Raw genomic sequence first — 41,629 nt, forward strand, 5'->3', positions numbered from 1 at the left:
TCTGCAGGAATCGTAGAGTCAGGTGTTTATGTTTGGCAAATTGAATTTGGCGATAGAGCAAGTGACAAAAAACATTTACATCGCGGTCAAGTGACATTGATGAAATAAAGAATCAAAAAATAAATATTATTGAAATCGGGTAGACATTTTGTTTACCCGATTTTTTTTTGATTAACTTATTCTAGAACAATATTAATCGCTTATTTTGTTTTAATTATATTTTAACCTCGGGATAAATGAAGTCAATTCTATTTTTTCTTTTACTAATTATATTTAATTTTCAATCGATGGCGCAAAAAAATATACCCTTTCAATTCGGTAATAAAAGTGTTGTATGGACGAATGTTTTTGAAAATAAATACTCGAATGTTCTCTTTTTAAATGTTCATGAAGATGAGCAAACAAGTATTGAGGCTATCATCAAAGTAAGCGCCGAAAGAGAATTGAATTTTTGGCAACTCAAACATGACAGTACCAGAAGAATTTCATTCAAAGATAACAAGCATAATATGTCTTTTGACCCCAATCGGATGTTTACATTTAAAGGAAGATATAAAACCTTAAAAGATGGAGGTAAGTTCACTTTTCGTTCGAATAAATTAGTAAAACTCCTTGCGGAAGAAGTTGTATCTACATTGTCGAGCTTTGAGACGGTGGTAGCTTTGCATAATAATACAGATGTAAACTATTCTATAAAGAGTTATGCTGAAGGCGGAGATGAGGCAGAAAACACTTCTGCAATCCATATAAGTCCTACCTGGGATGCTGATGATTTTATTTATACGACAGATTATGATCTCTTCTTGGCTTTTAAAACGCTTGATCTAAATGTAATCTACCAAAATGATAAGAAATTTGTCAATGATGGTTCGCTTTCTGTTTATTGTGGATTGAATAATATTCCATATGTCAATATTGAAACGCAATTGGGGCATCTTGAAGAACAAATTAAACTAATCAATTTGGTATTAGATGTTTTAAAAGAAAAATAAAGTTCTTTAAACTCCTGTCGAATTAATAGCGTAGATTTGTTTCGCTAAAACGTAAATGGTGGATTCAAAGCAAAGTAGAACGGCTTATTATTTTATTTTTATTACCATTCTTATTGATATGATTGGTATCGGGATCATTATTCCCGTTATTCCTGATTTAATCTCTCAAATCACTGGCCAATCCTTGAGTGAAGCGGCATTAATGAGTGGTTTTTTAATCATGGCTTATGCGGTAATGCAATTCTTATTCGCTCCGGTTATGGGGGAATTGAGTGATCGATTTGGTCGTAAACCAATCTTATTATTAGCGCTATTAGGTTTAGCAATTGATTATATTATTCATGCTTTAGCCCCGACAATTCTTTGGTTATTTATCGGTCGAGTTTTAGCCGGAATATTTGGAGCAAGTCATACTGTTGCTACTGCATATATTGCAGACATTAGTACGCCAGAAACCAAGGCGAAAAACTTTGGAATGATTGGTGCTGCATTTGGTTTAGGATTTATTATTGGTCCTGGGATCGGTGGAATTATTGGCGGAGAATGGGGGCCAAGGGCGCCTTTTTATGTAGCAGCTGGTTTTACATTATTAAATTTAATTCTAGGTTTAATATTTGTGCCGGAATCTTTAAGTACTGATAAAAGACGACCAATTATTCTAAAGAATATGATTCCCTTTAATTCTCTTATTCATTTGGGGAAATATAAATCAGTGATAGGGTTGGTTTTGGCTTATACACTTGTGAATTTAGCAGGTCAAGTTATGCCTTCAACATGGACTTTTTTCACAATGGAGAGATACGGATGGTCAACTTCCGCTGTAGGGTTGAGTCTTGCAGTTGTAGGCTTGTTAGTCGCAATCGTTCAAGCTGGTTTGACAGGAGTACTCGTGAAAAAGTTTGGGAATAAAAAAGTGATCACACTAGGTTTCACTTGTTGGACAGTTGGAATGTTTGCTTTCGTTCTTGCTTCGAATCAGTACTTGCTATATTTTGCGATTGTTCCTTATGTTTTGGGAGGAATTGCAGGTCCAACTATCCAAAGTATTGTGTCTAACAGTGTAGATGATAAAGAACAAGGTAACTTACAAGGTGTGATGACAAGTATGGTAAGTATTACAGCTATTGTTGGTCCACTTATTTATACAAGTTTATTTGCATATTATACCGGTGATGCTGCGCCCATTTACTTTCCTGGCTCGCCTTATTTATTAGGTGGGATAATTCTAGTTATCGGATCGATCATTGCAACCTATTCAATTCGAAATATGGCGGATTCGCGAAAATCATCGATTGAAGAATTAGATCAAAATTTTGTAGAATGAAAAAATATTATTTTTATATAGCTGCTGCAATGGTTGTGATGGGCTGTGAAGCAGGGAGTCAAGATTCACAATTACCTGCACAGCATGAAATTGAGCAAGTATCAACGCTCGAGTTTACCGATTTAAAGGAATTGTATAACGCGCAAGTTAGCAATGCACAAGTCCTCATTCAAGGCGAAATTATAGCGTTGTTACCAGATGATAATGAAGGAAGTCGTCATCAAAAATTTATTGTAAAATTAGCATCAGGTCAAACTGTTTTAATTGTCCATAATATCGATTTAGCTCCTCGTATTAATTCGATTGAAAAAGGTGAACAAGTATTGGTTTACGGTGAATATGAATACAATGACAAAGGCGGACTGATTCATTGGACACATGATGATCCGCAAAATAGACATGAGCACGGTTATATTGAATATCAAGGGTTGAAATACCAATAGCCATCAAATATTTACAAAGCGTTAGTCTATCTATTTAATACCCTTGAAATCATTAGAGAATTGTCCTGCAAATTTTGTGTAGGTTCTATAATTGTAATCTTACTTGAATATTCAAGTATATTTTCAATCACAGTACTTTCTGTTTTTATAAGAAATCACTTAAGGATGGGGCAGATTATTAATTAATTGAAGGCTACTTCAATTTTTCGAATTCTTCAGGCGAGTAATATTTACCTTGGTATTCAATAACAGGTTTTAAGTCTTCCAACCCATAAGCTGCGTATTTTACCATGGCATCATCTCGTTCCTTTTCTGAATTGAACTTCATTGAATAATATGTACGCGAACCATCATTTCCGAGGACAGGTTTAATTGTTCCTATATTGTATAGTATGTCTACAGTCTCAACAGGTACCTCTCCTTTAAAGTATGCTAATTCAATTCTATATTGAACTTGACTCATGTCAATACCATTTTTGTTTTTCTTATCAACTGGTAAATTACCTTCTTCTTCCTCAACAAATGTTTCTAATTCTTTTTTCTCGTTATAATCTTTAGGAAGTTCATTTCTGTGAATCCCTGCCTCTTTTAACGTAATTCGTTTTTGATTCTCATAAACAACAACAAAAGCGCCAGGATAACCATTCTTATCAGCGTACTGTCTGAACTTATCAGCTTCTTCATACCCATCATACGCTTGCGTATAGAACCTGTTAATACCGTCACTGCTTTCTTCACCTTTTACAATATCAATTCCAGGGAAAACCTTATCCGTATTAATGTTGTTTCTATAGGCACCTAACTGAACTCTAAACACATGTTCACCATCGGCATAATTAACCGTTTCTTTTCCAGTTTGAATATTTATTTTATTTACTTTTTCAAGAACATCATCGTTAACGACTACAATATTATTTGTTTTCTGATTGCTTCTTGCAATATCTGCAACGTCAACACCTTGATCTTCTAATCCAAATTTAGCTGCTACTGCATCATCAATATTATCGAACGAACCGATTGTATAATAAATCGTATCGTCTTTTACAATTGTGCTATAATCTTTATAGCCTAAGAATTTATGTAAGTCGTTTACAGAAACATCTTTTTGTTCCTTTCCTACAATAATTACATATTTAAATCCTTCTTTTCCTTCTTTATCAACACCTTTACCCGGTTCATTTCCTTTAAGAATTACTTCCGTTTCAACGTCTACAAAGTCATGCTCATAACCGGTAGAATCATAATATCTACGTAAATGGTCAGCCAAATCTTCCTCAGTAAGCGTAACACCAAATTCGTCGACATAATTACCTTCAGGAGTAAGAGGTTCATCATCTCTATAATCAGGCACACCATCTTTATCTTCATCAAGTGGGCAACCAAATTCATCAACAAGTGCCTCTATAGGAGTTTGTGGACACTTATCTAAGGCATCAATTACACCATCCTTATCAAAATCATTAGGATCCCAACCAGCATACAATTCAAGACCATCTTCATCAAATCTTGGTGCTTCTTCAGCTTCACTACCTTCACGTTTTACAAATAAATCGTAACTCAAAGTCACATTCGTAAATAAGAATCGATCATTATTTACATCGCCTTGTCTAGATCCTAAACCTGCTTCTGAAATATTGTCAACCAAATCTGTCATTGTGAAATAATAAGTTGCTGCCAACCTAAAATCCCATCTTGGAGACATGTGCCATTCAAATCCGGCAGACAAAGGAAAAGCAAAACTTTGCTCTTTATATTTACCTAAATCGTCAGCATTTAATTGACGTAAATCTGTTTCATAAGAATAATCTCTATTTAAACGAACAGCATCAGTTGCCGCTAAAGGATCATTTTCGTCCATGTCCATTATTGAACCGTCGGACCAATAATGATATCGATTGCCATTGGCATCTAATAAATCAGTTTTTGATAAGAATTCAAATGATGCAAAGCCAGCGCCAATAAATGGGTGAAATTTACCTCTATTCGGCTTAAGGAAAGGGTAGAAATTATAATAAAGCATTATTGACCCCATTCTAATACGAGATTCAAAATTATAATTACTTGTTAACGTTCTTTCGTTCGCTGCAATTTTAGCATAGGTTGCTGAAAATTCAAGATTAAAAAATCGGGTAATCGGAGCATTCGCATAGACTATTCCGCCAAAACGATTGACAGTAGAAGCGAATCCTTTTTGGTAGTTTTGAACCTCACCATAATATGTCATTACGCCAGTCCCGAGCCCAATTCTAGGCCTGAAAACTTGGGAAAGTGTATCCTCTTGTGCCTTCGCCTCAGAACTGAACGTCACAAGGAGCACAAAAATCGAAAATAAAACTTTATTTAATTTAATGTAATTCAACGGGTATAAAGTTAAAATAAATCTAGGTCTTTGGGTTAATACTCTAAATTAAAAAGTGGTGATTATGGTAATTTAATATTAGACATGTCAATTTCAAATAAATCCCTTGCACCTAGTCCTTCGTTTTCCTCATTAGAAAACTTAGAATAATAGGCCTTATTTGTTTCAGGATGGTATACAAAATGTGTCTCATCTGAAACTGAATTTATAGGGAATCCTAAGTTGACCGGTGCTTGCCATCCACCATTAATATTCTTCGAAACGTATACATCATAACCTCCCATTCCTTTGTGCCCAGTTGAGCTAAAGAATAAATATTTTCCATCGGGACTAACAGAAACAGTTGTCTCATTTCCACTTGTATTGATCGTTTTTCCAAGGTTTACTGGTTTTGACCAATTTTTACCAATCTTTTGTGTCCACCAAATATCAGCTTTTCCTTCACCGCCATTTCTTTCACTGATAAAATAAGCGTCTTGGCCATCTTTTGTGATAGACATAGCTGCATCAAAAAATAACGAATTAACACCTTTATTCATTGCTTTTGGAGAATTCCACGATCCTCTTTTATTTAGTTTACTAACAAAAAGATCAGAATGTTTAGTTTTTGGTTTTCTTTCTTCCGTTACTTCTGTATTAATCGTTAAGTACATTTCTTTACCATCAGCAGAGATTTGACTAATCGCATCCATACCGTAAGAGTTTAATTTTTCAACTAATTCACTTGAATTTGTAGCTTCTCCCCACATATTTCTAGATTCATCCCATACGCTGACATAAATATCTTCAAAATATCTCTGATCGCCAGGACTTATTCCTCCACCAAAATTATCTGCTCTACGAGAAACAAAATAGAATGATTTTCCGTCTGGGGATAAAACCGGAGCCGTTTCTTCGAATGCTGAATTAATATTCTCAGACATTCTTGTTATGGTAACATTGTCTGGTTTTTTCATATAGGCTTGTGCGAGCTTGCATTCCTCAATTTGGGCTGAAATTTTTAATTGTTTAGACTCTAAAGCCGTTAAAGATCCTTCTGCTAATCTAAATTTATCAATCGCCTCGTCTAACGCTCCTAATCGATGTAAACATCTGCCTAAAGAATAATTAGCATGATCATCAACCATTTTATCTTTTGACAATGCCTCTTCTATATATCCTTTTGCTTTTTCGTAATTGCCTAAAACTAAATGACACTCTCCAAGCCAATAGGTGGCAAGTGCATTCCCATTGTCTTTCGCAATTGCTTCTCTGAATTTAACCAAAGCAACTCTGTAATCACCGTCATTGTAAAACTTTTTCCCTTCAGAAATTAAATATCGAGCAGAACCTTTTTCAAAAATTGTGCTGGTAGAATCTGGTGGGGTAGACGCATAACTACTTAAAACATTCAATGATAAAATACTAATCAAAATCCATTTCATAATTTATTCCTGTATTATATTGTTCCCAAATATAATTTATTTTGTTTTATCAGCATCTTCATCAACACTGATATCTACTTGAGTTTTACTAATGTTATCAACAGTATCAACAATTTTATCCTCATTTTCATCCAAATCCTTCGCATTTTTTGGATGCTCTACATAGTCATTTTTACTTAAATCTACCAATTCGTGCATCGATAATGTGGCCGATGTAATAGCTAAAATTGGAGCCATAGAGGCAAGTATGAATGTGATAACCAGTATTGTACCCCAGAACAATTGAGTTGCAGTATCTGTCGGTAAGTCGCCATAAGATCTGAATACATAAAAGAAGGAAAGGAAAAAGATCGAATATATACTACCTATCGCAATTGCTAAACCTCTGTGTTTAGATACAAAATAAATACTTTGTTGAATATTTAGTCGACGGCGTTCATTGACATAGTCTATAAATGCAAATCCATAAAAATAGAATCCGATCATTATAGGTAGTGAGAAAATTATGATATCCTTAATACCTCCTCCAAAAAATGTGGCAAGTCCCAAAATAATAACAATGAAAAAGTATTCCCAGAAGATATTTCTTAAAGCAATTTGTAAACCGCGTCTAATATCCTTCAATAATTGTCTGAAGCTAAACTTATATTTATTACCGGTTATAATCTTTTCTATCCGCTCAGATAATAAAGCCAAAATAGGAGATAAAATAATTACCACTATATATAAGGTGAATTTTGTAAATATTAAATTCATCGAATCGAAGAAGATCATTTTTATAGAAATCCAAGTCAGATCTTTTAAGCGAGTAATATCTTGATTTTTATCTTTTAATTCTTGCGCAACTTCCAATTGTAAATCTTCAAAATAGAACCCTAATAAATATACGCCAGCGAATAAAATCAAAGGAAAGGCAATGTACCAATACAACTTATGCTCTACAAGAAATTTGATTCCGTAGATATAGTTTTTATAACCTAAGCCGATTAGCTGAAAAAAGTTCATTGATTTTATAATTTGAAGTTAAAAATACTAATGCAATTTAAATTAGGTAGGGAAATTTTATTTTAATATCCAGATCACAAAACTATTTCATTAATTTTAACGGAAATTATATTTTGGAATTAATTTATACATATCATCCGGTTTGGATCTTTGGGGCAATTTTATTGGGTCTTTTGTACGCTTGGTTCTTGTATCGTAAAGATACCTTATTAGAAGAAATAAGCACAGCTACAAAATGGATAATGGCCTCATTTAGGTTGCTTGCAGTGACTTTGATCGCTATTTTGTTAATTGGAATTGTATTCGAACGTTTTGTTGAGCGAAAAGAAAAACCTTTGGTGTTTATCGCACATGATAATTCTGCTTCAATTCTTCTAAATAAAGATTCAGCTTATTATAAGAATGAATACCCTAATCAATTGACTGAATTGTCCGCAAAATTATCTACTAAATTTGATGTTGTTAATTATCGTTTTGATGATGTTTTAAAAGAAGATAAAACTTTTGATTATCAAGGCAAAAAAACGGATGTTTCAGAAGTCTTTCATCGTATTTTTGATCAATATACCAATAGGAATATCGGAGCAATAATTCTTTCTACGGATGGTATTTACAACGCCGGAGCAAATCCTATTTATGCAGTGAATCAGAAAAGTTTTTTACCCATTTTTACGATCGGACTTGGTGATACAACAACCGTTCTAGATGCCAAGGTGGAAAAGGTAGACTATAACGAAATTGCTTTCTTAGGAAATGAATTTCCTGTGATTGTTGCTTATGCCGGAATTAAATTAAAAGGAAGAAAAGCCAAAATTGAATTGTATAATGGCACAACTAAAGTGGGGCAAAAAGATGTTGATTTTAATACTAGTGATGCACAGGGCGAAGTGAAGTTTTTAGTAAAAGCATCCGAAATTGGCTACCGTAAATTGACAGCTCGAATTACAGAATTTGACGGGGAGCAGACTTTAAAAAATAATTCTTTTAGTTTCTATATTGAAGTGATTGACGGCAGGCAAAAGATCCTTTTAGCGGCAGAAGGACCACATCCAGATTTAGCTGCTTTGCGCTCAATTATTGATAAGAATAAGAATTATGAAGCTGCTTTTAAACGTTTTGAAGATGTCAAATCAACAAGCGAATATGATTTAATTGTATTACATAATTATACTGCTGAAAATGATTTGCTGAATAAGGTGATTGAAAACGGTGCTGTCCCATGTTTATTCATACTAGGGAATCAATCGAATATTAATGCGATAGGCAATATGAAAATTGGTATGAGCGGAAATAATAATGGACTTGAAGAAATTAGTTCTGTTATAAATTCAAATTTTAAAGAAATTGTATTGTCTCCGCAAGTACTCGACTTGTTAAGTATGGTACCTCCTTTACAAGCACCGTTCCAAGGAATAGAATATAGCAGTGCTTTAGATATATTGGCTTACCAAAAAGTTGGAAGTATTCAATTAGAATCTCCATCAATCTATTTTACACAGAAATCTAAAAGCAGAATCGGTGTTATTGTAGGAGAAGGTATTTGGCGATGGAAATTAGCTGATCAAGCCAGAAATAAAACGACATTAAATTTTGAGGAATTCTTTGGTAAAATGATGACTTATTTGGCGTTAAAAGAGAATAAAGACCCTTTTAGAGTGAATATTAATAATGAATATACAGAAGGAGAACAAGTGATTGTATCCGCAGAATTATACAATAAATCATTCGACCTTATTAATACACCTGAAGTTTCTTTTAATTATAACAATGAGAAAAACGAAAAATTCGAATCGTATTTTTTAAAGAGTAATGAAGCTTATCGATTAGAATTAGGACAACTGAAGAATGGTTTATACAATTGGGAAGCTAAAACGACTTTCCAAGGTGAGGTATATATGATAAAAGGAACATTCTTGGTCAAAGAAATGAAAATTGAATTTCTCAATTCAGTGGCAAACCATCAAATTTTAAGAAGTATCGCAAAACAGTCGAACGGTGAATTTTATTTTAATAATGAATTGAATCTATTAGCGGACAATTTATTAAAAAGAGATGATTTGGTGACGGTTGTTTATCAAGAAAAAACCTTTGACGATTTAATAGATTATAAATGGCTTTTCGTTTTGATCGTTCTACTGTTATCAATCGAATGGTTTATGCGTAAATATCATGGCGCATACTAGAATTATTATTGCTTAAACTTTAAATATTTATCGCATGAACTTACAGAAATTAATCACTGCATTTTTATTATTAGCCTTTAGTCAATTTATTTTTGCACAGAAAAAAACGGAAGAGCAAGTTGAGCATAAAATCAATTCAACCCTTGTTAATGGTTTAAAATTTAGAAGTATAGGTCCTGCAACCACAGCTGGTAGAATTGCAGATATGGCAGTGAATCCAGAAAATACGAGTGAATATTATTTGGCAATTGCTTCGGGTGGTGTTTTTAAAACAACGAATAATGGAACGACATTTACACCTATTTTCGATGGTTACGGTTCTTATTCGACAGGTTGTATTACAATCGACCCGAATGTTTCAAGTACGGTTTGGTTAGGAACAGGGGAGAACAACAATCAACGTTCGGTTGCTTATGGTGACGGTGTTTATAAATCAACTGATAGCGGAGCAACATGGGAAAATGTAGGGTTAAAAAATTCAGAACACATTTCAAAAATAATTGTTGATCCACGAAATTCTGATATTGTTTATGTTGCAGCTTATGGACCTTTGTGGTCTGACAAAGGTGATAGAGGTGTTTATAAAACAATTGATGGCGGCAAAACATGGAAAAACATACATTTTATTTCGAATTATTCAGGTGCAGCTGACTTAATTATGGATCCATCCAATCCAGATGTTTTATACTTAGCGAATCATCAAAGACGTCGACATGTATTTACTTATGTTGGTGGAGGTAAGGAAAGTGCGGTGTTTAAAACAACGAATGGTGGTGAAACTTGGGATGAATTAAAAAATGGATTACCATCAGGGAAAATGGGTAGAGTAGGTTTGGCTATTTCTCCGGTGAATACTAAATATGTTTATGCAATTGTTGAAGCCGAAGGAGATGCTGGTGGATTTTTTAGATCTACAAATAGTGGAGCAAGTTGGGAAAAAAGAAGTGATTATTCATCAAGTGGAAATTATTACCAAGAAATTTATTGTGATTTAACAGATGTAGATAAGGTGTTTAGCATGAATACCTGGTTAAAACATACCGAGGATGGTGGGAAAACTTTTGTAAGTACAGGCGAGTCTAATAAACACGTCGATAATCATTGTATGTGGATTGATCCACAAAACGACCAGCATTGGTTGGTGGGGTGTGATGGCGGTCTTTATGAAACTTGGGATCACGCAATAACTTGGCAGTATAAAACGAATTTGCCAATCACGCAATTTTACAAAGTAGCGGTTGATAATGCCAGTCCTTTTTATAATGTTTATGGCGGAACGCAAGATAATAATTCTTTGGGTGGACCTTCACGAACAGTTAATAATGCAGGTATTTTAAATTCAGATTGGTTTATTACAAACGGAGGAGACGGTTTTGAGACACAAATCGATCCTATTGATCCGAATATCGTTTATGCACAAGCGCAATATGGTTGGTTAGTACGATACGATAAAAAGAGTGGAGAAAAATTAGGCATTCAACCAATGCCAGGAGCAACGGAAAAACCTTATCGATGGAATTGGGATGCGCCTTTAGTGATTTCTAACCACAACCATAAGCGTTTGTACTTTGCTGCCAATAAAGTATTTAAAAGTGATGATATGGGGGCAACATGGGAAACCATTTCGCCAGATTTAACCAGACAATTGGACAGAAACAAGTTGAAAGTGATGGGCGAAATTCAATCGCCAGATGTAGTGATGAAAAACAAATCGACCACTATTTTTGGAAATATTGTTGCTTTAGATGAATCAAGTTTAAATGAAAACCTATTATATGTTGGTTCGGATGACGGATTGGTGCATACGTCAACGGATGGCGGCTCAACTTGGAATAAAAAAGACAATTTTCCTGGAGTGCCTTCAATGACTTATGTCAATATGTTATTGGCATCTCAACACGATGAAAAAGTTGTTTATGCTGTTTTCAATAATCATAAACAAGGAGACTTTAAACCTTATGTTCTAAAAAGTAATGACCAAGGTAAAACATGGTCGTCAATCATTGGTGATTTGCCAGAACGTGGAAGTGTTTATGCAATAGCTGAAGATCATGTCAACCCAAATTTACTTTTTGCTGGAACTGAATTTGGCTTATTCTTTTCAATCAATGGAGGAAACAATTGGGTTCAAATTAAAAGTGGGTTACCGACCATTGCTATTCGTGATATAGCCATTCAAAAAAGAGAAAATGATTTGGTATTGGCTTCTTTCGGAAGAGGGTTTTATATCCTTGATGATTATGCTTGTTTAAGAGATCTCAATGAAAATATAGTTGATCAAAAAGCGGAATTATTTCCAGTGAAACCTGCTTTGACTTATATCGAATCTAGTCCTTTAGGGTTAAGAGGTGTTGGTTCGCAAGGTGCGTCTATGTATGCAGCACCTAATCCTGAATTTGGCGCAACTTTTACTTATTATTTAAAAGATGTACCGATGTCACCAAAAGATAAGCGTCAAGAGGCAGAGAAGGCAGCAAAAGAAAAAGGGGAGGACATTACTTATCCAACAATTGAAGAATTAATAGCGGAAGATAATTATCAAGATCCATTTTTGATTTTTATCGTAAAAGATTTAGATGGTAATCAAGTACGCAAAATCGAATCAAAACCGACAAAAGGAATGAATAGAGTGGTTTGGAATTTAAGATACCCTTCAACCAGTCCTATTCAATTAAATAAAGCTAAAACGGGAAGATACAGCAATCCAGATGAAGGACCGATGGCACTTCCGGGAGATTATACGGTTGAAATGTTTATGAGTGAAAACGGGAAACTGTCTCAATTACACGAAGCTGTTAAATTTAAAGTCAATCAATTTGAGAACTCATCATTGACAAGAGATTCGGATGTAAACTTGGCTTTCAAAAAAGATTTAAGTGAATTGAGAAGAAGATTTTTGGGGTCATCATCTGAGATGTCTGATTTAGGCGAACGATTAAGTTATTTAAAAAAGGCGGTAATAGACGCTCCGAATGCTGATTTAGCATGGATGAATGAAATAAGTGTGATGGAAACGGATGAAAGAAAAATAAAAATTAAGATGTGGGGTGACCATCACCGTTCAAGTCGCGATATTGAAACTTCTCCAAGTACAGGTGGAAGAATAGAGACTATAGTTTACCAAGCTTGGTATTCAACGGCGAATGTTACGAGTACACAAACAGAGCAGTTGAAAATTGCAAAAGTGGAATACGCTGAAATCAGAAAAAATATGGACGATTTAAAATTCAGGATTGAAGCAATGGAAAAGCGAATGAATCTTAAAGGAATTCCTTATACACCTAATCGAATTGACTGGAAAGTCGATTAATTTAAGAGATATGATTTTGCAGCAGGACCAACATTAAAAAGTAAGTCTAGAATTGATAGGTTAGGTTCAAAATCGAATCTGTCCTGGAATGTTTGGGTATAAGTCTTAAATCCTTCAGTTGACTTTAGTTTAGGGATTACAAGCTCATTTAGGTTCTCCGCAATTTGATTGTCGTCTTTTAAAGAACATTTAATTTCAGTTTCTAAATCAAGCGCAGCTGCTAAATGCTCTACCAACTTAAAGTTTAAGTCATATAGATTAGTGTTTTTCTGATTGATGATACTGAAGATCTCTAAAGCATAAAACTCAAAGTATGGTGCTTTTTTATAGGCGCTCGTGATCGCTCGAATGTGATTCTTCCGCCAATCTTCATCTGTGCTTAACAATGCATTCGCCATGATAGTTGCTTTACCGTTTGGTCGAATAATAGGAATGGTTAACGATTGAATTCCGTTGGCACCAAGTATCTCAGATCTGTTTCTAAAAGTCTGCTTTTCATAAAGTGCTTTCGGATTGATATATACTGTAGAATATTGCGCAATTAGTTTGAAATAAAAGATATTGCCCAAATATAATGCCGGCAATGTTATCGTTTTTTCTTGAATCGTTTCCGTAACAATGGTTGGCGAAGTACTTAATTCAAATGCTTTTTTATGCAATTTTTCAATTTCGTTCTCAATCAAGTTTTTTAAAGTCTCATCTGAGATTGTATTCAAATACTTCTCAAAAACGAGTGCTTCATTTATTTTTTTAAAGTCGGCTGAAAAAGCAAGCTTTAACGGTCGTTTATGCAAAGTTGGAGACATAGGGTTCTGACCTGACTCATGCAATGCTACACGTTTACTCAAGTTTCTTGTAATGCCAATATGATAAGACTTATCAGCACACTTCAATATGTAAACAGTATATTTTAAATTCGACAAAACGCTTAGTTTTACAACTATGACTACTTAATTGATGTAAATACTCTATCCCAACGACCACCGCCGCCAAGAATTCCTCCAGGACCAGCGGATAACCATATAAATGCAGCGCGTCCAACAATATGATCAACAGGAACAAATCCCCAGAATCTACTATCGGCTGAGTTATTTCTATTATCTCCCATTAACCAATAATAATCCATCTCTATGGTGTATTGTGTTACTTTTTCACCGTCAATATAAATACCGTCAGCTTTTTCTTCCAATGTATGGTTTTCATAAGCTGCGATAATTCTTCTATAAATTGGAATTGTATTTTCATTCAATTCAACTACTTCACCTGCATGTGGAATTTTTAAAGGACCAAAATTGTCTTCTGTCCAATCGTATTGAGGATCATTCGGGAAAATAGGGAAGTAATTTGAAATATTTTTCTGAGGAACAAAAGGAGTGCTATCAGCTAATTCGTGATAATATCCCTTTTGTTTCGGGAATCCACTTGTTTGCATACCTGGGAAAATCTCAGCAGGCTTTTCGTCAATGTATAATTTTTGGTTCCTTACTTCAATTAAATCACCAGGAACAGCAACACATCTTTTAATATAGTTCTCGCGTTTATCCACTGGTCTACTTAGTAATCCAGATCCAAAACTATTCAATTTAATACCGCGAACATAGCTTCGATTTCCATTTTGATCCTGCTCTACACCTTCAATATTAGATTGAACAAATTTTTCATCACGTATTTGTGTTCGCGCTTTATTCATATAATAATCTTTCCGCGACTCAAATTCTTTTCTATCCCATTTGGCTAAATAAAAAGCTTCATCGGTCAAAACTTGTTGGTAGGTATGTCCTATCAAACCATTCGGCATTCGTGGATCATTTATAGCAGTATCACCCGCTGGAAAGTTAAATACAGTCACGTCATTTCTTTCTACAAATCTAAATCCAGGTAACCTAGTATAAGGTATCGTTTGGAAGGTTGTATATGATTTAACATTCGCTAAAGGCGCAAAACTATTGTGCACTACAGGATATGAAAAAGGAGTCATTGGAACACGTGGTCCGAATGTGATTTTCTCAACAAATAAATAATCACCAACCAATAAGGTTTTTTCCATCGATCCTGTTGGAATCGTATAAGGTTCGAATACATAAGTCCGAATAGCGCTAGCCGCGATTAATGCAAATAATACCGCATCTCCCCATTCTTTAAAGATTGACTTTTTGCCAGGTTTACGTTTCGTTCCAAGCAATGAAAAAGGATAAACAATAGCATGTCCAATAACAGGTAATGCAAAGAATAAAGCAACATGATCACTAGGTGTACGATTGTTTACTTGTTTTTCAATATCCCAATTGGTTTCAGGAACAGGTTTATATTTTTCTTGGTCATTGGCAATTTTCCAAAAAACTGGATAAGGGAATAGAATACCCAAAATAGTTTCTTTAACACCAAATTCGCCAAATTTACGAATCAAGGTTACGTTTATTGCTGCCCACATGATGAACTGTATTCCAGGCATTAAAAGGAAAATTACCCAATACCATGGTTGATTACATGCCCTTAAAGCAACATAATAATTATAAAACGGAATAAAAGCAGCTGCTGGCTTCTTTTCTAGTCTAGGAAAGATTTTATGCCATAAACCAAAAGCTGGTGTTAGAACAATTATTAAATATCCTATTATTAAACCTAAATAACCCATATTAAAAATTTAAAACATCTTTCATTGTAAATACTCCTTTTTTATCCAATAACCACTGTGCTGCAATAATACTTCCAGTGGCAAATCCCTTTCTACTGTGCGCTAAATGTGTAATCTCTATCTCATCAACATCCGATTCGTACTTTACGTGGTGCGTTCCAGGAACATTAGGTATACGTAAAGATTCGATAGAAAGTGCCGAAGGTACTGATATTTCAGTTTTTTTAACATTTTCCCATCCAGAAAAATCCGAACGTTCATTTAAAATTTGTTCGGCAATGCTAATACCTGTTCCACTTGGAGAGTCTAGTTTCTCGGTATGATGAACTTCCTTTACAGTCGTTTCATATTCTTTAAAAGGGGCCATTAGTTTAGCCAAATAACTGTTTAAAGCGAAAAATAGATTCACACCAACACTGAAATTTGTAGCGTGAATAATACTGCCTTTATGTGCTTTGCATTTTTGAACAACATCGTCAAATTTTTCATACCAACCAGTTGTTCCAACAACGATAGGAATATTATTATTGAATGCAAAATCAATATTTTTTAGCACACTAGTTGGATTCGAAAACTCTATAATAACATCAATTTCATTGACGTCTAAATCGTCCAAATTAGTTGTGCTAGAAACTTTCGCAGTGATTTGATGTCCTTGTGCAACAGCAATGGATTCGATTTCTTTACCCATTTTACCATATCCAAAAAGCGCAATTCTTATCATGTATTTTTTTTGCAAAACTAATGAAATTTACGTGCTTTTAAAATCATAAGAACAATGAATATAACCGTTTAAAAAAAAGTAGAGGATGATTAGCTAATATTCGTTTCGAAAAAAATAATTCAGAACGTACTACTTCTTTAAAATCAAAGCATTTTGGTTATTTTTGCACTAAAAACATATTTATGAAATTGATCGGCACGGCGATATTGGCCATTTTTACTTTTTTTCTATTCTCTTGTAACAATAAGGATACGGTTTTGATGGATAGTAACGAATTTTTCACAATTGAAATTCCAAAAGGAATGGTGGAGCAAAATGATATGAACGTTGCGGCTTCCTTACAATATGGTTATCCAGAGGATACAACATTGGCAGAAGGAGAAAAGCAACCGTTAGAGTATTTATTGGTAATGCTTGAAACCAAAGAGGAAATTGCAAATTTCGGTTTAGATATTGAATTCGATGTAGAGAATTATGCGGAAGTTTCTTTGGCATCTTTAGAATCATCATTTGAAAGTTTTGACATTATCAATAAAGATGTTGAAGTTCAAAAGAGAGATGGTTTGAGTTATATTTTATATGATATTGAAGCGCATATTCAACATATTAGCATCTTTTATAAATTGGCTATATTTGAAGGAGATCACGCCTTTTATCAAGTAATTACATGGTGTGAACTACCGTTTAAAGAAAAGTTTAATAAGGAGATGGATCAAATTATAGGATCATTTAAAGAGAAGAAATAAGTATAAAACTTATAGTGCTCGTTTTAAAAAGGAAATTTATTTAAAAATAATAATTATGTCAGACGATAAAAAGATAATATTCTCAATGGTTGGTGTCTCAAAGGCAACACCACAAGGAAAACCAATAATTAAAAACATTTATTTGTCGTTTTATTATGGTGCTAAGATTGGTATTATAGGAATGAACGGTTCGGGTAAATCAACCGTATTGAAAATTATTGCAGGTTTAGATAAAGCTTACCAAGGAGATGTTGTTTTCTCAAAAGAACATTCTGTAGGATATTTGGCACAAGAACCAATAATTGATCCTGAGAAAACCGTTAAGGAAATCGTTCAAGAAGGAGTTCAGGAGACAATTGATCTTTTAAAAGAGTACGAAGAGATTAATGCAGGCTTTATGGATGAGGCAGTAATGAATGATCCTGAAAAAATGGATAAACTCATTACACGTCAGGGTGAAGTTCAGGAGAGAATTGATCAAGTCGATGCTTGGGAATTAGATAGCAAATTAGAAAGAGCGATGGATGCTTTGCGTTGTCCGCCTGAAGATCAAAAGATTGCCACACTTTCTGGAGGAGAGAAAAGACGAGTTGCCTTATGTAGATTATTATTACAAAATCCAGATATTTTATTGTTGGATGAGCCTACCAACCACCTCGATGCTGAATCAGTTGAATGGTTAGAGCAACATTTAAAACAATATGCAGGAACCGTTATTGCAATTACCCACGATAGATATTTCTTAGATAATGTAGCAGGTTGGATTCTTGAATTAGATAAAGGTTCAGGTATTCCTTGGAAAGGGAATTATTCTTCTTGGTTAGATCAGAAAACTACGAAAATGGGGCAGGAAGAAAAAACTGCAAGTAAGCGTAGGAAAGTATTAGAGAGAGAGTTAGAATGGGTAAGGATGAATCCGAAAGGACGACATGCGAAGAATAAAGCCCGTTTATCCAATTATGATAAATTATTGAGCGAAGACTCCGGTGAACGAGAAACTAAATTAGAATTACCAATTCCTAATGGACCAAGATTGGGTAATAATGTCATTGAGGCTAAACATGTTGCTAAAGGATTCGATCATAAAGTATTGTATGATGATTTGAATTTTAATTTACCTCCAAACGGTATTGTTGGAATTATAGGACCGAATGGGGCTGGTAAAACAACCATTTTCAAAATGATTATGGAAGAATTGCAACCAGATTCAGGTGAATTTGTTGTAGGTGAAACTGTAGAAATTGGTTATGTTGATCAAGATCATAAGGATATGGATCCTGAAAAAAGTATTTACGAGGTAGTAACAGGAGGAACAGAATTTATAGAAATAGGACAACAAAAAATTAACTCACGTGCTTATTTAAGTCGATTTAATTTTAATGGTGCCGATCAAGGTAAAAAAGTTGGTGTTCTATCAGGAGGAGAAAGAAATAGACTGCATTTAGCCATGACGCTAAAAACAGAAGCGAATGTTTTGTTATTAGATGAGCCTACCAATGATTTAGATGTGAATACAATTCGATCGTTAGAAGAAGGAATTGAAAACTTTGCGGGATGTGCTGTAATCATATCACATGATCGTTGGTTTTTAGATCGAGTATGTACGCATATTTTGGCATTTGAGAATGATTCTCAAGTTTATTGGTTTGAGGGGACTTATTCAGAGTACGAAGAGAATAGAAAAAAACGTTTAGGTGACTCAGAACCTAAAAGAGTACGTTATAAAAAGTTAATTAACGATTAGAAGTTTTTTAATTTAAAAGTTTCTAATGATTTCAATATCAGATTTGTGATATTTTAAAATAAATGTATATTTGCAAAAAATTAAAACTTAAATTATGAAAAGAATTATTTTATCTTTCGTTGCGATTAGTGCTATAGCATTGGTTTCATGTAAAAAAGTAGAGCCGGCAACTCCAGCTGAACCGGGTAGTGCAACTTTAACAGGTACAGTTTATGCTGATAAGGATTTGAGTAATGATACAACTGATGCTGGTGTATATATCCCAGGATTAGATTCAGAACTTGCAACAAGTGGAACTAAACTGACATTCGTAGTAAATTCAGGTGACTTAGATAGAAGTCCAGAGCCAGGATTTGATTATCAAGACTTAATTTTTACAGCAACTTTAAATGGTTCTGGAGAATATACGGTTTCTTTACCAGCTATTTCTACAGCGCTTAACGTTGATGTTTATTTTGATGATTTTAAAGCTGATCAAAGACAATATACTTTTGACGGTACTTTTGAGTCTGAAAATAAATCATTCTTTTTAGGATCAACAACTGTTGGTGGTATTGTTGATGGTGTTACGAAAATCCAAGATTTTACGTATAACTACTAAAAAAATCAAGTACATAAACTTTAATATAAAGATATGAGAAAAATATTAAGTCTATCACTTGCGTTAATAGCTGTGTCGGCTTCGTTTGCTCAAGGAAACGAACAGATACAAAATAAAAACGGAGTAGATATAATGCCAGTAGCAGGTGAGTTTGCTGTTGGAATGAATGCTTTGCCTGTAATGGCATATTTAGGGAATGTTTTTGGACTAACTGGTTCAAACAACTCTTTAGCAGGAAATAAATTTGTAAACTATTTTGCTAGCAATACCCTTTTTGGTAAATATATGTTAAGTAATGATAATGCTGTACGTGCTCATTTTAGAATGGGGCAGTATAACAATACTTACAGAAATGATGTATTTAATGATACTGAAAATGATCCATTAGAAATGGTGGAAGATTTATTGGTAACTAGATCTTCATTTTACAATATTGGTGTTGGTTACGAATGGAGAAGAGGTACAACACGTTTACGTGGTATCTATGGTGGTGAATTAATGTACCAATTTGTAAGAGGTGATAAAGCTGATTATACTTATGGAAATACATTTGGTAACGGTAACCCTGCACCAACTGCTACTACATGGAATGCTGGTGGTGTTGCGATAGGAGAAGGTCCTTTGGCTGAAAGAATGCTATCTGTCGATGGTGGAAATTATAACGGAGTTGGCCTTAGAGCATTTGTTGGTGTAGAGTATTACATTGCACCAAAAATTTGTATAGGAACTGAGTTCGGATACGGTATGACAATTGGAAAAATTGGTGAATCTTCAAGTAAAGTTGAATATTGGGATCCAACTGCAGAAGGTGGTGTTATAACTTTTAGAGATGTAACAACTTCTTCAGCTAACAGTTTCATATTAGATACTGACAACTTTGGGGGTTCATTATATTTGATGTTCTATTTCTAATAGTTGATATAAGATTAAAAAAAGAGGTTTGCATTTGCAAACCTCTTTTTTTTTGCAATAATTTAATAGGCTAATAAAGAATGTCTATTTTTGTCCAATAAAAAGTACAATATTTGATCATTAACGTTGAACTAGGTCAAATAATAAAAGCTAAAAACATACGCATGAAATTTTATAATAACGTTCTAGAAACTATAGGGAATACACCTTTAATCCGTCTTAATAAAGTAACAAAAGACATTAAAGCAACTGTTCTTGCTAAGGTTGAAACAACTAATCCAGGAAACTCTATTAAAGATAGAATGGCCGTAAAGATGATTGATATTGCGGAGAAAGAAGGATTGATTAAACCAGGAGGTACAATTATTGAAGGAACCTCAGGGAATACAGGTATGGGATTGGCTTTGGCTTGTGTTATTAAAGGGTATAAATTAATCTGTGTTTTAAGCGATAAACAAAGTAAAGAAAAAATGGACATCCTTCGCGCTGTTGGTGCTGAAGTTGTAGTTTGTCCAACCGCAGTAGAACCTACTGATCCACGTTCGTATTATTCCGTGTCTAAAAGATTAGCTGAAGAAACACCTAATTCTTGGTATGTGAATCAATACGATAATCCCGCAAATGCTTTAGCTCATTACGAGCAAACTGGTCCAGAAATTTGGGAACAAACTGATGGAAAAATCACACATTTAGTGGTTGGTGTAGGAACTGGTGGAACGATCTCTGGAACGGGTAAATATTTAAAAGAACAAAACCCAGCTGTACAAAATATCGGAATTGATACATATGGTTCTGTGTTTAAAAAATACCACGAAACTGGAATTTTTGACGAAAACGAAATCTATCCATATATCACAGAAGGCATTGGTGAAGATATTCTTCCTAAAAATGTTGACTTTTCAGTTATCGATTATTTTGAAAAAGTAACGGATAAGGATGCTGCAGTCATGACAAGAAGACTGGCAAGAGAAGAAGGTATCTTTGTTGGTAACTCAGCTGGTGCTGCTATTGCAGGATTATTGCAAATGAAGGATAGATTTAAAGAAGGTGATGTAGTTGTTGTTGTATTCCATGACCACGGTAGTCGTTATGTTGGCAAAATGTTTAACGATGATTGGATGAGAGAAAGAGGTTTCTTGAATGAAGGAATTAAAAATGCAAAGGATTTGGTTGAGCGACACGGTAATCGTTCGCTTGTAACTTGTGGTTCAGAAGAATTAGTATCACATGCCGTTGCTAAAATGAAAACATACGATATTTCTCAAATTCCAGTCACTAAAGACGGTGTGATTGCTGGCTACGTGGATGAATCTAAATTATATCAGAATTTAATTGAAAATCCAACGATAATGGATGCTCCATTACACCAAGTGATGGAAGCGCCTTTACCTATCGTTAGTTTAAAAGCGAGTATTGAAGAAATTTCAAAATCAGTAAATAAGCAAATACCAGCTGTCTTAGTAGATCTTGGAGAAGATAAATTTCATATCATTACAAGACACGATTTGATTTCAGCAATCGCTTAATGAATCGTATTACAGATCAATTAAATAGAGTAATTCAGTTTAAAGAACGACCTAGAATAGTATCCTTGGTTCCGTCTCAAACTGAATTACTGTATGATTTGGGCTGTGCTGATGATGTTGTAGGTATTACTAAATTTTGTATTCACCCAAACGATTGGTTTAGGAATAAAACAAGGGTAGGGGGAACAAAGAATGTTAATTTTGATAAGATTGACGAATTGAATCCCGATCTAATTATTGCCAATAAAGAGGAAAATACGGAATCAGAAATTTTAGCCCTTGCTGAACGTTATCCTGTTTATATTAGTGATATTCTAAATATTACTGATGCTTGTCAGATGATTGAAGATGTTGGAGAGATGACTGGGCATAAATCTAAAGCTATTGAAATGGTTCAGGATATAAAGTCATCATTTCAAAATTTATCATCAATTCAAGGTAACGTACTCTATTTAATTTGGAAGAATCCAATAATGGTTGCAGGGAATAATACGTTTATTGGACATTTACTCAATACAATGGGATTAAAAAATGCTATTATTGATCCTGAAGCACGTTATATTGAATTGACTGATGATGAAATCAAAGCAATCAATCCCGATTACATTTTTTTAAGTTCCGAACCTTATCCTTTTAAAGATAAAGATATAAAGGCATTTCAAGTTTTGACAAAGGCTAACGTTCAATTGGTAGATGGTGAAATGTTTTCGTGGTATGGATCAAGAATGTTGTTAATGGCGGATTATATAAATACCTTGGTGAAAAACCTTAAAAACCACTAAGCATTTCCCCTGATGTTTGCATAAAATACAAGGATTCTAAAATTGAATTCCCAGTTGTGTTTGTCATCGAAATTCTACCGATGGCATCAATAATTAGATCATCCTTTTCTTTCATAACGAAATTAATACGAGAGATATTTGTCGTTTTATAAATTGTACTCAACATATCATTCGCAAATGCCAAGCCAAAAGTACTTTCCAATTTCGATGGAGGGTTCTCTTGATCAACCCCAAAACTTGTCTTTTTAACAAGGTTTTCAACATTAATATTTAAAGCAATGTATGTTTTATTCGAATCACTTTTTACAAAAGTTGAATCAATCGACAAACTTGATAGTCTTAATTCTTTAGCATTTAGCAGATAGTTTAATTCAGCACCAATCGCAGTATTGATTGTCCTGTTTTCAGGATCTAATAAAACTAATTTCCGAATTTGTAAATCGTTTATATAATTCTCCCAAATTAATTGATCATTGATGTCAATTTGTACTTGTAAGGAAGGGTAACATTTAAATGGCAGACCGTTACTTCTATCACATAAATCAATTTGAATACCATCATAATCAACTGCTAGTTGATTGTAGGCAGGCAGGACATCCGTATTCTCAGAATTAAAAAAATTGAGACCGTTACTCGTGTTTAAGGAGCTTCGTAAGCTGAAAGCAGCATTATTATTAATGTTATAGTTTATGAATGGGAAATTATAAGAGTTGGCCGCTTTTGTAAGTGTACCGGTCAATAGAATCTCATCCTTTAAAAAATTGAGGGCAAAAAATCCTTCATCAATGGGGTTTCTCTCATTGACCTTAGGAGATACATAAAAATTAATTTCATTTTCACTTTTAAAATTACTGGCTATATCGATGCGGTCAATAATATTTTTGAGTGTTTGATTTTTCAACCCCTCCAAATGCGCGTCAATATTTAAATCGGTATTGGTTATTGGTGTGATTTGAACAATGGCATGTGATTTTCCGAATACGACTGTGCTTTCTGGTAGATATTCCTCCAGAAAATTCTCAAATTTACTTTTGTTCTCAAATTCAAAAATTCCGATCCAAATATTTTGAAGTGCCCACGCTTCTCGGAATAATACAATTTTGGAAAATATATTGATTCCAGCGTTTGAATAAGCTTCGCTAAAATCTTTGTCTGAATCGGATGGCGAAATTCTTGTAAAGAAATATTCCTCATTGAATACTCTTTGATTCATTAATTCACCAATAAAATTGGGTGTATTAATCTCTACAACAATATCTGCATCCTGAGGTATGTAACTATACATCTCGTCATCCGATTCTAAAATGAAGCTTTCTGCAACAAATCGAACGACTAAAAATGTAGATAAAAGTACAAATATGGCTGCGTATTTTTTTAAGTATTGCACGGTTTAAAATTAATTAAAATAATCGAGCTGAAGTTAGCATCTTGATTCCAATCAAAGTTAATATCTAAAAAACCAATTTGCTCTTTAAAATTATACTTATTTTGAGATTTTAATAAAAATAGATCAATCCAATTAAAGAATTTTAACGTTTGTATTGCAATGGTTAGTTGTTTAAACCGTCAAAAGATAAAAAGGAATGAATATGAAAAATTTAACATTATTATTAGGATTCACTATAATAATTATATCAGGCTGCTCACATGCGCAGGATAATGGAACTGTTGAGGAGGAGAATGATGTGAAATTAAAAACAGAAGTAAAGCCTGTCAATCCAAATTGGAATAAATTAACGGAGGAGGAAGCTTATGTAATTATAGATAAAGGAACAGAAAGACCATTTAAAGGTAAATATGCAGAGAGCAAAACAGAGGGTACTTATTTATGTAAGCAATGTAATGCAGAATTATTTGAATCGTCATCAAAATTTGATTCAGGAACAGGTTGGCCATCGTTTGATGAGTTTATTGGTCAGTCAGTTGAAGAGTTATTAGATGGAGATGGTTATCGTTCAGAAATCGTTTGTGCGAATTGCAAAGGCCATTTAGGACACGTCTTTTTTAATGAAGGATTTACTGATAAAAATACAAGGCATTGTGTAAATTCAATCTCTTTGAATTTTGAACCTGCCCAATAATATACATGCATAAAAAATGAGAAAAATTGGTTGTTTGAATTGGCAAATAACCATTATTTTTGTTCCAAATAAGATTTATGAAAATTTTGCTTTCCCCTGCCAAATCGTTAGACGAGAATATTGAATTTAACGAAAAATATTTAACACAACCTGAGTTTAGTGCGGAGCGTGAACGGTTAGTAAAGAAAATGCAAAAGTTGTCGATTGGGCAAATTGGGAAATTAATGCATATTAGTGCCGACTTAGCCAGTTTAAATTACGATCGTTATCAAGCATGGCCAGAGACATTAAATAAATCAACAGCTTATCCTGCAGGTCTTGTTTTTAATGGTGCAGCTTATTTAGGTTTATCTTTTGCTACACTTTCGGAGGAAGAGCAGCTGCGTGGACAGAATCAATTACGCATATTATCCGGATTGTATGGCTTGTTAAAACCATTCGATTTAATTTATCCATATCGACTTGAAATGGGGACAAGTTTAAAAGTGACGCCAAAAATCACGAACCTTTATAAGTTTTGGGGGGAGAAAATCCACAATAAAATTCTAACTGAAATGGAGGAAAGTGAAGATTCCATCTTGGTTAATTTAGCATCAAGTGAGTATTCTAAAGCAGCACTTTTAAATAAAATGTCAAATATTCAGGTTATCACACCAGTGTTTAAGGATAGAAATAAAGCAGGCATTTATAAAATGAATATGCATTTTGCCAAAACAGCTAGAGGCCTGATGACGCGCTATATTCTTCAAGAGAATATCAAAGAAGTAACCGAATTAAAAGCGTTTGATACCAATGGTTATCGATATGCTGAAAACGATAGTACAGCTAATGAATTCGTCTTTTTAAGAGATTAAAACAGTCTAATCTTATTGTAAGTCAATAAAAAAGTTGAACAATTTTGTAACCCATTATTGGTTGTCCCGTAATACCTTAACAACAACAACCAAAATTATGAAATTAACCATCTTATTTACGTCTTTGCTTTTTGTGGGACTGAGCTTTGCTCAAAATAGAATTACACCAGAGCAGTATATTGAACAATGGAAAATAACTGCCATTGAAAATATGAATAGCCACGGCATTCCAGCGAGTATAACTTTAGCGCAAGGAATATTGGAAAGCGGAAGTGGTAATAGTAAATTAGCGCGCGAAGCAAATAATCATTTTGGAATTAAATGTCACAAAGGTTGGGATGGAATGACCTTCATACAAGATGACGATACAAAAAATGAATGTTTTAGAAGTTATGATAATGCTGCACAATCATATAGAGATCATTCTGAATTCTTAACAGGAAGAGATCGTTATTCATCATTATTTTCATTAAGCCTTACTGATTATAAAAGTTGGTCTAAAGGACTTAAGAAAGCTGGATATGCAACGAATCCTAAATATGCAGATCTATTAATCAACTTAATTGAGAAGTATGAACTTCATCAATATGATTTAATGCCTTATTTACCAGAAAATGCACAAAAGAAAAAAGCGAAAGAATCGTTAAGCGTTAGACCTGATAAAAACGATGTTGTTGCAAAACAAAAACATCCTTCAACAAATGCTAAGGAGATCGAATACGCTATTGGTGGTCATGACGTTTCAGTTAATAAATACAATAAACGATATATAGTAGTACAAGAAGGAGATACTTTTTATAGACTATCTAAGGAGTTTCAAATGTCATTATGGCAACTATATTCATACAACGATTTAGGGAAAAGAGATGTTTTAACTAAAGGTGAGATCATCTATTTAGATCCCAAAAGAACGAAGTCAAGACGAGGCGAGAATGTATTTGTATGTAGATCGCAAATGACACTTCGTGAAATTTCTCAACAAGAAGGAATTAAATTAAAGAAATTAGTACAATACAATTTAAGTGAAGATGCTGATACAGTTTTGGCTGTAGGTACTAAAGTTATTCTCCGTTAAATCGTGAATCGATAGGAGGATTTTGGTTTGTTGTTTGAAAAAGGGCTGTGGTGGCCCTTTTTCGCTTTTTTAAAGTATTCTTGTATTTTCAAATTGTTTAGGATTGGCCTCTGAATTGATCACTACTACAGTTTAATCAAAACTATCTATATTTCAATCCTATTGGTTAGCTTGTAATTTTATAATTATTATATTTAGAATGAAGATTCTTGTAATCCTATTTATAATTTTAGTATGAAACCATCAAACGAACTGCACAATTTAATAAAGTCCTTATCTAAATCTGAAAAGAGATTTTTTAAATTAAATTCTTCTCTACAATCTGGAGATAAGAACTATTTAAAAATATTTGATTTTATTGAAGGGCAAAAAAAGTATGATGAAGAAAGTTTAAAAGCGGCTTTTAACAATGAGATTTTTATTAAACATTTGCCTTCGGAGAAGAACCATTTATACAAATTGATTCTTAAAAGTTTAAGGTCTTATTATTCTGATCAAACTATTAGTTCTCAGCTTAAACAAGAGATAAAGAATGTGGAAATTCTTTACCGAAAAGCATTGTTTAAAGAGTGTAATAAATTTGTTAATCGAGCAAAGAAGGTCGCTGAAGAACATGAGAAATTCTATTATCAATTTGAATTATTGAATTGGGAAAAGCGATTATTAGAAGAAGCATACGAGTCGGGTATCTTTACAAGGAATTTGGATGAACTTATTGTCGAAGAGCAGGATGTTGTTGATAAGCTCCGGAACCTAGCAGAATATCACGTGCTTTATTCAAGAATCAATTATATTTTTAGAAGTGGAGGATTTACAAGAAACGAAGCAGAACGCGCCTTTGTAGAAGAGATTGAAGATTATCATTTAATTAAAGGCAAAAACACGGCAATTTCAACGAGAGCAACAACCATTTGTTATTATATAAAAGGAGTTTGTAGTGCGAGTAAACGAGATTATGAAAACGCACTTCAATTTTTCCAGAAAACCAAGTCGGTGATGGAATTGAAGCCAAAAATAAAGAACGATTTACAGCAAAGGTATATTGCAACACTCAATTTCATGATGTTGTGCTATATCGATCTTTACGACTTTAAGAATGCTGAAGCCACAGTCAATGAGATTAAGCAATTAGAAGGAAAAAAAGCTTTCAGTGCAATTGATACCAAGGTACGTATTTTCACTTCAACCAATATTGGTGAATTGCAATTGTATAACCGTAAAGGAGAATTCGAAAAATCTTTACAATTAATTCCTGCGATTGAAGAAGGTTTGAATTTATATGAAGAAAAAATAAATAAGGAAAAACAGCTGTTGTTTACTTATAATATTGCCTATGCTTATTTTGGTGTCGGTGATTTTAAGGTCGCATTAAAGTATATTAATATTGTTTTAAACGACAACGAAAAACAGTTGAGACAAGATATTTATTCATTCTCAAGAATCTTTAATTTGATCATACATTTTGAATTAGAGAATCATGATTTTATGGAGTATGACTTAAAATCAACGGCTCGATTTTTAAATAAGCAACCCAAGGATTATCAAGTAGAAAGATTACTGATTTCTAATATTAAAATGTTGGCTAAGGGGGAAAGTCAAGCCCAACAACTGAAAATATTTACAGCGTTTCATGTAAAGTTAGTCGAGCTTTTAAAAGACGATCGTGAGAACGTAATACTAGAATATTTTGATATTCTAGCTTGGGTTGAATCAAAAATTAATTCAATTAGATTTGCCGACGCTATCATAGTACGGGTAGGAGTGAAGCTTAGATAAAAGGAATTACTTTGTTAAGTGTAAGTCCATAAGCTTGTATCACCGCATCGTTAATATTAGAGCTATTAGAGATTAAGTTAAGGTTTGTGATTTTCAAATCTCTTAAAATTTGAGCCCCAATTCCGTAATCTTTACCATCTGACGCACGCTTAGTATTGTCATTGTACATCAATAACTTTTCTATCAAACCGATTTGTTTCTCTTCTTGTTGAATAAAAACAAGTGCTCCTTTACCAGCTTTCTCAATCATCTTCAATGAAGCACTTAAATTAGATTGTTTATCCGAACGAATAGCATCTAATAAATTGTTCGTGAAAGAAGTTGATTCAACACGGACCAAAATGTCTTCATTTTCATCCCATTCACCTTTAAAGATGGCAAGGTGTTCGTCGTCAGTTGTCGTTTGCTTATAAGCAACTAATTTAAAGTCACCCCATAATGTTTTGATATCAGCTTCAACTTTTCTTTCAATTAAAGATTCATGTTTTAGTCTATAAGCGATTAAATCAGCGATTGAAATAATTTTTAAATCGAATTTTTTAGCAACTTCCACAAGCTGTGGCAATCTCGCCATACTACCATCTTCATTTAAAATCTCAACCAATATTCCGGCTGGCTTAAATCCTCCAAGACGCGCTAAATCTATCGCAGCCTCTGTATGTCCAGCCCGTCTTAAAACACCACCGTTTTTCGCTTTTAAAGGAAAAATATGACCTGGTCTGCCTAAATCTGCAGGTTTAGTATCATCTTTGGTAAGAAATTCTATTGTTTTTGCTCTATCATAAGCAGATATACCTGTTGTACATCCGTGTCCTATAAGGTCAACAGAAACTGTAAATTGAGTATTGTGAAGAACTGTATTGTCATCAACCATCATGTTTAATGATAATTCATCACAACGATCAGCAGTAAGTGGAGCACAAATTAATCCCCTACCATAAGTAGCCATAAAGTTGATCATTTCTGGCGTTACCTTTTCTGCTGCAGCAATAAAGTCACCTTCATTTTCTCGATCCTCATCATCAACTACGATAACAACTTTTCCAGATTTTATATCCTCTATTGCGTCTTCAATTGTATTCAATTTGAATGTCATAATATATCTCTTTTGCGGTACAAAATTAGTCTTTATATACTGTTAAACCAAATATAATAACCTGAGTTAATTTCTAGAATTTTACGATAATATGATACAACCTAGTTGGGATTCGATATTTTGAATAATTGGTTCAGCTTTTCAACTGATTTTTCCCAGCTGTACATGTTGGAAACCATTTGCTTACCATTTTGCGCAATCTCATTGTAAAAGTTTTCGTCGTTTAATAATTGACGAATTGAGGTAGAGAACTCTTCTGCAGAATTTGCAATTAAAATAGATTCATTAGGAATTGCTTTCAATGCATTATTTGCCATTGTTGTAGTGATACAAGGAAGTCCCATTAACATCGCTTCAAGTAACTTGTTTTGCAGTCCCGTTCCAATGAATAACGGGGCAATAAATATTTTTCCTTGGGCATAACTCAGTCGAATGTCATCTACCCAGCCTGTAACCGTTACATTTTCAATATGATTCAATTGTTTTATTCGGTGATGTGGATTCGCACCAGACAATAATAATTTTACTTTTAAATTTTCTTTTGATAAAAGTGGCAAGATTTGAAGAGCTATATATTCTGCACATTCAATATTCGGCGCATAATTCATATTCCCAGTAAAAACTAATTCATATACTTTATCTACTTGTTGATCAAAGGAACTGAATTTGGGGGCAACGCCATTTTCAACTATTGTGATTGATTTGTGTTGGGGATGGTTGATAAAAGCGCTATCTTGATCGGAGATAATTGTATGATGATTGAAGTAGTCAAAAATCCGATTTTCATATGCACTCAACCTCTTTCCTTCTTGCAATAGTAGCCACTTTTTTAAACCTTTTGAAATAGATGCTCTTCTGTACATTCCTTTTCCTAAAGCATCCATATAGTCAATTGTTTTAGGTGTATTGTGAATGTCTTTCACGTATTCAGACGTTCTAATCAATTGACAATAAATATGATCAGGATTAATTTTTTGAATGGAATTTTTAATTTTTTGATGAATCCATTTTTGGTAGAAATAGCCGATCTGAAAAGGTTTAGCGCTAAATATCATCAAAAAAAGATTCCAAAGAATTCCTATTTTATTAAGTTTAGCGACTTGTAGACTGGTTACTATTTCCTCAATAACCTTTCTGTCTTCTGGACTAACTTTTTTATCGGACAAGCAAAAAAGATGAATTTCATGATCCTTCGCTAATTCTTTAATTTGATAATATGCACGTAATTTGTCTCCTTTTTCAAGTGGGTAAGGGAAGCGAGAAAGAAGAACAAAAATTTTCATATGAGCGAAACTACTTAAAGATTTTCGTAAAACTTTAATAGATCTTTCATGATTTTAGAGTTGTCATATTGCTCTTCAACTAATCTTCGAGCGTTATCTCCAATACGTGAAATCTCTGAAGGGTTGGCAATTAATTTATCAATTGCAGCGACAATGTCATCTGAAGAATTGGCAATAATAATATTTTCACCATTTTTATAATTGATACCTTCAGCACCAATTTTTGTAGTGATTATTGTTTTACCTAAGGCCATAGCTTCAATTATCTTAACGCGCATACCGCTTCCTGAAAGTAATGGTGCAATAAGAACATCGTATTTCCGCATGAAATCAATCGCACTTTTTACTTCAGCGTAAATGTGAAGATTGTCTTCAGATAATACTTTAATATAATTTGGCATTTTACGCCCAGCCAAATGAAGTGATATATCTTTTGACTTAATGCTGGGCCAAATGTCGTCTAATAACCAATTAATGGCTTCTTTATTTGGTTCCCAATCCATCGCTCCAATGTGGAAGAAAGATAGTGGTAATTCAGCTGTCTTCTTAAGTGGTTTGTACTTGCCAAGGTTGATGCCGAATGGAATTGTGATTATAGGTGGTTCACAATCCATTTTTTTAAATTTTTTAGTATCCTCAAAACTAATCGCTGCAATACCGTCTACCTCATTTATTGTTGCATGTTCGTATTTTTTTAATTTAGAAGCCAAGTGTTTTAAATAGATTTTTTTAGCCTTGTTTCCAGTCGAATTTGCCAGACGTTGCCAAATTAAATGCTCTAAATTGTGCGAACGCAATACTATTTTTGCTTTACTATACTTTCGGATTATAGAAATATAAGGTGTCATGAAAAGACTTTCAAGATGCACAATATCAAATGTGTTTTCTTCAAGAATCTCGGTAAGTCTTTTACTATAATCAGGTGAAAAGAATCGACTAATATTGTATGAATCAGCTGTGACAAGTGCTGAAAAGGCATCTATTACATTGACTCTTGTATCGACAAAAATAGCTTCAATTTCAGTTTTATCTATAAATCCTTCACTAAAAGCTTCGTATAAAAAAGGGTGTTTTTCAGTGCAAATAGTCAGTATTTGTAGATCAATATTAAGATCTATTAATCCAGTTGAGATATTGTTAATTGCAATACACCCTCCATCTACTGTTGGCTGGGGTGGTTTATTGCTCAGTTGTAAAACCTTCATATTAATTCTTTTTACGGATTAGTTTACGCCAGTATTTTTTATAAACATCTAAATCAAATAGGGCGGAATCGTTTGCCGATTTATATGTTAGGAAAATTCCAAGTGGTGTTAAAATAATAGTACTCATCCAGAGTCCTTTCCATACTTCTATGAAACCTGAATCTACCATGTTTTCACCTGAAATAGTTAATATATAATAAAGTAAAAAGAAAAGTGTAGCAAATACCAGTGGTGCACCTAGTCCTCCTTTTCTTACAATAGCACCCAATGGTGCACCAATAAAGAATAAGACAATTATAGCGATAGATAGGGTGAATTTTTTATGCCACGCGCCTTTAAAATTAGCTAATGTTGTAAGGTCACCATTATCAATAATCGTTTGCGTATTGGCAAGGTTTTTATTGGCTCTAATTTTACCCTGCGCATTTTGCATGGCCGTAAAATATTCCATTTTTGGTAAACTATCTAAAAAAAGTATGGTATCAATTTTTACTATGCCGTCCGAATTTATTAATAGATCAGAACTGTCTTTTTTTTGATCGTAATTTTTATTTAGAATTAGAATTTGATTAAATATCGTTGTCTGAAATTCTGAATCCGTTGTATCTTGTTCGAGATATAACGAATCAATTGCAACGCCTAATTGTCTATAATTCATCATTTCGAATTCCCGTTTAAAGAGATCTTCACTTTCCTTTTTGAGGTCAAATCCACTCATGCTAAATTTGAAGATGGCCTCGTTGAAGAACGATTTTTGGAATGGTGCTTTCAAGTCATTCGAACTGCTTTGTTGAATGGGTTCATACATCGCACCATTGATCAACTTGAGTAATAAGAATCTTTTGTTTTCAGATTGAATCATTTCACCTGACTCAGCTTTTATTGTTTTACCAACATTTCCTTTGTCTGTTTCATAAATAATGATATCCTGCAATATACCTGTATCGTCATTTTTCTTACCTACTTTAATGCTATAGTTGGCGATGTCATTATAAAATACGCCTTCCGTGATCCCGAAAGTTGGTTTTTTAATCTGAATGGTATAAATAATTGTTCGCGATTTTAAATTCGCTAAGGGTAATATATAATTCGAAAAATAAAATGCTGATGCACTCAGTAAGAGTACAAATATCAGCATCGGATTCATGATTCGAAATAATGATAATCCTGATGATTTTAAAGCTGTAAGTTCGTTTTTCTCAGCCAGATTCCCAAATGTCATAATTGATGAGAACAGCACTGCAAGTGGCAGGGCTAATGGAATTAATGTTGCCGATACGTAAAAGAGTAATTTTAGAATAACGGAAATATCAAGACCTTTGCCCATCAGATCATCTACATATTTCCATAAGAATTGCATGATCAAAAAGAACATGGCAATGAAAAATGTAATCATGAATGGTCCAATAAAAGACCGAATGATAAATATGTTGAGCTTCTTCAAGGCCTTTATTTAATTAAACGTGCTTGAGAAAAGAAAAGTACAAATTTTATGTAATAAATTACGATCCGATTGTTTTCTTTAAGTCGTTGATTTGATTTGTCCAAAGTAATTTCGCCTCGTCCATTTCATCCTCTTCTGCAAAGTCAGTTACGATTACTGCTACATCATTGGTCAAATCGTCTACTTTAATTGATAATTCGAAATAAGTATTTAAGCCTTCTTCAAAATCCTCTAACCATTGGAATTTAATTGCTTCACCTTTTTTCTTACTAATCAATTTAGCTTCCTCTGTACTGCCATCCCAAAAAAAAGTATATACATCATCCTTAATGTTAACATCATCGGCAAACCATTCACTTAAACCACTAGGGGTACTCATCATATTATATAAAACTGTTGTTGAAGAATTCACTTCAAATTCTAGTTCATATTTTATTTTTTCTGACATGCTAATAACTTATAATTTTTAAAGTCGCGCAAGATACTAAAAATTAAAGATTTTAGCAGATAATAATGATAGAAACGACACCAATTTAACACTAAATGGGAAAAAGCTAATTAATCTAGGTTTTAAGATCAAATAATTAATCATAATTTAATAGCGTCCTCCAATTTTACGGTCATTAATTTCTTCTATTGATGAAATTGGTAACTCATTTGGCATTTTGTTCATTCCGACAGTATCTGTTAAGGCTTCCATAAAGAAAATCAAAGCATCAATTTCAAGTGTCGTTAAATGTAATGAGTCGGCAGGTAATGTTGTATGCTCAGGAGCAATTCCCCAACCATGACCGCCGCCAATATTATAAAAATCTACAACTTCTCTTAAATTGTCGAATACACCGTTGTGCATATAAGGAGCTGTTAATGCAACATTTCGCAATGTTGGTGTTTTAACGGAGTGTTTGTAAAATGGAGCTTGATCTCTTGGACGACCATTTCCATATCGACCTAAATCAGGACTTAAAATGGCATTCTCTTTGTCATTTACAGCAGGTGTTCCCAAAACTTCCGTCTCCGTATCAATATAAAGTGGAGGAACATTACCGCTAAAAGTTGGAATGAAATGACAGGTTGCACATTTTGCCTTACCCGTAAAAATATTAAAGCCTTCTGCTAATTTTGGATTGGATTGATTCTCAAGCTTAATGTCTTTATCAAAATCACTATTGAATGATCTTAAGGTTTGAATAAAACTACTTAAACTCGCTACAATGGTGTATCGACTGATATCTTTAATACTCGGATAGGCAGATTCAAATTTGTTTACATAGTCGTCACATGATTTTAATTTGGCGATGAGTTCATCATAATTACTATTGAATTCGTTTTTGTTGAATAATACATGTTCTACTTGTTCTTCAGGGGTGGTTACTCGTCCATCCCAAAAGAGCTTTGTATTATAAATTGAATTTAATAGGGTGGGGGCATTTCTTTTTAATTGACTTGTTTTGTCAAATGCTAGACTGGTTCTTGCGCCATCAGAGAATCCAAGTTCAGGGTCGTGACAAGATGCACAAGATCTTTGGTTATTATGTGAAAATATAGGATCGAAGAATAGCAGGTGTCCGAGCTCAGCGCGTTGTTCGACATTCCCAGAATTAGAATATTGTGAGAAATATTTATAATTTAAGAAATCAGTATCAAAAATATTGGTGGTTTCATAATTTACACTGAATTCGGACTTGCTTACTAAATCACGTGTTTCAATGTGTAATTCTTTTTGTACTTGTAGTAAATAACCATACATGGGATTGATAAAGTTTTTAATAAAACCATAACGATCAAAGGATTCAAAATTTACATTTATTAAATAGGAATTTCCTTTCTCAAAATATCTTTTGAATTGAACCAATTGGTCTGCATTGAGGTAGCTTGCGTAAGCATCTAGTATTTGTTCGAGTGCTTGCACTGAAGTTTTAATCTCTGCAATTGTATTGATGGTTGTTGGTGTGTCGAAACCCGTAATTCCTAAAGCTGCAATTGTAATTAAACTCTCTCTGCTTGCCTCAATTATCATGCGCTCATTATAACGTTCACGTTGCAGTCCTGGAAGAATAGCTTTCAGTTTAATCACTAATTCATCTGTTAGTTGATGATAGCTTTCAAAATCTTCCTCAAATAAAACCTCCTCCATGATTTGGAAACCAGCAGGCTCCATAATTACCAGACTAGGTGCTTTTGGTTCAACTTGCGGTAGTGGTGCACCATTGATATAATTCTTTATATATTCTCGATCAAAATAGGTAAGCAATGCCTCACATTTTTTAAATGAGATTCGAGCATTGAAGAATAGTTCTTGTTTGGTTTCCCAATTCGTTGTATGCTTTTTATTATCGTCCTGGATTGATTGGACAGATTGAATTAATTTATTGTAATTTTCAATTAATAGCACCTTGATAGTTGTTGCAGGTTTGATAGATGTAGCCCATGTTGAAGCTGTTGTCGATAACAATAAGAATAGTACGATTTTTTTCATTTTCATTTTGTATTGTTCCCCTACTATTTGCCAAAGGAGTAAACGTTTTTTACGCAAAAAGCCCTGCTTCTCATTAGAAAAGCAGGGCGAATTGAATGGGATCAAATTATTGAACGATCAATTTTTTAGTTTCATTCTCAGCAGTTTTGATAAAGTAAATACCTTTAGATAAACCAGAGATATCAAATTTGTCAACTTGCGAGATTACATGAATTAATTTTCCATTTCCATTATAGATAGCAACATCAGTTAATTTATTGATGTATACCATATTGGTTGCTGGATTTGGATATAATTTTAAATCTGTAGCTTCTCTGTCGATATTAGGAATACCTGAGAAATCAGTATCAAATCCAGTTAAAGCAATTGTACAAGAGTTATTGTAAGGGAAAGGGTTTGCAGCGCTAGGGTGTTGAACGTTAAATAAAATCGTTTTCCCATCAGGAGTAGCTCTAACACCAGTAACTTCAGCACCCAAAGGTACTTCAGCAATACGAATTAAATCATCAAGAGAAGGTGATGCAATTCTTGAATCTAACATAAATAATTCACAAGTACTGTTTGTATATCCAGCAGGCATACGTCCATTCGAACGACCATTTAAATCTTCACAAATCAATAAATAAGTTACATCACCAATAGTGATTGTACCTAAACCATCAGGGTTTGTTAAATGCGTTGTTGGATAATCAGCTTCAGCAACATCTTCATCATAATCAGGACCACCTTCTAAATGAACAGTGATTTCGTTGGTTTCAACATCTAATTTTAAAATTCTACCGTAATAATCTACGTAAGCACCATCTCCTGGATCAGTAACACCTTGAGCAGTTGCTCTTGCAATGTGGTGTGCAGCATAAAGTCCGCCATCTTCGTGTGTTCCAGACCATCTTGAACCTGGATTATCTCTACCTGTTTCAGTAAAGTAAACATCTCCATCACCTTCATTGTAAATTACCCATTCTAAACGGTTAAACATTGTCGCACCAGCTGCAATAGCTATTGCTTGAAAATCTAACATATTATCTAAATTATTATTGTCTAACTCAACCCATTTTGTAGGTGCATCAGCTTTGTAGAAATATATTGTTCCTTCAGTAAAATCACCTGCTACGTCAGCAACGAATTTAGAGAATAAGCCAGGTGTATTATCAGCTCCCATATAAACTGTTTTATTGTCTGGCATTACTACACCACCTTCAAACGGCTGTCTACCCCAGTTATATTGTTTTCTGATTGCGATTGCTTCTCTTGGATCAATTTCAACCATATAGTTAAGGTTTTCAACCTTCGTTACAGTTTCTCCATCAGCCATTGCTATACCTGATCCAACAATTGTAAAATCACTTGTATCTCTAATACCTGACCCGTCTGCATATATTCCTGTATTACTTGATTGCCACCATTCTTCAGCAGTCCAAATACGACCGTCAAACATAGATTGGATACCACCACAGTTCATTCCTGTTTCACCAACTTTGTTTGTGAAATCTACATTGAAAAAATCTCCAGTTCTTCCGTCAGCTAATGTTTGAGAAACAACAATTAAAGTATCCGTTACAGGATCTCTTTTTACTTTGAAAGTTGTCATTCCACCGCCATCACCAATATTGTCATCTGCTGAAATCATTTCATGATTAACAGATAACCAACCTAAATCACTTGATTCAGTATCTTCTGTGAAACCAATGAAATCATGCCATTGTTTAGCAACAAAAGATCCTGCTGGATTGCCATAAGTATCTGTTGTTTGTACTTCGTGAACACCACCAATAAAAAGAACTTGTTTATAGATTGGTGATTCCGGTACAATTACCGTTTCAGTTTCGATTGTGAAATCGAAGTGTGGATCAAATCCTAGTTGGGCATAACTTGCAGTACCTGCTAATATCAGAGATGCAAAAAATAATTTTCTTTTCATTTTCTTTCGTTTTTATTTACCGACAAAATTACGTCGAGCGGCCCCGTCTTCTAATTACCTTGATCTTATTGTAAGATTAAGAGTATACTATGCTATGTTATGAGAATTTAAAGAATTGTCCTATGTATTAATTCTAAATTAAATAATGAGGAGATTAATTTTTGTTCTGTATTAATACTCATTACTTTTCGTCACTTCATAGTGATATTGTCGTAAATTTGCATTTAAGTTTTAACAGCAAATAAATTCACATCATGTCATCTATTTCCAATACCACAAAATTAATTCTCGATAAACTTAAAATCGAAAAAATGAATCCAATGCAATTGGCTGCGACAGAAGCAATCAATACAAAGGAAGAAGTGGTTTTATTGTCGCCTACGGGAACAGGGAAAACATTGGCTTTTTTATTGCCGATCATTTCGAAATTAGATCCGACAATTGATGCTGTACAAGCTTTGATTATTGTTCCTACTCGGGAATTAGCGGTTCAAATAGAACAGGTTATTCGTGAAATGGGAACAGGTTTTAAAGTCAATGCAATGTATGGAGGCCGTTCTGGAACGCATGATAGAATTAATATGAAACATGCGCCAGCGATACTAATTGGAACGCCTGGGCGATTAGCCGCAAATATATTTAGAGAGAGTTTTGATATCAGTAAAATTAAGACTTTGGTGCTTGATGAATTTGATAAGTCATTAGAGATGGGGTATGATGATGATATGATTGAAATTCTTGAAGCATTGACTTCGTTAGACCAGAAGATTTTGACTTCAGCAACTTATGGTGTTGAAATTCCTGATTTTGTTCATTTAAAACATCCTGAAACAATTAACTTTTTGAAAGATGAAAAGCCGTTGTTAACGATTCAAGTCGTAAAAGGATCGAATAATATGGATGCCCTATTGGATATTTTATCAAACATTGGAAACCAACCTGGCATTATATTCTGTAATTACAAAGATTCAATTAAAGAAGTAAGTGACTTTTTATTTGAAAACAAATTGAAGCACGGATTGTTTAATGGAGACATGGATCAGAAAGATCGTGAAACTTCTTTGATTAAATTTAGAAATGGAACGCATCAAATTTTAATAGCAACGGATTTAGCTGCAAGAGGAATAGATATTCCAGATTTAAAATTTATCATACACTTCCAATTGCCACAAAAAGAGGAAGAGTTTATTCATAGAAATGGTAGAACAGCCAGAATGAGAAAAGAGGGAACTGCTTATGTTATTCAAACAGAACGTGAGCGATTACCTGATTATTTGGCGAATGAAAAAGCAGTAGTATTCAAGAGAAAACAAATCGATTCGAATAGTGATTGGGCAACCTTATTTATTTCTGGTGGACGTCAAGACAAGATTTCAAAAGGCGATATCGCAGGATTATTCATTAAGGAAGGAAAAGTAAGTCCTGATGATGTTGGTGTAATAGAGTTGAATAGAGATTGTTCTTTCGTTGGAATTAAACAACATTTGGTGGAAGGTATTGTGAATCAATTTAACAATACGCGCCTCAAGAAGAAGAAGGTTCGTGTTAGAAAAATCTAAAAGTTAATACCAAGATTAATACCGGCCCATATATGCCAATTTCTAGAATATTCGAAATATTCTTTACTTCTTCCTACGATATTATATTTAAAATAGAGGTTCTTATAACTAATCTTAAGTCCTGCTTCTAATTGCAATACAAGGCGGTGAATATCTTCATGATTTAATGTATAAGGACTCTTAATCCAAGGCAAACCTTCTAAAGCAGTATTGTGGACTACCATTTGAATTTTAGTGAGGATATAAGGATTGATTTGAATTTGGCGAAGCTTTTTTCCTTTCGAATTCTCAAAAGGACTATGAAGTATTATTTTGAGCGGTGCTTTGGTTTTAGAACGAAGGTGAAAAGCGTCCAATTGCCATCCATAATTCAAATTTGTTTGATATATACCCGCATTCACTTCTGAGAAATGAGCGAATATTAACTGATCTAATTTTAATGTTTTTAAATCGTCAACTCGAATAAGATTTCTGGTAATATTTAGCTTAAAATTCGGAGCGAAGGTTGTTTTGTTTCCAATTTTATATTGCCATCCATTTGTCGGTTTACTGTCACCTATAGAATGAAGTGCTGATTGTACTTTTCCTGGTAAGGCAGATCCAATGATACCAAGACTTAATTCTGTGGTGAATCGTCTTTGTTTTTTTCGGTCGTATGCCGAATAACCGAATGAACCGTATATATAAGAACTGTAAGGTCTGTCGTTCAATATAATTAAGGAGTCGGATAAATTGTATGGGGTATATAATGAAGTGCCTAAAACAAAGATCCAATTGTGATCTGTTGCTTGAAAAGGGTTAAAAAGTCGAATTAAGTTCTCCGGATTTTTACTTTTACTTAAGAACTCGATTTCAAGACCTCCAGTATATTGTTCGTCACTATTAAACAAGAATAAAAAATCATCGTCAAAATGAATGCCTATATATCGTCTTTCGTTTAGCGGTTGGAAATCGGCTCGTCTTTGAGCGTAACTAGAATTAACTCCGCTTAAAATACATAGGGAGGATAGTAATATCCCTATTGCGAACTGCCTGACTTTACATGCGGTGAAACTAATTTTAGACATTATTTATTTTGAAGAAAACGAATATAATAAAAATACTATCTAGTAGCTGAATTTCAGTAAGATTCAAGCTTAAAAAAAAATAGAATTTTGTTCACATAAAATTTTTCCATTGCATATTAAACTTATTAAGAAAAATGAATTATATTTGCACCCGCAAAACAATCCTTTAATTGGTTTGCTTATAATATATTTTTTAGGCGCGGTAGCTCAGTTGGTTAGAGCGCAGGATTCATAACCCTGAGGTCGGGAGTTCAAATCTCCCTCGCGCCACCCAAAAACCAGAAAGTTTTACTTTCTGGTTTTTTTTCTCCCTACCCCAAATAAAGCTCGCTTTAATTTGGGGTAGGGAGAAAAAAAAACTGCATGTGCGCAGCACCTGCTGGTTTTTGATTGCAGCCCAACCCCCAAGATTCGCGAGAGCAAATCTCCCAGCTACTTTTAACTTTGATTGTAATGCAAAAAATAGTACCTTATCCTAGATGGAATTTGTTGTCTATATATTGTATTCTCAGAAAGCCGATAAAATATATATTGGCTTTACAAGTGATTTAATATCAAGAATATATTCTCATAATAATCTTCAAAAAGGGCATACACAAAAGTATCGTCCATGGTCTGTTGTATATGTTGAGTTCTATAACACAAAAATTGAAGCGATGCATCGGGAGAAAAATCTTAAAGGTGGGCAAGGTAGGGCCTGGATTCATGATCATTTAAACAAGGGCGCAGGATTCTTATCCGCCTGAGGCGGACGGGAGTTCAAATCGGATCAAGACCAATTGTTGGGGACTAGGCATATATTTTAGTTAATCTGAATAAAAAGAAAGCAACATTTTTCACACCTCTAAATTGGGATCTAAACGCTTTAATTTTTGCATTAAAAGATTCTGCAGCTGCATTTGTACTTCTGTGTTCAAAATAATTAACAATCCCCTCGTAGTTGATTCGAATAGTATTCATAATGGTAGCAAAACTTTTAAATCCTGATTTTTCAACCTTATCATACCACTGGGCTAATTTTGTTAAAGCAATACCTTTTCCTGTTTTAGTATTAAAAAATAATCTAAGCTCTTGTGATA

At 33.8% G+C, this 41,629-nt stretch carries 33 protein-coding genes and 1 tRNA gene; 18 read left to right on the forward strand and 16 right to left on the reverse strand.

The genetic code is table 11. The features are described from left to right. Window positions 1-287 precede the first annotated feature (287 nt). From T367_RS0116975 to T367_RS22865, 3 genes are read left to right on the forward strand one after another with little or no spacing between them, the layout of a single operon-like run. Window positions 288-992 carry a hypothetical protein gene (locus tag T367_RS0116975; protein WP_027420925.1) on the forward strand — a complete coding sequence of 235 codons (705 nt, stop codon included), beginning with the start codon at window positions 288-290 and terminating at the stop codon, window positions 990-992. A 58-nt stretch (window positions 993-1,050) separates the two neighbouring features. Continuing rightward, on the forward strand, window positions 1,051-2,316 hold the full coding sequence (locus T367_RS22860; RefSeq protein ID WP_211252725.1) for a TCR/Tet family MFS transporter: 1,266 nt from the start codon (window positions 1,051-1,053) through the stop codon (window positions 2,314-2,316). Continuing rightward, on the forward strand, window positions 2,313-2,759 hold the full coding sequence (locus T367_RS22865) for a DUF3465 domain-containing protein (RefSeq protein WP_157454286.1): 447 nt from the start codon (window positions 2,313-2,315) through the stop codon (window positions 2,757-2,759). Before T367_RS22860 ends, T367_RS22865 begins: the two co-directional genes overlap by 4 nt. Before the next feature lie 193 nt (window positions 2,760-2,952). Here the strand turns inward: T367_RS22865 and T367_RS0116990 are convergent, their stop codons facing one another. The 3 genes from T367_RS0116990 to T367_RS24215 form a co-directional block, all read right to left on the reverse strand. Beyond that, on the reverse strand, window positions 2,953-5,076 hold the full coding sequence (locus tag T367_RS0116990; RefSeq protein ID WP_245593068.1) for a thrombospondin type 3 repeat-containing protein: 2,124 nt from the start codon (window positions 5,074-5,076) through the stop codon (window positions 2,953-2,955). 104 nt (window positions 5,077-5,180) lie between these two features. Then, window positions 5,181-6,542 (reverse strand): tetratricopeptide repeat protein, encoded by a 1,362-nt coding sequence (locus tag T367_RS0116995; RefSeq protein ID WP_027420928.1) that lies wholly within the window; start codon window positions 6,540-6,542, stop codon window positions 5,181-5,183. A gap of 36 nt (window positions 6,543-6,578) precedes the next feature. Then, the gene (locus T367_RS24215; protein ID WP_051568633.1) at window positions 6,579-7,547 is read right to left on the reverse strand and encodes an EI24 domain-containing protein; all 969 of its coding nucleotides are present in this window, start codon (window positions 7,545-7,547) and stop codon (window positions 6,579-6,581) included. 113 nt (window positions 7,548-7,660) lie between these two features. On the opposite strand from T367_RS24215, the gene T367_RS0117005 reads away from it, so the two are divergent. Together T367_RS0117005 and T367_RS0117010 are read left to right on the forward strand one after the other, a co-directional pair. Beyond that, entirely contained in the window at window positions 7,661-9,730 is a 2,070-nt protein-coding gene (locus T367_RS0117005) for a hypothetical protein (RefSeq protein ID WP_027420929.1), read from the forward strand. A gap of 34 nt (window positions 9,731-9,764) precedes the next feature. Beyond that, window positions 9,765-13,040: a WD40/YVTN/BNR-like repeat-containing protein gene (locus tag T367_RS0117010; RefSeq protein WP_027420930.1), complete on the forward strand. Its 3,276-nt coding sequence runs from the start codon at window positions 9,765-9,767 to the stop codon at window positions 13,038-13,040. On the opposite strand, the gene T367_RS24220 is transcribed toward T367_RS0117010, so the two are convergent. The 3 genes from T367_RS24220 to dapB are packed head-to-tail and all read right to left on the reverse strand — an operon-like array spanning window position 13,037 to window position 16,399. After that, window positions 13,037-13,963 carry a WbqC family protein gene (locus T367_RS24220; RefSeq protein WP_072032222.1) on the reverse strand — a complete coding sequence of 309 codons (927 nt, stop codon included), beginning with the start codon at window positions 13,961-13,963 and terminating at the stop codon, window positions 13,037-13,039. The genes T367_RS0117010 and T367_RS24220 overlap by 4 nt on opposite strands. A gap of 23 nt (window positions 13,964-13,986) precedes the next feature. Then, on the reverse strand, window positions 13,987-15,675 hold the full coding sequence (gene lepB, locus T367_RS25215) for a signal peptidase I (RefSeq protein ID WP_051568635.1): 1,689 nt from the start codon (window positions 15,673-15,675) through the stop codon (window positions 13,987-13,989). A gap of 1 nt (window position 15,676) precedes the next feature. Beyond that, window positions 15,677-16,399 carry a 4-hydroxy-tetrahydrodipicolinate reductase gene (gene dapB / locus T367_RS0117025; RefSeq protein ID WP_316930875.1) on the reverse strand — a complete coding sequence of 241 codons (723 nt, stop codon included), beginning with the start codon at window positions 16,397-16,399 and terminating at the stop codon, window positions 15,677-15,679. A gap of 182 nt (window positions 16,400-16,581) precedes the next feature. Here dapB and T367_RS0117030 point away from each other — a divergent pair, with 182 nt between their 5' ends. From T367_RS0117030 to T367_RS0117055, 6 genes are all read left to right on the forward strand, one after another. Next, a complete protein-coding gene (locus T367_RS0117030) occupies window positions 16,582-17,145 on the forward strand; it encodes a hypothetical protein (RefSeq protein WP_027420932.1) in 564 nt (187 codons plus the stop codon). 55 nt (window positions 17,146-17,200) lie between these two features. After that, complete coding sequence (gene ettA, locus T367_RS0117035) at window positions 17,201-18,889, forward strand: energy-dependent translational throttle protein EttA (protein ID WP_027420933.1); 1,689 nt, start codon at window positions 17,201-17,203, stop codon at window positions 18,887-18,889. Window positions 18,890-18,983: 94 nt separating this feature from the next. Then, a complete protein-coding gene (locus T367_RS0117040; protein WP_027420934.1) occupies window positions 18,984-19,490 on the forward strand; it encodes a hypothetical protein in 507 nt (168 codons plus the stop codon). A 33-nt stretch (window positions 19,491-19,523) separates the two neighbouring features. Further along, window positions 19,524-20,402, forward strand: a complete 879-nt coding sequence (locus T367_RS0117045; RefSeq protein ID WP_027420935.1) for a hypothetical protein — start codon at window positions 19,524-19,526, stop codon at window positions 20,400-20,402. 164 nt (window positions 20,403-20,566) lie between these two features. Continuing rightward, window positions 20,567-21,928, forward strand: coding sequence for a pyridoxal-phosphate dependent enzyme (locus T367_RS0117050; protein WP_027420936.1), 1,362 nt, complete (start codon window positions 20,567-20,569; stop codon window positions 21,926-21,928). Continuing rightward, window positions 21,928-22,710, forward strand: coding sequence for an ABC transporter substrate-binding protein (locus tag T367_RS0117055; RefSeq protein WP_027420937.1), 783 nt, complete (start codon window positions 21,928-21,930; stop codon window positions 22,708-22,710). Before T367_RS0117050 ends, T367_RS0117055 begins: the two co-directional genes overlap by 1 nt. On the opposite strand, the gene T367_RS0117060 is transcribed toward T367_RS0117055, so the two are convergent. Continuing rightward, the gene (locus T367_RS0117060) at window positions 22,697-24,097 is read right to left on the reverse strand and encodes a hypothetical protein (protein ID WP_027420938.1); all 1,401 of its coding nucleotides are present in this window, start codon (window positions 24,095-24,097) and stop codon (window positions 22,697-22,699) included. The two genes, T367_RS0117055 and T367_RS0117060, sit on opposite strands and share 14 nt — an antisense overlap. Window positions 24,098-24,299: 202 nt before the next feature. Between T367_RS0117060 and T367_RS22885 the strand changes: the two genes are divergently transcribed. The 4 genes from T367_RS22885 to T367_RS0117080 all read left to right on the forward strand — a co-directional run bounded on the left by T367_RS22885 (window position 24,300) and on the right by T367_RS0117080 (window position 28,496). Continuing rightward, window positions 24,300-24,791, forward strand: coding sequence for a methionine-R-sulfoxide reductase (locus tag T367_RS22885; RefSeq protein ID WP_027420939.1), 492 nt, complete (start codon window positions 24,300-24,302; stop codon window positions 24,789-24,791). A gap of 77 nt (window positions 24,792-24,868) precedes the next feature. Beyond that, window positions 24,869-25,645 (forward strand): peroxide stress protein YaaA, encoded by a 777-nt coding sequence (yaaA, locus tag T367_RS0117070; RefSeq protein ID WP_027420940.1) that lies wholly within the window; start codon window positions 24,869-24,871, stop codon window positions 25,643-25,645. A gap of 97 nt (window positions 25,646-25,742) precedes the next feature. Continuing rightward, the gene (locus T367_RS0117075; protein WP_027420941.1) at window positions 25,743-26,720 is read left to right on the forward strand and encodes a glucosaminidase domain-containing protein; all 978 of its coding nucleotides are present in this window, start codon (window positions 25,743-25,745) and stop codon (window positions 26,718-26,720) included. Window positions 26,721-26,954: 234 nt separating this feature from the next. After that, on the forward strand, window positions 26,955-28,496 hold the full coding sequence (locus T367_RS0117080; RefSeq protein ID WP_027420942.1) for a hypothetical protein: 1,542 nt from the start codon (window positions 26,955-26,957) through the stop codon (window positions 28,494-28,496). Here T367_RS0117080 and ribB read toward each other — a convergent pair. The 7 genes from ribB to T367_RS0117115 form a co-directional block, all read right to left on the reverse strand. Beyond that, window positions 28,489-29,592, reverse strand: coding sequence for a 3,4-dihydroxy-2-butanone-4-phosphate synthase (ribB, locus tag T367_RS0117085; RefSeq protein WP_027420943.1), 1,104 nt, complete (start codon window positions 29,590-29,592; stop codon window positions 28,489-28,491). The genes T367_RS0117080 and ribB overlap by 8 nt on opposite strands. 101 nt (window positions 29,593-29,693) lie before the next feature. Continuing rightward, window positions 29,694-30,875: a glycosyltransferase gene (locus tag T367_RS0117090; protein ID WP_027420944.1), complete on the reverse strand. Its 1,182-nt coding sequence runs from the start codon at window positions 30,873-30,875 to the stop codon at window positions 29,694-29,696. Between the two features lie 14 nt (window positions 30,876-30,889). Continuing rightward, a complete protein-coding gene (locus T367_RS0117095) occupies window positions 30,890-32,080 on the reverse strand; it encodes a glycosyltransferase family 4 protein (RefSeq protein ID WP_027420945.1) in 1,191 nt (396 codons plus the stop codon). Window position 32,081: 1 nt separating this feature from the next. After that, window positions 32,082-33,524 carry an LptF/LptG family permease gene (locus tag T367_RS0117100; RefSeq protein WP_027420946.1) on the reverse strand — a complete coding sequence of 481 codons (1,443 nt, stop codon included), beginning with the start codon at window positions 33,522-33,524 and terminating at the stop codon, window positions 32,082-32,084. 58 nt (window positions 33,525-33,582) lie between these two features. Then, a complete protein-coding gene (locus T367_RS0117105; RefSeq protein WP_027420947.1) occupies window positions 33,583-33,972 on the reverse strand; it encodes an START-like domain-containing protein in 390 nt (129 codons plus the stop codon). A 147-nt stretch (window positions 33,973-34,119) separates the two neighbouring features. Further along, on the reverse strand, window positions 34,120-36,003 hold the full coding sequence (locus tag T367_RS22890; protein WP_169736081.1) for a cytochrome-c peroxidase: 1,884 nt from the start codon (window positions 36,001-36,003) through the stop codon (window positions 34,120-34,122). 106 nt (window positions 36,004-36,109) lie between these two features. After that, the gene (locus T367_RS0117115) at window positions 36,110-37,924 is read right to left on the reverse strand and encodes an alkaline phosphatase PhoX (protein WP_027420948.1); all 1,815 of its coding nucleotides are present in this window, start codon (window positions 37,922-37,924) and stop codon (window positions 36,110-36,112) included. Window positions 37,925-38,235: 311 nt separating this feature from the next. Between T367_RS0117115 and T367_RS0117120 the strand changes: the two genes are divergently transcribed. Beyond that, window positions 38,236-39,483 (forward strand): DEAD/DEAH box helicase, encoded by a 1,248-nt coding sequence (locus tag T367_RS0117120; RefSeq protein WP_245593069.1) that lies wholly within the window; start codon window positions 38,236-38,238, stop codon window positions 39,481-39,483. Here the strand turns inward: T367_RS0117120 and T367_RS0117125 are convergent. Then, window positions 39,480-40,550: a lipid A-modifier LpxR family protein gene (locus tag T367_RS0117125; RefSeq protein ID WP_084274474.1), complete on the reverse strand. Its 1,071-nt coding sequence runs from the start codon at window positions 40,548-40,550 to the stop codon at window positions 39,480-39,482. The genes T367_RS0117120 and T367_RS0117125 overlap by 4 nt on opposite strands. 196 nt (window positions 40,551-40,746) lie before the next feature. On the opposite strand from T367_RS0117125, the gene T367_RS0117130 reads away from it, so the two are divergent. Both T367_RS0117130 and T367_RS0117135 read left to right on the forward strand, forming a co-directional pair. After that, window positions 40,747-40,820: transfer RNA gene (locus tag T367_RS0117130), tRNA-Met, on the forward strand. Window positions 40,821-41,029: 209 nt separating this feature from the next. Next, the gene (locus T367_RS0117135) at window positions 41,030-41,296 is read left to right on the forward strand and encodes a GIY-YIG nuclease family protein (protein WP_027420951.1); all 267 of its coding nucleotides are present in this window, start codon (window positions 41,030-41,032) and stop codon (window positions 41,294-41,296) included. A gap of 43 nt (window positions 41,297-41,339) precedes the next feature. On the opposite strand, the gene T367_RS0117140 is transcribed toward T367_RS0117135, so the two are convergent. Then, window positions 41,340-41,629 (reverse strand): transposase (locus T367_RS0117140; RefSeq protein WP_027420952.1); only part of this gene is annotated, 290 nt, incomplete at its 5' end.

Origin of the sequence: Crocinitomix catalasitica ATCC 23190, from assembly GCF_000621625.1 — a bacterium.
Taxonomy (GTDB): domain Bacteria; phylum Bacteroidota; class Bacteroidia; order Flavobacteriales_D; family Crocinitomicaceae; genus Crocinitomix; species Crocinitomix catalasitica.

Coding starts and splice junctions, on each gene's coding strand:
- T367_RS0117055 (WP_027420937.1), top strand. CDS start 21,928: ATGAATCGTATTACAGATCAATTAAATAGAGTAATTCAGTTTAAAGAA.
- T367_RS0117125 (WP_084274474.1), bottom strand. CDS start 40,550: ATGTCTAAAATTAGTTTCACCGCATGTAAAGTCAGGCAGTTCGCAATA.
- ribB (WP_027420943.1), bottom strand. CDS start 29,592: ATGACATTCAAATTGAATACAATTGAAGACGCAATAGAGGATATAAAA.
- T367_RS0117095 (WP_027420945.1), bottom strand. CDS start 32,080: ATGAAGGTTTTACAACTGAGCAATAAACCACCCCAGCCAACAGTAGAT.
- T367_RS0117120 (WP_245593069.1), top strand. CDS start 38,236: ATGAATCCAATGCAATTGGCTGCGACAGAAGCAATCAATACAAAGGAA.
- T367_RS0117135 (WP_027420951.1), top strand. CDS start 41,030: ATGGAATTTGTTGTCTATATATTGTATTCTCAGAAAGCCGATAAAATA.
- T367_RS0116975 (WP_027420925.1), top strand. CDS start 288: ATGGCGCAAAAAAATATACCCTTTCAATTCGGTAATAAAAGTGTTGTA.
- T367_RS22890 (WP_169736081.1), bottom strand. CDS start 36,003: ATGAAAAAAATCGTACTATTCTTATTGTTATCGACAACAGCTTCAACA.
- T367_RS24215 (WP_051568633.1), bottom strand. CDS start 7,547: ATGAACTTTTTTCAGCTAATCGGCTTAGGTTATAAAAACTATATCTAC.
- T367_RS0117090 (WP_027420944.1), bottom strand. CDS start 30,875: ATGAAAATTTTTGTTCTTCTTTCTCGCTTCCCTTACCCACTTGAAAAA.
- T367_RS0117045 (WP_027420935.1), top strand. CDS start 19,524: ATGAGAAAAATATTAAGTCTATCACTTGCGTTAATAGCTGTGTCGGCT.
- T367_RS0117010 (WP_027420930.1), top strand. CDS start 9,765: ATGAACTTACAGAAATTAATCACTGCATTTTTATTATTAGCCTTTAGT.
- T367_RS22865 (WP_157454286.1), top strand. CDS start 2,313: ATGAAAAAATATTATTTTTATATAGCTGCTGCAATGGTTGTGATGGGC.
- lepB (WP_051568635.1), bottom strand. CDS start 15,675: ATGGGTTATTTAGGTTTAATAATAGGATATTTAATAATTGTTCTAACA.
- T367_RS0117115 (WP_027420948.1), bottom strand. CDS start 37,924: ATGAAAAGAAAATTATTTTTTGCATCTCTGATATTAGCAGGTACTGCA.
- T367_RS0117080 (WP_027420942.1), top strand. CDS start 26,955: ATGAAACCATCAAACGAACTGCACAATTTAATAAAGTCCTTATCTAAA.
- ettA (WP_027420933.1), top strand. CDS start 17,201: ATGTCAGACGATAAAAAGATAATATTCTCAATGGTTGGTGTCTCAAAG.
- dapB (WP_316930875.1), bottom strand. CDS start 16,399: ATGATAAGAATTGCGCTTTTTGGATATGGTAAAATGGGTAAAGAAATC.
- T367_RS0117075 (WP_027420941.1), top strand. CDS start 25,743: ATGAAATTAACCATCTTATTTACGTCTTTGCTTTTTGTGGGACTGAGC.
- T367_RS0117105 (WP_027420947.1), bottom strand. CDS start 33,972: ATGTCAGAAAAAATAAAATATGAACTAGAATTTGAAGTGAATTCTTCA.
- yaaA (WP_027420940.1), top strand. CDS start 24,869: ATGAAAATTTTGCTTTCCCCTGCCAAATCGTTAGACGAGAATATTGAA.
- T367_RS22885 (WP_027420939.1), top strand. CDS start 24,300: ATGAAAAATTTAACATTATTATTAGGATTCACTATAATAATTATATCA.
- T367_RS0116995 (WP_027420928.1), bottom strand. CDS start 6,542: ATGAAATGGATTTTGATTAGTATTTTATCATTGAATGTTTTAAGTAGT.
- T367_RS0117040 (WP_027420934.1), top strand. CDS start 18,984: ATGAAAAGAATTATTTTATCTTTCGTTGCGATTAGTGCTATAGCATTG.
- T367_RS0117030 (WP_027420932.1), top strand. CDS start 16,582: ATGAAATTGATCGGCACGGCGATATTGGCCATTTTTACTTTTTTTCTA.
- T367_RS0117050 (WP_027420936.1), top strand. CDS start 20,567: ATGAAATTTTATAATAACGTTCTAGAAACTATAGGGAATACACCTTTA.